47 protein-coding genes and 2 pseudogenes (1 of these 49 running past the window's edge) are annotated in these 57,671 nt (G+C 51.3%); 8 read left to right on the top strand and 41 right to left on the bottom strand.

What is annotated here, in order from left to right; all coding sequences use genetic code 11:
• The 5 genes from PKO01S_RS29350 to PKO01S_RS13815 all read right to left on the bottom strand — a co-directional run.
• The coding region (locus PKO01S_RS29350) for a N5-glutamine methyltransferase family protein (protein WP_246070573.1) at nt 1-663 on the bottom strand (663 nt) is incomplete at its 3' end.
• Between the two features lie 92 nt (nt 664-755).
• Nucleotides 756-1,829 (bottom strand): peptide chain release factor 1, encoded by a 1,074-nt coding sequence (gene prfA, locus PKO01S_RS13800; RefSeq protein ID WP_127531934.1) that lies wholly within the window; start codon nt 1,827-1,829, stop codon nt 756-758.
• A gap of 138 nt (nt 1,830-1,967) precedes the next feature.
• Nucleotides 1,968-3,716: a methyl-accepting chemotaxis protein gene (locus PKO01S_RS13805; protein WP_127531935.1), complete on the bottom strand. Its 1,749-nt coding sequence runs from the start codon at nt 3,714-3,716 to the stop codon at nt 1,968-1,970.
• 205 nt (nt 3,717-3,921) lie between these two features.
• Complete coding sequence (gene ychF / locus PKO01S_RS13810; RefSeq protein WP_127531936.1) at nt 3,922-5,022, bottom strand: redox-regulated ATPase YchF; 1,101 nt, start codon at nt 5,020-5,022, stop codon at nt 3,922-3,924.
• Nucleotides 5,023-5,093: 71 nt separating this feature from the next.
• Nucleotides 5,094-5,996 carry a DUF6612 family protein gene (locus PKO01S_RS13815; RefSeq protein ID WP_127531937.1) on the bottom strand — a complete coding sequence of 301 codons (903 nt, stop codon included), beginning with the start codon at nt 5,994-5,996 and terminating at the stop codon, nt 5,094-5,096.
• Nucleotides 5,997-6,112: 116 nt separating this feature from the next.
• Between PKO01S_RS13815 and PKO01S_RS28785 the strand changes: the two genes are divergently transcribed.
• A complete protein-coding gene (locus PKO01S_RS28785) occupies nt 6,113-6,256 on the top strand; it encodes a hypothetical protein (protein ID WP_164779598.1) in 144 nt (47 codons plus the stop codon).
• An 89-nt stretch (nt 6,257-6,345) separates the two neighbouring features.
• Here the strand turns inward: PKO01S_RS28785 and PKO01S_RS13820 are convergent, their stop codons facing one another.
• The 5 genes from PKO01S_RS13820 to PKO01S_RS13840 form a co-directional block, all read right to left on the bottom strand.
• Nucleotides 6,346-8,742: an S-layer homology domain-containing protein gene (locus PKO01S_RS13820; protein ID WP_164779599.1), complete on the bottom strand. Its 2,397-nt coding sequence runs from the start codon at nt 8,740-8,742 to the stop codon at nt 6,346-6,348.
• 204 nt (nt 8,743-8,946) lie between these two features.
• Entirely contained in the window at nt 8,947-9,258 is a 312-nt protein-coding gene (trxA, locus tag PKO01S_RS13825) for a thioredoxin (RefSeq protein WP_127531939.1), read from the bottom strand.
• Between the two features lie 74 nt (nt 9,259-9,332).
• Nucleotides 9,333-9,755, bottom strand: a complete 423-nt coding sequence (locus PKO01S_RS13830; RefSeq protein ID WP_127531940.1) for an RrF2 family transcriptional regulator — start codon at nt 9,753-9,755, stop codon at nt 9,333-9,335.
• A 217-nt stretch (nt 9,756-9,972) separates the two neighbouring features.
• Nucleotides 9,973-10,842: a DUF72 domain-containing protein gene (locus tag PKO01S_RS13835; protein ID WP_127531997.1), complete on the bottom strand. Its 870-nt coding sequence runs from the start codon at nt 10,840-10,842 to the stop codon at nt 9,973-9,975.
• 103 nt (nt 10,843-10,945) lie between these two features.
• Nucleotides 10,946-11,407: a hypothetical protein gene (locus PKO01S_RS13840; RefSeq protein WP_127531941.1), complete on the bottom strand. Its 462-nt coding sequence runs from the start codon at nt 11,405-11,407 to the stop codon at nt 10,946-10,948.
• 233 nt (nt 11,408-11,640) lie between these two features.
• On the opposite strand from PKO01S_RS13840, the gene PKO01S_RS13845 reads away from it, so the two are divergent.
• Nucleotides 11,641-11,904 carry a hypothetical protein gene (locus tag PKO01S_RS13845; RefSeq protein ID WP_127531942.1) on the top strand — a complete coding sequence of 88 codons (264 nt, stop codon included), beginning with the start codon at nt 11,641-11,643 and terminating at the stop codon, nt 11,902-11,904.
• Nucleotides 11,905-12,108: 204 nt separating this feature from the next.
• Nucleotides 12,109-12,759, top strand: coding sequence for a DsbA family oxidoreductase (locus PKO01S_RS13850; protein ID WP_127531943.1), 651 nt, complete (start codon nt 12,109-12,111; stop codon nt 12,757-12,759).
• Nucleotides 12,760-12,948: 189 nt separating this feature from the next.
• Here PKO01S_RS13850 and PKO01S_RS13855 read toward each other — a convergent pair whose 3' ends face one another.
• Nucleotides 12,949-14,295 carry an APC family permease gene (locus PKO01S_RS13855; RefSeq protein ID WP_127531944.1) on the bottom strand — a complete coding sequence of 449 codons (1,347 nt, stop codon included), beginning with the start codon at nt 14,293-14,295 and terminating at the stop codon, nt 12,949-12,951.
• 168 nt (nt 14,296-14,463) lie between these two features.
• On the opposite strand from PKO01S_RS13855, the gene PKO01S_RS13860 reads away from it, so the two are divergent.
• Nucleotides 14,464-15,309: a MerR family transcriptional regulator gene (locus tag PKO01S_RS13860; RefSeq protein ID WP_164779600.1), complete on the top strand. Its 846-nt coding sequence runs from the start codon at nt 14,464-14,466 to the stop codon at nt 15,307-15,309.
• On the opposite strand, the gene PKO01S_RS13865 is transcribed toward PKO01S_RS13860, so the two are convergent.
• From PKO01S_RS13865 to nirB, 6 genes and pseudogenes are all read right to left on the bottom strand, one after another.
• Nucleotides 15,306-15,632: a DMT family transporter gene (locus PKO01S_RS13865; protein ID WP_127531946.1), complete on the bottom strand. Its 327-nt coding sequence runs from the start codon at nt 15,630-15,632 to the stop codon at nt 15,306-15,308. The two genes, PKO01S_RS13860 and PKO01S_RS13865, sit on opposite strands and share 4 nt — an antisense overlap.
• A gap of 131 nt (nt 15,633-15,763) precedes the next feature.
• Nucleotides 15,764-16,072, bottom strand: a pseudogene (locus PKO01S_RS13870) (DMT family transporter); the annotation flags it as partial.
• 2 nt (nt 16,073-16,074) lie between these two features.
• Nucleotides 16,075-16,674, bottom strand: a complete 600-nt coding sequence (locus PKO01S_RS13875; RefSeq protein WP_127531948.1) for a TetR/AcrR family transcriptional regulator — start codon at nt 16,672-16,674, stop codon at nt 16,075-16,077.
• 210 nt (nt 16,675-16,884) lie between these two features.
• Nucleotides 16,885-17,799, bottom strand: coding sequence for a uroporphyrinogen-III synthase (locus PKO01S_RS13880; RefSeq protein ID WP_127531949.1), 915 nt, complete (start codon nt 17,797-17,799; stop codon nt 16,885-16,887).
• 156 nt (nt 17,800-17,955) lie between these two features.
• Nucleotides 17,956-18,288, bottom strand: a complete 333-nt coding sequence (gene nirD / locus PKO01S_RS13885; protein ID WP_127531950.1) for a nitrite reductase small subunit NirD — start codon at nt 18,286-18,288, stop codon at nt 17,956-17,958.
• Between the two features lie 103 nt (nt 18,289-18,391).
• Nucleotides 18,392-20,851 carry a nitrite reductase large subunit NirB gene (nirB, locus tag PKO01S_RS13890; protein ID WP_127531951.1) on the bottom strand — a complete coding sequence of 820 codons (2,460 nt, stop codon included), beginning with the start codon at nt 20,849-20,851 and terminating at the stop codon, nt 18,392-18,394.
• Nucleotides 20,852-21,212: 361 nt separating this feature from the next.
• On the opposite strand from nirB, the gene PKO01S_RS13895 reads away from it, so the two are divergent.
• Together PKO01S_RS13895 and PKO01S_RS13900 are read left to right on the top strand one after the other, a co-directional pair.
• Nucleotides 21,213-21,767, top strand: a complete 555-nt coding sequence (locus PKO01S_RS13895; protein ID WP_127531952.1) for an ANTAR domain-containing response regulator — start codon at nt 21,213-21,215, stop codon at nt 21,765-21,767.
• Between the two features lie 292 nt (nt 21,768-22,059).
• Complete coding sequence (locus tag PKO01S_RS13900; protein ID WP_127531953.1) at nt 22,060-23,292, top strand: nitrate/nitrite transporter; 1,233 nt, start codon at nt 22,060-22,062, stop codon at nt 23,290-23,292.
• Nucleotides 23,293-23,686: 394 nt separating this feature from the next.
• On the opposite strand, the gene PKO01S_RS13905 is transcribed toward PKO01S_RS13900, so the two are convergent.
• Nucleotides 23,687-24,763, bottom strand: coding sequence for an acyltransferase (locus PKO01S_RS13905; protein ID WP_164779601.1), 1,077 nt, complete (start codon nt 24,761-24,763; stop codon nt 23,687-23,689).
• Between the two features lie 210 nt (nt 24,764-24,973).
• Here PKO01S_RS13905 and PKO01S_RS13910 point away from each other — a divergent pair, with 210 nt between their 5' ends.
• Nucleotides 24,974-25,294 carry a hypothetical protein gene (locus PKO01S_RS13910; RefSeq protein ID WP_127531955.1) on the top strand — a complete coding sequence of 107 codons (321 nt, stop codon included), beginning with the start codon at nt 24,974-24,976 and terminating at the stop codon, nt 25,292-25,294.
• A 10-nt stretch (nt 25,295-25,304) separates the two neighbouring features.
• On the opposite strand, the gene PKO01S_RS13915 is transcribed toward PKO01S_RS13910, so the two are convergent.
• The 9 genes from PKO01S_RS13915 to mobA all read right to left on the bottom strand — a co-directional run bounded on the left by PKO01S_RS13915 (nt 25,305) and on the right by mobA (nt 35,784).
• Nucleotides 25,305-26,639, bottom strand: coding sequence for a UDP-glucose dehydrogenase family protein (locus PKO01S_RS13915; protein WP_127531956.1), 1,335 nt, complete (start codon nt 26,637-26,639; stop codon nt 25,305-25,307).
• Nucleotides 26,640-26,643: 4 nt separating this feature from the next.
• The gene (locus PKO01S_RS13920; protein WP_127531998.1) at nt 26,644-28,038 is read right to left on the bottom strand and encodes a sugar phosphate nucleotidyltransferase; all 1,395 of its coding nucleotides are present in this window, start codon (nt 28,036-28,038) and stop codon (nt 26,644-26,646) included.
• Between the two features lie 12 nt (nt 28,039-28,050).
• Nucleotides 28,051-29,490: a lipopolysaccharide biosynthesis protein gene (locus PKO01S_RS13925; protein ID WP_127531957.1), complete on the bottom strand. Its 1,440-nt coding sequence runs from the start codon at nt 29,488-29,490 to the stop codon at nt 28,051-28,053.
• Complete coding sequence (locus PKO01S_RS13930; RefSeq protein ID WP_127531958.1) at nt 29,487-30,626, bottom strand: glycosyltransferase family 4 protein; 1,140 nt, start codon at nt 30,624-30,626, stop codon at nt 29,487-29,489. Before PKO01S_RS13930 ends, PKO01S_RS13925 begins: the two co-directional genes overlap by 4 nt.
• Nucleotides 30,623-31,729 carry a glycosyltransferase family 4 protein gene (locus tag PKO01S_RS13935; RefSeq protein ID WP_164779602.1) on the bottom strand — a complete coding sequence of 369 codons (1,107 nt, stop codon included), beginning with the start codon at nt 31,727-31,729 and terminating at the stop codon, nt 30,623-30,625. Before PKO01S_RS13935 ends, PKO01S_RS13930 begins: the two co-directional genes overlap by 4 nt.
• A 52-nt stretch (nt 31,730-31,781) precedes the next feature.
• A complete protein-coding gene (locus tag PKO01S_RS13940; protein WP_127531960.1) occupies nt 31,782-33,188 on the bottom strand; it encodes a hypothetical protein in 1,407 nt (468 codons plus the stop codon).
• Entirely contained in the window at nt 33,176-34,285 is a 1,110-nt protein-coding gene (locus PKO01S_RS13945) for a glycosyltransferase (protein ID WP_127531961.1), read from the bottom strand. Before PKO01S_RS13945 ends, PKO01S_RS13940 begins: the two co-directional genes overlap by 13 nt.
• A 59-nt stretch (nt 34,286-34,344) precedes the next feature.
• Entirely contained in the window at nt 34,345-35,004 is a 660-nt protein-coding gene (locus PKO01S_RS13950) for a sugar transferase (protein ID WP_127531999.1), read from the bottom strand.
• 174 nt (nt 35,005-35,178) lie between these two features.
• Complete coding sequence (mobA, locus tag PKO01S_RS13955) at nt 35,179-35,784, bottom strand: molybdenum cofactor guanylyltransferase (RefSeq protein ID WP_164779603.1); 606 nt, start codon at nt 35,782-35,784, stop codon at nt 35,179-35,181.
• 108 nt (nt 35,785-35,892) lie between these two features.
• On the opposite strand from mobA, the gene rocD reads away from it, so the two are divergent.
• A complete protein-coding gene (gene rocD, locus PKO01S_RS13960; RefSeq protein WP_127531963.1) occupies nt 35,893-37,098 on the top strand; it encodes an ornithine--oxo-acid transaminase in 1,206 nt (401 codons plus the stop codon).
• On the opposite strand, the gene PKO01S_RS13965 is transcribed toward rocD, so the two are convergent.
• The 14 genes and pseudogenes from PKO01S_RS13965 to PKO01S_RS14030 all read right to left on the bottom strand — a co-directional run.
• The gene (locus PKO01S_RS13965) at nt 37,095-37,754 is read right to left on the bottom strand and encodes a CpsD/CapB family tyrosine-protein kinase (RefSeq protein ID WP_164779604.1); all 660 of its coding nucleotides are present in this window, start codon (nt 37,752-37,754) and stop codon (nt 37,095-37,097) included. The genes rocD and PKO01S_RS13965 overlap by 4 nt on opposite strands.
• Nucleotides 37,744-38,508, bottom strand: coding sequence for a YveK family protein (locus PKO01S_RS13970; RefSeq protein ID WP_164779605.1), 765 nt, complete (start codon nt 38,506-38,508; stop codon nt 37,744-37,746). The genes PKO01S_RS13965 and PKO01S_RS13970 overlap by 11 nt, the downstream gene beginning before the upstream one ends.
• Nucleotides 38,509-38,820: 312 nt before the next feature.
• A complete protein-coding gene (locus tag PKO01S_RS13975; RefSeq protein WP_127531966.1) occupies nt 38,821-39,819 on the bottom strand; it encodes a copper amine oxidase N-terminal domain-containing protein in 999 nt (332 codons plus the stop codon).
• A 43-nt stretch (nt 39,820-39,862) separates the two neighbouring features.
• A pseudogene (tagH, locus tag PKO01S_RS13980) lies at nt 39,863-40,621 on the bottom strand (teichoic acids export ABC transporter ATP-binding subunit TagH); the annotation flags it as partial.
• Nucleotides 40,622-40,947: 326 nt separating this feature from the next.
• Nucleotides 40,948-45,096 (bottom strand): CDP-glycerol glycerophosphotransferase family protein, encoded by a 4,149-nt coding sequence (locus tag PKO01S_RS13985; RefSeq protein WP_127531968.1) that lies wholly within the window; start codon nt 45,094-45,096, stop codon nt 40,948-40,950.
• Nucleotides 45,097-45,128: 32 nt separating this feature from the next.
• Nucleotides 45,129-47,579, bottom strand: coding sequence for a CDP-glycerol glycerophosphotransferase family protein (locus tag PKO01S_RS13990; RefSeq protein WP_127531969.1), 2,451 nt, complete (start codon nt 47,577-47,579; stop codon nt 45,129-45,131).
• Between the two features lie 85 nt (nt 47,580-47,664).
• Nucleotides 47,665-48,471, bottom strand: a complete 807-nt coding sequence (locus PKO01S_RS13995) for an ABC transporter permease (RefSeq protein ID WP_174818574.1) — start codon at nt 48,469-48,471, stop codon at nt 47,665-47,667.
• Entirely contained in the window at nt 48,468-49,766 is a 1,299-nt protein-coding gene (locus PKO01S_RS14000) for a nucleotide sugar dehydrogenase (protein ID WP_127531970.1), read from the bottom strand. Before PKO01S_RS14000 ends, PKO01S_RS13995 begins: the two co-directional genes overlap by 4 nt.
• A gap of 47 nt (nt 49,767-49,813) precedes the next feature.
• On the bottom strand, nt 49,814-52,546 hold the full coding sequence (locus tag PKO01S_RS14005) for a bifunctional glycosyltransferase/CDP-glycerol:glycerophosphate glycerophosphotransferase (RefSeq protein WP_127531971.1): 2,733 nt from the start codon (nt 52,544-52,546) through the stop codon (nt 49,814-49,816).
• A 46-nt stretch (nt 52,547-52,592) separates the two neighbouring features.
• Nucleotides 52,593-53,879, bottom strand: a complete 1,287-nt coding sequence (locus tag PKO01S_RS14010) for a glycosyltransferase (RefSeq protein ID WP_246070574.1) — start codon at nt 53,877-53,879, stop codon at nt 52,593-52,595.
• Nucleotides 53,833-55,080, bottom strand: a complete 1,248-nt coding sequence (locus PKO01S_RS14015) for a glycosyltransferase family 4 protein (protein ID WP_127531972.1) — start codon at nt 55,078-55,080, stop codon at nt 53,833-53,835. Before PKO01S_RS14015 ends, PKO01S_RS14010 begins: the two co-directional genes overlap by 47 nt.
• A gap of 53 nt (nt 55,081-55,133) precedes the next feature.
• The gene (gene galU, locus PKO01S_RS14020) at nt 55,134-56,027 is read right to left on the bottom strand and encodes a UTP--glucose-1-phosphate uridylyltransferase GalU (protein WP_127531973.1); all 894 of its coding nucleotides are present in this window, start codon (nt 56,025-56,027) and stop codon (nt 55,134-55,136) included.
• A 285-nt stretch (nt 56,028-56,312) separates the two neighbouring features.
• Entirely contained in the window at nt 56,313-57,011 is a 699-nt protein-coding gene (locus tag PKO01S_RS14025; protein WP_127531974.1) for a hypothetical protein, read from the bottom strand.
• A 235-nt stretch (nt 57,012-57,246) separates the two neighbouring features.
• Nucleotides 57,247-57,671: the 3' portion of an S-layer homology domain-containing protein gene (locus tag PKO01S_RS14030; RefSeq protein ID WP_127531975.1), read on the bottom strand. Its footprint extends 1,696 nt past the window's final position; the window shows 425 of its 2,121 coding nt (coding positions 1,697-2,121); the start codon falls outside the window, past its right edge; its stop codon occupies nt 57,247-57,249.

The following is a 57,671-nucleotide window of genomic DNA, read 5'->3' on the forward strand; positions in this document are numbered from 1 at the left end:
GGCGTTCGTGCGGGCGACAGCCAGCGCGTCCGGCGACAGGTCGGACGCGTACAGGCGCCAGCCCGGACGCTGCGTCGCAAGCGTCACGGCGATAGCGCCGCTGCCGGTGCCGACGTCGAGCACCGTCGGCAGACGGCCCGCTCCGGTCTGCTTCGCATCACCCTGCGCAGCTCCATCTCCTGCAGTACCATCACCGGCCTTAGTCTCTTCCTCCTCTGCATCCGTCCCAGCCACTGCAGCGCCTTCGGGAGCCTCACCCGCCGCCTGCGGCCACAGCCGGTCCACTGCCTCTATCACCGCTTCTACGAGCAGCTCCGTCTCCGGGCGCGGAATAAGAACGGCCGGCTCCACCTGGAATGCCAAGCCGTAAAACCACTGCTCGCCGATAATGTACTGCACCGGCTCGCCAGCCGCTTTGCGCTCGATCGCTTGTCCGAACGTTTCAAGCTGCGCCTGCGGCATCGGCTCATACCAATCGCGCAGCAGCGCCACGCGTTCGATGCCGAGCACATGCAGCAGCAGCCGCTCTGCATTCGGCCTCGGCTCACCAACGCCAAGCCCCGCCAAAAACGAAGAAGCCTGCAAGCAGGCTTCTCCGATTGTCCAAGACGGACTTATGCTGGCGCCAGGCTCGCCGGGAAGTTGCAGAAATCGATTGTTCATCTCTTCTCGTCCCTTCGGGCTTGCGCTTGTTTCTTTTGCAAAGCTTGCACGAGATTCCCGCTATCGCTATAGCGTTCCGCCTAGGCAATACTTTATGCGTTGTTCTCTTGCTCCAGCAATTCCGCTTGTTCTGTCAGCGTCAGCGTCTGTACGATTTCCTCGATATCGCCGTTCATAATGGAATCGAGGCGGTGAAGCGTCAAGCCGATCCGGTGGTCCGTTACCCGGCTTTGCGGATAGTTGTACGTCCGGATCCGCTCGCTGCGGTCGCCCGTGCCGACTTTGCTCTTGCGCTCGCCGGCAATCTTCGCTTCCTCTTCCTGGCGATGGATCTCATAAATACGCGAACGGAGTACCTGCAGCGCCTTCGCTTTGTTCTCGTTCTGCGATTTGCCGTCTTGGCAAGTCGCGACGATACCGGTCGGCACGTGCGTCACGCGAACGGCCGATTTCGTCGTATTGACGGACTGGCCGCCCGCTCCGCTGGAGCAGAACGTATCGACGCGGATGTCTCTGTCGAAAATCTCGATTTCGACTTCCTCGACTTCCGGCATAACCGCAACCGTCGAGGTCGACGTATGAATGCGTCCGCCGGATTCCGTTGCCGGAATACGCTGCACGCGATGCGCGCCGCTCTCATACTTCAGCTTGCTGTACGCGCCTTTGCCGATGATCATGAACACGACCTCTTTGAAGCCGCCAAGATCGCTCTCATTCAAGTCCATCAGTTCGGTCTTCCAGCCCTGCGAATCCGCGTAGCGCGTATACATCCGGTATAGGTCGGAAGCGAACAGCGCCGCTTCGTCGCCGCCTGCCGCACCGCGAATCTCGACGATAACGTTCTTCTCGTCGTTCGGATCCTTCGGCAGCAGTACGATGCGAATGCGTTCATCCAGCTCTGCCTTGCGCTCCGACAGCTCATCGATTTCGAGCTTCACCATTTCTTTCATTTCGTCGTCGAGCTTCTCGCCAAGCATCAGCTTCGCTTCGTCAAGCTGCTCGCTGACGCTCTTGTATTCGGTAAACGCTTCGTACGCCTCCTGCAGGCCCGACTGCTCCTTGGAGTACTCGCGCAAACGTTTCGGATCTCCTGCCACGTCTGGATCGCACAGCAGTTCACTCAGCTTCTCATAACGGTCAGCTAATACGGATAACCGGTCTAACACCGTTTATTCACCCCTATAAGGTTCGGTCATCAGACCGCAACCTTGTATTCATCCGATAATTATAGCACAAGGATGCTCCGGCATAAACTGTTAGATCGATGGAAAGCGATCATGACGCGCCCAAATCCGGATATGCCGCTATACTTTGAACGCGCGGAACGCAGACGACAGTTCCTCTGCGCTGCCTTTGACCGATTCCGATACCGTGGTGACTTCGTTCATAAGCGTCAGTTGGCGGTCAGCCGCTTCGGCAGCCGAACTTGCATGGCCTGCCGCCTGCTCGGCGATCCGTTCCAACTCGTCAAGCGATGCGGCGATTTGCTCGCTGCCCGCCGACATTTGTTCTGCGGAAGCCGACACCTCTTGAATTTGACCGACGAGCGTACGGATGCCCTCCGTGATCGAACGGAACGCTTCTCCGGCTTGAATCGCTACCTGCGACCCCGTTATCGTCTCCTGCAGCGAACGCTCCACCGACGCTGCCGTCTCGTTCGTCCGGTCGACGATGCCGCCGAGCATCTCGCTCACTTGCTGCGACGATTCCGAGGAACGCTCGGCAAGCTTGCGGATTTCGGTCGCGACGACCGCGAAGCCCCTGCCGTGCTCGCCCGCTCTTGCCGCCTCGATGGACGCATTGAGCGCAAGAAGATGCGTCTGCGACGCAACGTCACTGATTAGAATCATCGCTTCCTGGATACGGCCGCTCTCCTGCTGCAGTTCGCGCATCGATTCGGTCGTACGGTTCATATCCTCTTCGATCGTCTTCATCTGCTGAACCGTCTCTTTGATGAGCTCGCCGCCAGCGCCGGCATGCTCCGACGTATCGACCGCTACTTCAGACACATAAGAGGACGACTCGGCGATACGCTGAATGCCGATTGCCATCTCCGTCATTGCCCGTTGGCTCTCCTGCGAGCTTTGCAGCTGCTGCGCCGATCCGGCAGCAACCTCGCGGACGGCTGCTGCGACCGCTTGCGTCTGCGTCAACGATTCTTCTGCATTAAGATGAACATGCTCCGCGTGCTCGTTCACATTGACCGACAGCGACTGCGCATGCTTCGTCAAGCCGTTCAAGCTGACGATCATGCCGTTGAACGATTCCGCCAACTGGCCGACCTCGCCGCCGCCCTTGACATCCATCGCCACCGTCAAATCGCCTTCCGCCGCCTTCTGCGCCAGCTTCGTCAACCGCTTAAGCGGCGAGAGCATACGCAGCAGAACCAAGACGACAAGCGCGATGCTGGCAAGCTCTGTCGCAATGGCAATTAGAAGCTCATGCTGCGTCGACTTGTTCAAATCCTTCTTCAACACGCTGTTGCGCACGTCAATGCCTAGCAATGCGATTTTACGCCCGTCTTGATCGATAATCGGGGATAAATACGTTACCCAATCGCCCAGATCGTCGTTATACGAATCGGTCAAGGCTGCCCCGTTGCTCATCGCAGCATCCAGACCGCTCTTGAACGCCTCCGACATTGTATAGAAAGCGCCCGGCTTCATGCTTTCGCTTCCCGTATTGCTGGACGTCAGAATCATCATGGACGTCAATCCGTCAGCTTCCGCGCGCGTCGACTCAGGCAATAGCAAGTACGCGTTGCCATAGGCCGGATTGTTCGTCATCGACGTCAGCCGTTTGCCCAGCGTGACGAACGCCGGATTCTCCGCCCAGGCCTCTTCTCTTTTCATGACGTCCGTCGCCAGCATAATTTCTGCTTGATCGGCCGATACTTGCATCGCCAGCATGTTGCCGGTCATCTTTAAATTGTCATAATAAGCACTCCGCTGCCGTGACATCGAATCTGTAACAAGGACTGTCACAATCGCGATAATGATCACAGACACCAATAATGCGAATTTCCATACGAGACTTAACTTGCGCCACTTCATCTTGTTGTCCCCTCTCCCTCGGCGTCAGATCTGATTAACCCACCCTTTGACTGTTTCCGCCGTTATAATTGTTAACGGTCCTGTAAGCGCTGTCCTTTAGCCGCTTTTGCATTTTTCCGAGAAAAATACAAAATAAAAAACACCCTTAGCAGCGACCGCTGCCAAGAGTGTTCCTTTTCGTTAATTATTTAAACCTTGTACTTAATTACACATTGAAACGGAAGTGCATGACGTCACCGTCTTGCACGACATATTCTTTGCCCTCTAGACGAAGCTGGCCTTTCTCCTTAGCCGCGTTCATCGAGCCTGCCGCAACAAGATCGTTGTACGAAACAACCTCTGCACGGATGAAGCCGCGCTCGAAGTCGGTATGGATGACGCCAGCCGCTTGCGGCGCTTTCATCCCTTTGCGAATCGTCCATGCACGAACTTCTTGCACCCCTGCCGTGAAGTACGTGTACAAGCCGAGCAGCTTGTACGCCGCGTTGATCAGACGGTTCAAGCCGGATTCCTTCATCCCGAGTTCCTCCAGGAACATCTCCTTGTCTTCGCCTTCGAGCTCTGCGATTTCGGATTCGACCTTCGCGCTGATCGGCACGACCGCCGCACCTTCTGCCGCTGCGAATTCACGGACGATCTTCACATACGGGTTATCGTCGGCATTGGCAACTTCCGTCTCATTGACGTTCGCTGCATACAATACCGGTTTCGTCGTGAGCAGGTGAAGATCACGAATGAGCTGCCGCTCTTCGTCCGTCAGCTCTACACTGCGTGCAGGCTGGTCGTTATACAGTGCTTCCTTGATCTTCTCGAGCACTTCGACTTCCTGCGCATACTGCTTGTTGCCGCCCTTCATGTTCTTGCGGGAACGCTCGATACGGCGGTCAACGGAGTCGATATCCGCCAGAATCAGCTCCAGATTAATCGTCTGGATGTCGCCAAGCGGGTCTACCTTGCCGGATACATGCGTAATATTCTCATCGACAAAGCAGCGGACGACGTGTACGATCGCATCGACTTCACGGATGTTCGCAAGGAATTTATTGCCCAAGCCTTCGCCTTTGCTCGCTCCGGCTACGAGGCCGGCAATATCAACGAATTCGAATGCCGTCGGCACCGTCCGGTTCGGCACGACAAGTTCCGTCAGCTTTATCAGACGCTCGTCCGGCACCTCGACTACACCGACGTTCGGGTCGATCGTACAGAACGGATAGTTGGCCGATTCCGCTCCGGCTTGCGTAATTGCGTTAAACAGCGTCGACTTGCCGACGTTCGGCAATCCGACTATTCCACATGAAAGCGCCATGACGCATAACAACTCCTAATCTCTATTCAATAAAGGACATTATACCCGATGCGGACGTACATGGAAAGCGTTCATCCAGCCGGAGGCGCAACCAGCTCCGCTTTCTTTGCCGCTTCCGGCACCTCGATTGTGGGAGTCTCGTTCCACCCGCTGTACTTTATATCGAGCGTCTCGTTCAGAGTAGAACGTACGTTAGGCGTAAATGCTATCGATATCGCCATCGTCATATGAACCTCTGACGGCAGCTGAGTAGCGGAATCGACCGCCAGTTGGTATTCGAACTTTTCAACCTGAATACTGGCCGCCACATCCTTCGTCATGGCGCCTCCCCCGAACGTGCCGCGCAGCACATCATCGATGATCGCTCTTGCGCCTTCGTCCTTGCCGTCTCCGGAATAGATGTATTCCGTATGCCCGTCCTGCTTCTGCTCCGCTTGCACCTTGTCCGAAGCCTTAGCGAGCCGGCTGACCGGTTCGGATGGGCGAATTTGATAGTCCGACAGCGTCTCCTTCACCTGCGGCAAAACGTCCTCCGCCATCTTCATCCAATCGTCAGTCGTCAAATCATGCATATAATACCCGTCCGGCGTCAAATAGGTTTCCAGCTTGGAGTTCTCCGTCTCGAACGCCGTCTGAATCGTCTGCTTCATGCGAAGCGGCTCCCGTTCTATCGGACCGGTTGTGGTCATGTCCAGCTTCGTCAGCTTCCCGCCTTCCTCGAGCTGCTGGGCAAGCTTCATCTCAATCGTCCAAGCTGCGGGCTTTGAAGCCGCTTCCGCGGACTGCTCCAACTGCTGCTGGAGCGTACTTCCTTTCGGCTCGCCTGACGAACACCCTGCAAGAAGCACGACGGCTGCACCAATACTAGCCATCCATACCCGTCCAGCGCTCAGAAAGCGCAGGAACGAACTTATCCGGTGACGCCCTCTGATGTCCGCCCTAGAAGCAATTCGTCTCTTCTCCGCCGCTGTCATGTTATGGCCACCTCCGCCCCTTCATCTTGTTGTCACTGGCGGCACCTGCCGCATGTCATCTATAGAATGTCCAGCGGGACGCAGGGGATACTACGGCTTAAGGAGGTGCTAATCTCATGGAAAACCAATCTCATAAAGGCAACTACAAAGGAACAACGAACATGAAAGCCAAAAATCAGGACATGGCGTTCGTCAACGATACGGTCGAGGACGCGAAGTCAGTCACCAATTTCTCCGGTAAAAAGAAAAAGTCGGACTAACCGGCGGTGCCTGAGTCCACTCCGCCGCTTGCAGAAAAGCCCCGCCAGACAGCCGAAGCGGCTGCTTTGCGGGGCTTTCAATTCAATGCCTATTCATCGCGCAATGGCGCTTCCCTCAGATCCGCTTTCGCTTGCAGGAAGCGGAAGAATGCGACCGACGCTTCCGCGCGCGTAACCTGCTTCTCCGGCAAAAACTTGCCGTTCTGCAGTGACATAATGCCAAGGCCGACCGCAATAGCCGCCTGCCCTTTCTGCTTCGTCTTCGCTGCATCCGAGAACTGGACGTTGAACAGATTGTCATGCTCCGCCAACGCGTTGAAGCCCAGCGCGCGAACGATAAGCTCTGCCATTTCCTCGCGGTCGACTTTGCCTTCCGGATTGAACGTACCATCGCCGATATCGATAAGCTGCTGCTGCAGAGCCAGCTCGACATACGGGAAGTAGTTCGAGGTACTGCCTACGTCCGAGAAGGAGGCAGCAGCAGCTTCATCCTTGGCCATAGCACCAGCGCTGTACATCGGATAGTTGCCTTGGTTCATCGCCAGCACGAGCATCTTGATCATCTCGCCGCGCGTAATGACCGCACTCGGATTGACTTTGCCGTCCTTCAGATCAAGCGCTTTGTAGGCCACCATCAGCTCCAGCTCGCGCTGTGCCCAATGTCCTTCGACGTCCGACGCGCGCGGAGTGTCCAGCGATGCCGGCTGGCCGTCGCTTAAGCTGATCCAATTCCCGGTCTCCGCATCCAGCGCAACGGACTGATCCATCACATAACGCGGGACGAGACGATAGACGAGTTGAGCCTCCCCTTTGGTGGACAGTTCTGAAGGCTTCGCCTCACCTGCTGCTAGAAGCACCTTATATTTCTCCACTGGAATCGGTTGGCCGTTCCAATAGTACGTATAGTCCGTCACATACGTCAGCTCGACGCGGTAGAAATCCATCCAAGCGTCTGCTGCTTTCACATCGCCGATGACGCTCGGCGATTCCGCCGGGAATTCAAAGCCAGACACGTTGTTCCAGTAATTCTCCACTTGGCCGGTGAACGCATTGATCGATATCTGCGCCGATTCGCCGTCTACCGAAGCGCCGTGCACTTTGCGCGAAGCCGAGAAATAGAAGCTGCCGATCTCCTCCGGCTTCTTGTCTTTATAGTTGTCCTCGTTCTCTTCCAAATAGTACTCATCCGCCGCCCACGCCAGTTGGCTGCGCAGCGCTTCAACCGCCTTCGCACGAGCATCGGCATACGACACGCCCGCTCCCGTACGATCGGAATTGCCGTAATTGGAATAACTCATGATCTGCCCGGTCTCGCCGTCCACTTGCGCCCACAGCGTCGCTTCGCGTTCTTTATCGCCGTTAACGGAATACGTATAGCCGAGCTGCCAAGAGGAGCGCGTCTTGCCGGTCAAATCGTCCGCATATTCGCTGAATTCAGAACTCGTTAGCTTCGCGCCTTCCGGAAGCTTGAACGCCGCGTCGACCTTCGCCGAAGCCTGCTCCTTCGTCAACTGCTTCGTACCGGACGGCTTCTCGCCGAGCGGCTTGTCGCTAAGCTGCGTCTGTTTCAATTCCTTCGACGAAGCGCTGATTACATCGCCAGTCACAGCCGAAATCACCGGCACGTTGATGTTGTATACGAGAATCGGCTTGCGCGGCTTCATATCGTAAGGAATCGTATAATTCAGCGAAGGCTTGGCCGCTGCCTGCAGCTTCGTGGCCGCTTCCTCTTGCGTGAACGCAGCGGTTGCTTTCTCGAACTTAATCCCGCTGTTCCAATTGCGCTCGTAGCTGAGCACATGGCCCTCTCCGTCAATCTGGAATTCGATGAAGTTCTCATTGAACGGCACACCGTTCACCATCCGGTCGAACCTAAGCCGATGAACAACCTCACCCGTAAGCGGCGGCTTCGTTCCGACGCCGACATATTCGTCTAACTGAAGCTGGTTCGCGTACGAAGCGGCCGCTTTCTTGATAAACGACTGCGCGACTGTCACCGCTTGCTCGCGGTTCACTTTCGGCGGATATACCGGCTTGGCGTTCGGATTGTCGGTATAAGAATTGTAGCCGGTCAGTTCGCCCGAATTCGCATCGAGCGAAGCGCTGATGGATCCTTTGCTCTTGCCGTCTACTTTATAGACGAAGCTCAGGTTCCACACGCTGTATACAGTTGCATCCGTACTTATATTGGTCGATAAACTGGCGGACTGAAGCGTGTACGTATCCGGAATCGCAAGCAAACCGCGGGCAATCGATACCGCCTTGTCCTTCGCGATGGACGCTTCGACCTGCGAAGTATTGACAGCTGTCGTCGTTACGGCTCCATCCGATGCCGGAGCCGCCGCGCCCGCTGTCGGGACGGCAACCGCTTTGTCAGCGAATACCGCTGCCGGAATCGACAATGTAAGCGCTGCCGCTGTTGCGAATGCAATGACTTTCTTCGACGCGCTGGAGACGCGCGGTTTGGAACGTTTCAATTTGGTCATTAATGCTCCCTCCTGAAATATGAAGAATGTGTATTCTCTTGCTGAACCATGGAGTAACATCATCGCTCTGTTTATTCAAACGTTCCTGCTCAGTAAAATGTTTCTATGTAAGCAACCTATTTTTTCCGAAGCCGCTCATGGCCCGTCCGCCGAACAATACAAAAAACCCGGTCGATAAACGACCGGGCCATTCTCAATCCAACCTTACAGGTTGTTTTGGATTTTCGTTTTCAGCGAGTCTTTGCTTTGCAGGCCGACAAGTTTGTCGACTGGTTGGCCGTCCTTGAACAGGATCAGCGTAGGGATGCTCATGACGCCGAACTGCGAAGCAAGCTCCGGTTGTTCGTCGACATTGATTTTGCCGATCGTCGCTTGGCCTTCAAGCTCCGTAGCGAGCTCCTCTACGATTGGAAGCTGCATTTTGCAAGGTCCGCACCAAGGTGCCCAGAAATCAACGAGCGATACGCCGCTCTCAATGCTTTGCGAGAAGTTGTCTTTCGTCAGTGTAACTGCCATCTTGTATCATTCCTCTCCTGTTTATATTTATTGAACTTGTATGGAATGGGAATAACCCTTCATACCAAATCGTCTCAGCAGCCGCATTCGCGAATCTGCCCGAGCACGTCACGAATCGTAATCGCGTTGAAATGCGACTCCAACTGCTTCTCCGCCGTGCAAAAAATGTTGAACATCACTTCGTTCATGTTCGACCCGACAACACAATCGCTGTCCGGATCGCCCGAACACCAGCTCGGCATTAGAGATCCTTGCGCCATAACGCGATAAATATCGCCCAGCGTGACCGCATTCGGCTCCGCCGTCAACCGGTATCCGCCGCCTGCGCCTTCCCGCGTCGCGACATAGCCTGACTTGCGCAGAACGCTCATCACCTTGCGCACTCTTGCTGCATGCGTTCCGACGTTGTCGGCAATCGCCTCGCTCGAAGCCATGCCGTCCGGCAGATAGGCCAGATAGACCAAGCTGTGTACGGCGATCGTAAATTCGCTGTTCATTGCCGGTTGCCACCCCGCTTTGTACTGTAATAATATCAGTTACAGTTATGGCTGTCAAGCAGGCGGCAACCTATATGTTGCTGCATTTGAGGCACGATTATTCGGGTCGCTCGGCCTATTCCGCCTGTTTCTGGCTAGTAATTACTTCGTGCCCTGCTCCTGTTTCACTAGAAGGAAGAAGGAGTCCCGTCCCGCCCATCTCTGCAATGACAGCGCGTCAATCCTCGAATAAACGAAGCTGTTCTACAGCCGGCGCCTCCGGTTCTGGAATCGGCGGCACCAACTGGCCGAGAAGCTCCATGAGCTGCCGGGCGTTATCAGGCGCATCTCCTCCAGAGTTATTGTTGAAAATAACGATAACCTGCTCCGACACTCGCTCAAGCCGCAGAAGCCTTTGTGCCCATTCCGCAAGCTCAACCTCACTGTAACGGTACAAATAGCGGACTTCCCGCCAATCCTGCCGCCCGCCTGACTGCCAACCTTCCGCATTGCGCCCGTGGAACCGGACCAGCGTCAACTTCTCATCCGTCGCCTCCTCCACGATCGGGATGCTTCCGGCGCCGACCTGCGGCTCATCGCACACGCTGTGAATCCAGCCCTCGCTTCGCATGAAAGCAAGCGACCGCTCCCGCATCTCCGGCTCGAACCAGCTTCTGTGGCGAAATTCGAGCATGCACGGGAAGCCGGCCATGCGGGCTTTCGCCTCTCGCAGCACCCGAACATTCTCGCGGGTGCAATCGAACCACGGCGGATATTGGAACAAGGCAGCCGCCAGCTTGCCCGCTTCCGCGACTGGCTGCAGCGATTCGCGGAATGCTCGGAACATCGCCGCTTCGTCCGGATACGGAATGCGGCCGCGCGTATGGCCGGTCATTCCCTGGTAGGCTTTGACGACGAACGAGAATCCTTCCGGCGTATCCGCCGCCCATTTGGCCATATTGCGCACGGGCTGTACGGCATAGAACGAGCTGTCGACTTCCACCGTCTTGAACAGCTGGCTGTAAGCCGCCAGCTTGTTCCGGTTCGCCTCAGGCGTTCGATACAGCTTGTCTTGATCGCCCCAGCCGGCTAGTCCGATCGTAATCATGGCGTTCAACTCCATCGCGCTTGAATCCTGTTATTTTATTCCCATTATATAACAAAGCTAATGCCGTCCGAAAACCTGCCTCCGTGAATCCGTTCCGTATCCGCTAGTTGCCGCCGGCATTGATCCGATCGCAAATCGCGCCTATTTTAGCCGTCACATCGACATCCGACGGATTCGCAACCAGCTTCGCGAATAACTCGCGCAACTGCCCGTAGCTGTATTTCACCTGCTCGGTATGCTCATCATTGACAACTGCAGCTTGCAGACTCGCCAGCATCAGGTCCAGCCCGTCGTTCTCCCGCTCATAAGTAGCCAGATGGGACAGACCGGCCGCCGCGCCAACGGAAGCGATAAGCATGCGGTAGCTCGACGGATCTTCGGCATCCCTCTCGAGACTCTCATGGATTGTCGTTAAGTAATATACAAACGTTCGGTCGATCTCGTTCTTCTGCTCGCTGGCTTTCTCACCGCTAGCGCCGTTTGAAATCACAGTGAAGACCGAATAGCATGCCAGTATAACAAAAAGACCGATTAATATTCCGTAGCTTAACCTATTGGTACTCATCTTTAATTCTCCTCCACATATGCGCGCCTATCTTTCTTCTTTCGAAGACATCAATCTAACTGAACGATAACACTATACAGTTCCATAATAAGGGCCGATATTCCTTTTCCAATCGGGATAACCGGGAAGCATAAATTAATCGGTAATCGTTTTTTCATGTCATGCCCGTGCAGATGCAGGAATAGAATGTACCATTACGTCTCCTACTCCTGTCCGAAGGTGGTGCTTCCCGCATGGTTTGGCTGTGGAGCGCGGTAGCTGTCATTATCCTCGCAGCGATTGTCACGCTCATTACTTCTACGCGTCCGCAATGGACTCTCATTCAGACCGAAACCGGCATTCGCGTCGACCTTATTGACCGGCTTTATGCTTATTTGAAGGCAGAAGGAATACGAACGAAGGTAACGGGCGAAGGCACTCTCCGTCAGTTGCACGTGCACACAAAGGATGAAGCGCGCGCAAGGCAGCTGACTCAGACGTTCAACGCCAAATTGTAATGGTTGCACGCTAGATGAAGGACATGCTTGCTGACAACACGGCATCTGTTCCATAAGCTCCACCCGCCTACTTCGAGCGGTTGCCGCGTGCGGTGACCGCTCTTTTTCTTGGAGATTACCGCCCCTCTCCTGTATTTAATTTGTTGTCCTGCACCGCAATATGTCATACTAGTCCTAACAGATTCGACAAGGAGATTAACCAACATGCATATTGAAATATTCAGCGACTTCGTATGTCCTTGGTGCCGAATCGGGAAGCATAACCTGTTCGCCGCACTGGAGGACTGGTCGGCTGAGAACGGCGGAAGCAAGCCTTCCATTACATACCGCGCCTACATGCTGAACCAAGACACGCCGGTGGAAGGCATTTCGTTCGAGCAGTGGGCCGCCCGATTAATGGGCGGAGCCGAGCAGATGAAGCGCGTAACCGGCCAAGTGACAGAAGCGGCCGCCGCCGTCGGCTTGACGATGAGGTTCGACCGCATCCGTTCGTACCCGAACACCAAGCTCGCGCACCAACTGCTCGCTATTGCGCCGAATATGCAACGTGTTGCCCTTGCGGACGCCTTGTTCCAAGCTTACTTCGAAGACGGGCAAGACATCGGACAGCTCGACGTGCTTGAATCGATTGCCGCTTCTCTGCAGCTGGACGCTCAAGAACTAGCCAGCCGGCTCACCCGCGGCGAAGGTCAAGACGCTGTAGCAGCCGATCTGCTGAGAGCAAACCGTATCGGCGTTACAGGCGTTCCTTACTTCGTATTCGATAACAAATTCGCGCTTTCCGGAGCTTACCCCAAAGCCGAATTCGCTGCGTTATTGGACCGGCTGACGCCAGGACAGCCAGCAGACCGTTAGGTTGCCGCGAGGCGGCTTGCAAGCTCTGCGCAGCGTACAGCCAGTGCATTAGATACCAGCCCAATACTACCGCTCCATACAAAAAGCCGCATCCGTCCAGCCGTTCGATCGAACGGCCGCGCGGATGCGGCTCCTTTTCTACAACTCTTATTCACGCCCCTATGCCGCAGACCGCGCCACGCCGCAGCTCTATTGTTCCACCGCGCGAACGCCGTGGACCGGACGGCCGGCAGAGGCCGCGCTTTGCGCACGAACCGCACGGCTAAGCATCAGCAGGAGGCCAAGCGCCAGCCAGACGAGCCCGAACACAATCGCTCTCCCGCTTAAATTGCCGAACAACCAGACGATTGCGCCGAATCCGGCAAGCGGCAGCACACCGAAGAGACCGATGCTGCGCCATCTGCGGTTTTCGATTCCGCGGCTGCCGAACAAGTAATATTTGATCACGCATAAATTCACGCACCCGAATGCCGTCAACGCCCCGAAATTCACGAATTGCACCGCCGTATCAAGCGGAATGAACGCCGCGAGCAAGCAGACCGCCCCAACAATCAAGACATTATAGGTAGGCGTCCGCCGCTTCGGATGCATGTACCCGAATATGCGCCGCGGAAGAACGCCGTCTCTTCCCATGACGTACAGCAGCCGCGAAACGCTAGCAACGCTGGATACCGCTCCTGTGAACATGGCTCCGATCATTGAGCCGACAAGCAACCCCTTCATCAAAGCGCCGCCAACGAGAAAGGCCAGCTCCAAGGACGCCGTGTCCGCTTCTTTATAGCCGTAACCCGGAAAGACCGACTGCCCCAAATATGCCACCGTAATGTCGACGACTCCGCATATTAAGATAATAATCAGCATCGCCCTAGGGATGTTCCGCTTCGGCTGCTCCACGTCCTCCGACATAATGCTAACGGTATCGAAGCCGAGGAAGGAGAAGCAGAGCAGCGCAGCCCCCGACAGTACGGCTGATGCCATCATATCGCTGCCGAACAACGGCTCCGCCGTAAACCCGGATACTCCTCCTCCGCTTGAAGAATGTATGACCTGAGATACGCTAAGCACACAGAATAATACGATTACAGCAAGCTGGATAAGCACGGAGTATTGGCTAACGGCCGCTGACAGCCGGATACCGAAGTAATTGATGCAACTGACAAGCACGATGAACGCAGCCACCCATACGATGAACGGAACGCCGGGAAGGACCGACTGCAAATAAAGACTGAACAGCAGACAGCAGACGATCGGATTGATCAAATAATCGAGCAGCAGCGTCCAGCCGATGATAAATCCGGCGCGGGGATGGAAAGCTTGCGAAGCATAGCCGTACGCCGAGCCCGCTTCCGGCAGCGCTTTGGCCATCTGGCCATAGCTATAGGCGGTTAAGGACATCGCCAGCAGCGCAATCGCATAAGCTGCCGGCAAATACCCCCGCGCCGCCTCGCTCGCGATACCGTAATTGGCGAATACAACGAGCGGCATCGTCCATGCGAGCCCTAGGAAGATGAGTTGGAAGAGCGACAGCTTGTTCATACGGCTTCACCTCGTATATGTCATATTAAATTACATTAACTATTGAGATTGTGGCGTTTCATGCTCAATATAAACGTTTGTGCTACACAAAAGTCAATAGTTATGTTAGATTATATAACATATAAGTCGAAGCTAAGGGCGAGATGTCGTCGTTCGGAAGAGGAGAGTATGAAAGAAAAACTAACCATTAGCGAGATGGCAAGATTGCGCTCTCTGACGACAGAGACGCTTCGGCACTACGACCGAATTGACTTGTTTAAGCCCGCTCACGTCGACCCCGCGACCGGTTACCGGTACTATTCGATCTTTCAATTCGAAATACTCGGCACGATCAAAGAGCTGCGGCAGCTCGGGATGCATACGGACGACATTAAACATTTCTTTCAAGAACGGAGCATAGCAAGATCGCTGGATCTGTTGAAAAGCCAGCATGAGGAGCTGCAACGGAAGCTAAAGGAATGGATACTGCTGGAGGAAAGCATCCGGGAGAAAATCGGGTTTCTAGAGGAAGTAACGACGGAAGGCTTCGAGCTTCAGCGGGGACAGGTCGTTCTTCGGCACTTCGACGACCGGCCGCTGCTAACGCTGGACCGCACAGTAACGAACAACCTGGAGCTGTGCTACGGCATTCTGTCGCTGGAGAACGCTCTGGAGGAGAAAGCGCCGATCTTCGCCAGCAACCGGCTTGGCGTGCTTATTCGCAGCGAGCATTTGCGGAATCGGCAGTTCGATGAGCCTTCTACACTGTTCGTTTCTTACAAAGAAACGAACAAGCCGTCCGAAACGGCGGTGTACGTCGCTCCGGGCGGCTTGCATGCCTGTCTCCGCTGTACCGGCGAGTTCTGGGAACGAACCGAAGGATTGGAGACGCTATGTGATTATATCGACCGACGCGGCTGCCGGATTACCGGCGATGCGCTTCAGGTCGTACAGATAGACATTACGATTACCGACCGGCCGCATGAAGCGATGTTCGAAATTCAAATTCCGGTCGAGCTGCCGGCTGGCCGTTAGTGGCCCACGCCGCCTACGATGCGCAAGCCGGCTACACCGGCCACGATCATGCCGATGAACAGCAGCTTGCGCCAATCCCTCGACTCACCGAACAGCAGCATGCCAAGCACGACGCTGCCCGCCGATCCGATGCCGGTCCATATGCCATATGCCGTGCTGATCGGGATGTCCTGCAGCGCGCGGGATAGGAAGTAGAAGCTGACGATACCCGACGCGATCGCCCCAACGGTCCCTTTCCACTTCCGGAAGCCGTCGGACAGCTTCGTGAACGTGACACCGCTCACCTCGCCAAGACCGGACAAGAGCAGAAATAACCAAGCCATTACCGCACCTCCTCTTCTGTCGAATGAGATCCGGCCTGTTCTACGCCTTCTGTCGCCTTCGCCCCTGCACCCTGAGCAGACGCGCCTTCTGTGCTGCCGCCTGCCGTCTGCTCGGCTGGCTTATCCTTCGCAATCAGCTTCAGCCCCACAATACCGCACAGCAGCAGCATAACGAAGAACAGCTTGCCGAACTGTACAGGATCTCCGAGCCAGATCATCCCGACAAGCACGGTCCCCGCTGTCCCAAGTCCCGTAAAGACAGCATACGCGGTGCCGATCTCAATCGTCTTCATCGATTTAGCGAACAAGGAGAAGCTGGCAATGAGCGCGGCAACCGTGAGAACGCTCGGAACCAGCTTCGTAAAGCCATGCGACTCCTGCAGCCCGAATGCCCACGCCACCTCCAGAATACCTCCGAAAATCAAATACAACCAAGCCATGCTTATCCCCCTCTCGTGATGCCTTCCCACAGCCAATCCCAAACCGCCTCAATACGCTTTCGGTGCGTAGCGGCGTCATATAATTGAAATTCGACAAGCAGCCCGTCGATTAACGCATAGAACACAGCAATCTGCTGCTCTCCCCGATCTGCCGGTTTCTCAACCCCCGCTTCCGCCTCCGCCTCGCGCAGCAATCCGCGCAAGAAAGACGAGAGCGTCTCTTCATAAGCGATAATATCAGCACGAATTCGCTCCTCCAGCCCTCTCGGCGGTACCAGCATCGTGCGCTTCAGAAACGATTGACCTGCCGACATGCCCGTGAAATCGGTAAAAAAGTCAAACAGCATCCGCAGCCGTTCCTTCGCAGACCGGCCCCGCGCATCCTCTCCATCCATAATCTGCAGCCACTTGTCTCGTTCCTCCGTAATAACATCCTCGACCAAACGGATAAACAGCTGTTCTTTCGATTTATAATGGGCATAAATAGAAGGTGTCTTAATGCCGACCGATTGCGCAATGTCAGACAGCGAAGTACCTTCGAACCCGTATTCTGTGAACAGCCGCAGTGCGGTCTGCTTTATCCTCAGTGCTGTATCGTTCATCGCGTTTCCCTCGATTCATCTGCCTAACGAACGTTAGTTAGTTAATGTTCAACCCATTGTAGCCAGTTCGGCTGCAGAAGTCAATCTCCTTATCCAACCGTTCGCGGCAATAAAAAAGAAGACAGCTCATAGAGCTGTCTTCCGATACCATTGTATATTCGATTATCGTTCACTCGATCCGCCGTGCGATACCCATCGATCCGGCATGTCTCAGCCCTTCGAGCATTCGCCCGACGCGTTAGCCGCTTCGACGACCGCAAGCTCGGCAGGCACCAGTTCCTCCGCCAACTCCTTGGCATCCGCTCCAGCTTCCGTCTCGCCAGCCGCGCTATAATAGCGGGATAAAGCAACGACCATGCTCCCCATCCGCTCCTCTTCCGGATAAAGAACACGCTCGATTCCTTCCTCGTACAGCGCCTCGGCCGTCACTTTGCCCACCGCCGCCGCAAGGACAGGTCCGGTGAACGCGTCCAGCACTCGCTCCAGCATACCAGCTTCCGCCGCTTCGGCCATGACATAGCGCACCTGCACCGTACTTGTAAAAGCGACTGCATCAATATCACCGTCCGCAATTTCGCGAATGAGCTGCTGCACAACACCATCCTCAGGCGGAATATGGCGATAAGGCAATATTTCTTCGCATATGGCTCCCCAGGAATGAAGGACAGCATTCAGACGAGGGGCAGGATCCCCGTACAGCTGCAAACCGACGCGCTTGCCGGACAGATCGAATGGCTCCATCAGCCGAAGCAATCCCGCCGTCGTACCGTCGTCGTCTCGCACTTCCGGCGTCAATCCGAGCTTGCGCAGCACATTGACCGTCTTGTAGCCGCGCGCCGCGATTCGAACCGTACGCAGCGTCTCCATAAAGCGGTCCAACTGCCCTAGCTTCTCAGCCGTCGATAAGAGCGCTTCCGTACCGACGCCCGTCGTCAGCACAAGCCAATCGACCGGCTGCTCGATCAGTGACTGCAGCTGTTCTGCGAACTGCGAGTCATCCAGAAATACGGTGCCCTGCGCCGGCCTAATAACCGCGTTGCCTCCGAATTTACCGATCATCCGGCTCATTTCCTCCGCTTTGCGCGGCCCCGTTACTGCTATTGTTTTCCCATTCAGCCGTACCATTGTACGCCAGCCCCCTCCACACAAGCGCCATGCCGCCACCACCCGGCACAAACTCTCTCTCCCTTGAACTGCTGTCCATCATACTGTAATTGTGCTCTGGAATCAAAAGCGAGGAAGCACGCAGTATCCAACCTGCGCGCTTCACACTCTCTCCGATTAGGATACCCGCATCTGAGCTCCGTCGATTGACAGAGTGACGCCGCCGCTTCCGTCAACGGTTACGTTATACGTCTTCACGCAGCCCTCGTCCGGCGCCTGTACAATGCCATTCGTCAAGCTGATCTTCCAATCATGCAGCGGGCAGTACACATGACCATCGCACACAATGCCTTCCGACAGCTTTCCCTGTTTATGCGGGCAACTGTTCTCCACCGCTTTCACCGTGCCGTCACCCATGTTGAACATCGCCAGTTCCACATCGCCCAACTTTACGACTTTGCCGCGCCGCTCCGGAAATTCCGATATATGTCCGACTTTGAATTGCTGCATTGACAACCCTCTCCCTTTTTGAATCTGTACCGCTTATTCCGATTCGGTTCCTATCCCGGCGTCCTTCTTCTATATACACGCCCGCCTATCCAAATGAGCTTGCTTATGCCTTCGCCGCATCTCCTGCCGCAGCAGCCGCCTCCGAGACGATCGGCGCCGTGAGCGCATCGAATGCGCTGCGAAGCTCGTCATTCTCGATAATTTGCTGCCACGGATCTTGCATAAGATCCAGCGTCTTGTCGATGCGTGCATTCAGCGCATCGCGGTCTTCCTTCTTCTCCAGCATCTTCTTAACGGCATCCAGACCGATTCGCGACACCCATTCGCTCGTACGCTCCAGATACGTTGCGTTCTCGCGGTAATATTGCAAGTAAGCGCCCGTCCATTCCAGCACTTCCTCTTCCGTCTTCACCTTCACGAGCAGCTCTGCCGCACGCAGCTTCGTACCGCCATTGCCGCCGACATAAATTTCCCAACCGCCGTCGATTGCGACGACACCAAGGTCCTTGATCGTAGATTCCGCGCAGTTACGCGGGCATCCGGATACGGCAAGCTTCACCTTATGAGGTGTGTTAAGACGCTCGAACTTCTTCTCCATGTCGATGCCCATCTGGATCGAATCCTGCGTACCGAAGCGGCAGAACGTTTTGCCTACGCACGTCTTCACAGTCCGCAGCGACTTGCCGTATGCATAACCCGACGGCATGTCGAGATCCTTCCACATGCTCGGCAGATCCTCTTTCTTCACGCCAAGCAAGTCGATCCGCTGGCCGCCCGTAATCTTCACGAGAGGCACTTCGTATTTCTCTGCTACTTCCGCGATCCGCTTCAGGTCTTCCGGCGTCGTTACCCCGCCATAGATCCGCGGTACGACCGAGTACGTGCCGTCCTTCTGAATGTTCGCGTGGTTGCGCTCGTTGACGAAGCGCGATTCGAGCTCATCCTCATGCTCAGCCGGCCATACCATGCCGAGGTAGTAGTTGAGCGCCGGACGGCACTTGGAGCAGCCCTCTGGATTTTTCCATTCCAGCACCGCCATGACTTCACGCGACGTCGTTAGACGCATCTTCTGAATTGCCTCAACGACTTCATCGCGGGAATGCTCCGTGCAACCGCAAATGCCTTCCTTAACCGCCGCAACATTATCTGCGCCTACCGTTGCTGTCAGGATTGCTTCCACAAGCGGCTTACAACCTCCGCAAGATCCAGACGCCTTCGTGCAGGCTTTAATTTCGCCGACGCTGACGCAGCCTTTCTCCGTAATCGCCTCGACGATCGTATCTTTCGTAACGCCGTTGCATCCGCAGACGATTTCGTCGCCGCTCATCGCTTGGACCAGATCTTCAGGACCGGACGCTTTGCCGCCCCCGCCGCCTGCGCCGAACAGCACTTCCTTCTCACGGCCTGCGAAGCTCTCGCCCTTGCGCATCGCCGCGAACAGCTTCGAGCCTTCGCTCGTATCGCCGAACAATACCGCGCCGACGATTTTGCCGTCTTGGAACACAACCTTCTTATATATACCGTCGAGATCGTCCTGTACGCGAAGCGCCCTTGTGTTCGGACCGTCGGAGAAATCGCCCGCCGAGAATACGTTCACGCCGGAAATTTTCAATTTCGTCGACAACACTGAACCTTGGTAACCAGCCGATTCTACACCTGCCAGCTTCTTCGCCAGAATCGCGCCTTGCTCGTACAGCGGAGCTACGAGACCGTATACGATGCCTCTGTGCTCAGCGCATTCGCCGACCGCATATACATTCGGTACATTCGTCTCCATATAATCATTAACGACAATACCGCGGTTCACTTCAACGCCCGCTTCTTTCGCCAGCACCGAATTCGCTTTGATGCCGACGGCCATAACGATCAGATCCGCTTCGACCGAAGTACCGTCCTTGAATGTCAACCCTTCGACCCGGTCATCGCCGATGATGGTATCGGAATTTTTCTGCAAAAGAAACTTCATGCCTTGGCGCTCCAGCTCCGCCTGCAGCAGCTTCGCTGCTGTCTCGTCAAGCTGGCGTTCCATTAAGTAGTGGTGAATGTGGACAACATGAACGTCCATGTTCAGGTTGACCAAGCCTCGCGCTGCTTCGAGTCCGAGCAGACCGCCGCCGATAACAACGGCTTTCTTATATTGTTGCGATGCCGCAAGCATCGTCTCGCAATCTTTAATATCGCGGAACGCGATGACGCCTTCCTTGTCCGCACCTGGCAGCGGCAGCATGAATGGCAAGGAACCTGTCGCGAATACGAGTTCGTCATATTCGACTGTCAGCCCCAGATCCGTTGTCACCGTACGGTTTGCCGTATCGACTCCCGTCACCTGTTGGCCCGCGTGCAATTGAATATGATTTTCCCGGTACCATTCCCAACTGTTCAGCACGATCTCTTCCATCGTCGCTTCGCCGGCCAATACCGAGGACAGCATAATCCGGTTATAGTTCGGGTGCGGCTCCGCACCGATAATCGTAATGTCGTACCGATTCGGATTCAGCTTCAGCAGCTGCTCCACGAATGATACGCCCGCCATGCCGTTGCCGATCATTACTAACTTCTTCATCGTATCTCCTCCTACGTCTTCCCCGCCCTTGGCTCCCTCGCCACCCGCGGATGCTGAGAAAAACATAAAGGCCTACCCCATACGCATAGAATTACATCTAATGCGTAAGAGATAGGCCCCATTGCCATCGTGTGCAGCACGCCATTGTGCTGGCTTTTATTCAACTGAATTGGTATCAGTATAGTATACTTATACGTGATGTGTCAACTATTCTAACATTAAATTATCGCGACCCTCTTTTTCCTTCAATTAGACTTTTTCCCGTCGACAGCCTCCTATGGCTATGTTATATTTTATAACAAATCATACGAAGTCAGGAACTCATGCGCACAACGTTTCATATATCGGGGTGAGGGAAATAATGAAAACCATTTTGCTGATCGATGCGGATGGGAACAGCGGGCTCGCCGCTTTATTGAAGGAAAGCGGCAGAACAGTCCATTCCGTCCGCACGGAGAAAGAAGCAAGCAGCCTGATCTCGGTTGCCGACGCCGTCGTCATGGCGGTGCCTTACCAGGGAATGCTCAACTGGCAGACAGAGCTGACCGCCATGCGCAAAACGCCTCTATTCTGGTATTGCACGGAGCAGCAGCTGCCCCAACAGCTGGATTGGGGATTCTCGCTTGACGGTGTACTGTTTCCTTCCATGACAGCTGCCGAGCTCAAGCATGCGTTCCAATGGGGCCAGCGCGTCCATCAGCAGCGCAAAAGATGGTCCGACGAGCGCGACCAATTGCTGCACCGAATCGAGGAGCGGAAGTGGATCGATCAAGCCAAAGCAGTTCTATGTGAGATTCGTGGCATAAATGAAGCCGAAGCTTACGATTTTCTGCGTAAACAGGCAATGAACGAGCGCAAAAGAATCGGTGATGTGGCTGCCTCGATCGTCAAAGTGTACCAACTCATTCACGGTTAATCGCTTCACCCAACGTAATTTGCTATCATCTCGAAAATTTATGTTAGGTATATTGACATTGACTTTACGCGTCGCATATAATCCAATTACATTCACAATGTCGTGGATCCATATCGGACGGTACAATGTCGTATCTCCGTTGGCAAAGGGGCCAAATTGCAATCCAATCCTGGATTGCAGTTTGGCCCCTTTTATTAATGAACAACAGGCAAGGCAAGTGGAGCACAAACCGCAAGCGGCAGTACTAGAGAGACAGAAAGCAGAACCGTAAATTGGAGAGGAGCTTGGTACTATGGCACAAAAAGGATTTTTGAAAAGCGGTCACACCCCGTCGTTGTTCGGCGCTTTCGCCTACTTCGACGTCAGCTTCATGATCTGGAGCATGCTCGGCCCGCTGTCCGTCATCATCATGAACGATTATCCGATGGATGCGGCGCAAAAGGCGAACCTCGTCGCGCTGCCCGTGCTCGGCGGTTCGATTCTCCGGCTCGTATTCGGCTTCTTGACCGACTACATCGGTCCGAAGCGCACCGGACAGCTCGGCATGCTCGTGACGATGGCGACGCTCGTATTCGGTTGGAAATTCATAGACTCGCTCGACAACTTGTATATCGTCGCACTGTTGCTCGGCTTCGCCGGCGCATCGTTCGCTGCAGCCCTGCCGCTCGCAAGCCGCTGGTATCCGCCGCAGTATCAAGGTCTTGCCATGGGGATCGCAGGAGCCGGCAATAGCGGCACCGTATTCTCGACCCTGTTCGCGAACCGGATCGCCACGCATTATGATTCATGGCAAGTCGTCTTCGGCTTCGCCCTTATCCCCATCGTTATCGTGTTCGTCATCTTCACCCTGCTCGCGAAGGACAGCCCGAACCAACCCGCTCCGAAGAAACTGGCTGACTATGCGAATGTATTAAAGCTTCGCGATACGTGGTTGTTCTGTCTGCTATACGGCGTGACATTCGGCGGCTTCGTCGGCATGGCGAACTATTTAACCATTTTCTTCAATACTCAATATGAGCTTAGCGCTGTTCGTGCAGCCGACTTCGCTACTCTGTGCGTCATCGCCGGCAGCTTCTTCCGTCCTGTTGGCGGCTGGCTCTCGGACAAGATCGGCGGTATTAATATGCTGCTCGTCCTGTATGGAGTCGCAGCCATCATGCTTGCCTCTATCTCGACGCTTCCGCCGCTCGGTGTGATCATTGTGCTGTTGTTCATCATGATGATGGCGCTCGGCATGGGCAACGGCGCAGTATTCCAACTGGTCCCTCAGCGGTTCAAGAACGAGATCGGACTCATTACAGGCATCGTCGGCGCTGCAGGCGGTCTGGGCGGTTACTTCCTTCCGAAAATTCTCGGCAACATCAAGCAGGCAACCGGCTCTTACTCGACGGGCTTCCTGATCATTTGCGGCATCGCTCTCCTCTGTGTCGTCACGATTCTAATCGTTCAAGGCAGCTGGAAGCGCACTTGGATCGGCACCGGCGGCAAAGCGCGCGTGGAGCACGGAGCGGTTACAACTTCGTAATCGTTAAGCTATAACTGGAAGAGCCGAAGACTCAAAGAACAATCATAACGAAAGTTCAAACAGGAGCGGCCGCCGGCTAACACCATAACCATCACTAGCCGGCGGGTCAATTATAAGAGAGGGATGATCCTATGAGCGAAATGGAAGCAGTAATGGCGGCGGAGGCAGCAGGAAACGATTCAGCGTGGGAATTGACCGATCTCGGGGATTGGATGGACGTTACGGATTTGTTCGAGATTATGGAATAACATCGCATGCGGGCGCGGTGCGCGCGGCGAAACGGAGCGGCCCACACCCACTCCCTCCGCTCCCCGGTAGCGCCGCCCGCGCCCGCATCACTTTATAAACAATCAACCGCGTTATCCTCCTCGGAACGCGGTTGATTTGTTTTTATTTAATAAAGCACACCCGCATAACGGTTGGCCTTCTCGCTCCTCTTAAGGCTCATGATCAGAGCGGACAACGCAAGCGATGTGAAGAACACAAGAGCGAACCAAGTGAAGCTGTGTTCCCTTCCATTACCGAGCCAATTCGAATATAGGCCCAGAAACATTCCGTGCGAGCAATAGATTAACACGCTGCTGTCTCGAAGCAGCTTAAAGTCGATCGGCCAATTCGGCGATTGCTTATGCAGCAGCATTTGGAACAAGAAGTATGTCGCCGGAAGGAGCATGAGAAGCATATTACAGTCTCTAATAACGGTGAATTGATTCAACAGTACAACCTCGAGTATGAGCCCCGCGGCGGAGAGGACGAATAACGTTCCCGGTCTCGTGTGCCGTATCGTTAATCTTCTGTCATACATGTACGCCCCTAATACCACATACACCATTCCGAAAAACAATCCGTTCCTCGTCGTTCCGAACCCATCCAAATAGGATTGAGCGAATCGGGAGAGCACCGTATCGTCGCCCAATACGCCGAAATAGGCATCCCCGAACAACCCGATCACGTAAAGTCCCATCGACAACAGCAGCAATTTAGGCAGTGACATCCATCGAATGCCGAAATAGAGTGCCGTTACTGCAAATAATAACGCAGGAAAATACCATAAGTGAAAGTGCCCGCCTAACAAAACAAAATCTCTTAAATAGAACAGAATAGCGCGCAGCAGATCATGATCCTGCTCCTGATAGGATCGATAAATATCATAACCGCCATAAACAAGACTCCATACCAGGTAAATACAAGCGATACGTTTCGTATACTTCATCCAATAACGGCCTGCCTGATTCCTTTGATCGTTGTTCGATATTTTCCCGAAGAATAGATACCCTGACGCGGCGAAAAAGAACGGGACCGCAATGCGGGCAATCGTATTCTCGAACGCCAAGCTGAGCGTGGAGTTAAGCGACTCCAACGGTGTTGTATGAATGCTGACAACTAGTATTGCAGCTATAAATCTCATGATGTCGAGGTTATTCAAGTTGTTCGAGCTGCTGCTCTGGACGATACGACCTATGACCTTCACGACCCCTTCGTGGTAATAAAGGTCTATTTTATCATATATTCGCAAATTGGGGATTGTTGTCACAGAGAAAAACTTACATTCAGCGAGAGCGGGAGAGGGATGTAACCGTACTGGAACAAGGGGCTTCTTCCAAATTGGGGTTGCATCTACCATTAGTTGTGATACAATATGTATCATTCAGGTGTACAAAATAAGATGGAGGCTCTACCGATGGCTGTTCCTATTCAGGATACAATCGCGCTGCTGGCTCATCTGTTGTCCGCATCCGCATTGCTGCCTATGATAATGTTTCTGATCAGCATCCCCGTCATATTGACAGGTTCGATCTCAGCGCTGTCTGTAACAGGTATTGCGGTATACGCATCGCTGTTTATTCTTTCGTATGCGATTGGCATGCGGACCATGACTCGCGAGTCCCGTACAATCGCCATGGTCATACCGACCGTTCTCGTTGCGGATGGTGCGGCTATGCTGGCCGGCATGAACTGGTATGGACACGGCGCGGTTATCCTTCACTTTCTGACGAATTAACCGGCTGCAGCTATTGCACTTGCAGAGGCCCCTTCTCGTTCCGAACAGGCCGCCCCACTGAATAATATTGCAGCTGCGTCCGCTCGACATCCTCTAACCGATATGCGTTGCGTCCGTCTACGAGGACAGAGCCTCTCATTAAACGTTCGACCTGCCCCAAATCGGCTTCCGTGAATTCCTCCCACTCCGTCAGCAGACAAAGCGCATCGCATCCTTCTACAGTACTCCAGCGATCGGAACACCAGGTAATCCCCGTATCATCCCCGCCTCGGAAAGAACGTTGGAAATTGCTCTGGGCAACCGGATCGTAAGCTTTCAGCAATGCCCCATCCTCCAGCAACTGCTGCATAATCTCATGGGCCGGCGCTTCACGAACATCGTCGGTGCCAGGCTTGAACGCCAATCCCCATATTCCGATTGTTCGGCCGCGCAAGCTTCCGAGCGAGTCCCGCAGTTTATAACGAACACCATTGCGCTGGAGCTTGTTCACTTCAATAACCGACTTCAGCAGCTTAAAATCATATTCGGCATGGCCCGCAATCTGGACGAGCGCATCCGTATCTTTCGGAAAGCATGACCCTCCGTAACCGATCCCCGCCTTCAAGAAGGCCGGTCCGATCCGGTTATCCATTCCCATGCCGGCTGCTACAGCCTCTACGTTAGCGCCTACCTTTTCACACAAGTTCGCAATTTCATTAATAAAGGAAATTTTGGTCGCCAGGAATGCATTGGACGCGTATTTGATCATCTCTGCGCTGTACAGATCGGTATGCACGATCTGCTCCGTCAACGGCCGGTGCAGCTGCTCCAGCACAGCCGCAGCATGTCGGCTCTTCGTGCCGATGACGATGCGATCCGGATTCATCGTATCTCGAATCGCAGAGCCTTCCCGCAGAAACTCCGGTACCGACGCGACATCGAACGGTACGGCCGTCCTCTCCCGGATCCATCGTTCGACACGCTCGTTCGTACCGACAGGAACCGTGCTCTTGGTCACGATGACCGTGTAGCCGCTCAAGCAACCGCCTATCTCTGCTGCCGCCTCTTGAATAAAACCCAAGTTCGCCTCTCCGCTCGGCAATGGTGGCGTACCGACGGCAATAATAACAATATCAGTGTCCCGAACCGCTTCATCGAGACGGGTGGTGAACCGCAGCCGGCCGGCTTCCCGGTTACGCGCAATCATTTCTTGCAGACCAGGTTCATAGATCGGAACTTCACCATTGTTCAACTGATCGATCTTATTCGCAAGTTTATCCACACACGCTACTTCATGTCCAAGCTCAGCAAAGCAAGCGCCAGACACGAGTCCAACATAACCAGTACCCACTATTGTTAACTTCATTACATTAAGCCTCCCTTCGTCTACTAGCCGAGACTACATATTTCGTTATAATGTTGTGCCAATCCAGCTCCAATCGGACGATATCCTCTTCCACGAGCTCCTCGCCCGTCTGTACTTCGATCATCTCCAGATCCGTAATCGCGCGCACGCTATGCAGAATGTTCGGCTGAACGACGATGACGTCTCCCCGTTCGATGGTGCGCAGCTCTCCTGCGAGCACGATCTCTCCTCGTCCTGCCACTACGGTCCAGACCTCTTGCCGCTTGCGGTGATATTGATAGCTTAAGTTACAATCCGGAGAAATAAGAATGCGCTTCGTCAGCACTTGCCCGCCATCCGGATATTGAATATAGTCCAGCACCCGATACCTGCCCCAGCGTCGCTCCTCATACATCGGACGCTGCTCCTGATGACGCATCACTTCTTTGATCCGGGGACTCGCCGCCTTGTCCGCCACTAGAATCCCGTCGGGGCTCGCCGCTACAATAACGTTCGACAACCCCAGTACCGCTACCGGAATCTCCAGCTCATTAATCACATGCGCCGCCTGACAATCGTCTGACAGAACCGCTTTGCCGACCCTGCTGCTTCCCATCTCTTCCGTTAGCGTGTTCCATGTCCCAAGGTCCTTCCAGCTGCCGTCGTACGGCAAAACCGAAACCCGCTCCGCCCTCTCTACGATTTCGTAGTCGAAGCTGATCGCGGTCAGGCTCGCATACCGTTCATTCAACTGTTCATAGACAACCGGAAGTCCCCGGCTTCTGAGCTCCTGCATCATATAATCGAGCCGAAAAGCGAACACGCCGCAATTCCATAGCGCTCCCCGGCTAATCAGCTCGGCAGCCCGCTGCTCGGACGGCTTCTCTTCGAAATGCTCCGCTTCACAGTATTCCATGCCGCCATCCGGCGAGTTACGCGGAACAATGTAGCCGTATTTGGCAGAGGGATACGTCGGACGCACTCCCAACAACCCAATATCCGCTCCCGTTATTTCAAGCATATGCTCCAGTTTCGAAATTTGGACAAAAAAACGGTCTTCGACAAACGGGTCAACCGGCAGGACAACAACCGTTTCATCCGGAGCTGCTTCGCATACCGAGTGAAGGTATGCAGCCGCAAGCGCAATGGCCGGAAAAGTATCCCGGCGTTCCGGCTCGACAATAATCGGCTGCCGCGTTCCTAACTGAGCCTTGATCACCTCAATCTGTGACTGGCTCGTTGCTACGTAAGCGCACTCGCTCAATCCCGCGCGGGTTAATTGCCCCCAGACACGCTGGACCATCGATTCATATTGCCCGGACTCCGTCTGAAGCAGCTTGAGAAACTGCTTCGACCGGGTATCGTTCGACAACGGCCAGAGCCGCTTGCCCGATCCGCCGGATAAGAGGACGATCTTCATCATCGGATTCTCCTATTCGCTCAATCTAGTCTCCAACCGCTTGCGTGCTCTTGCCATGAGCTTCGTCCTGATTTGAAACTCGTTCAATACGACTAATGCGACCGCGTATACGGCCGCTCCCGTTGCAGCCTGTACAGCGAGTCCGAACGGCCCCCGCATGCCCGCAACCGGCAGCAATGCCAGCCCCATCATGAGCGCCGCCAGCAGAATCCGGGATAACGCTTGAAGCGAATAAGGAAGCCTGAACAATCGCTGCGTAATATAAATATTAGCGGCCAACATCAGCGCCGAGGCGATCAACGAACTGACAGCCGCGCCTTTCAATCCGTATATCGGAATAAGCGTATAATGGAGCCCGATATTCAATAGGATTCCAAGCGCTACCGGTACGACTTGCCAATAGGTCGTCCGGCCAAGCTGGTACGATACATCCGTATAATAGAGCTTGATTCCTTGCACCAGCATCATGAAAGAGATGATAGGAAGAATTGCAGCCAGTGAGCCGGCATAATGTTCCCCGAAAATAACTGCGGTCAGATTAGAAGACAGAAGCGTTATGCCCGTGACAGACGGAACGGCGATGAGCAGCAGCAGTTGATAATTATTGCTCATCTGTTCGCGCGCAGCATGCTCTCCTTGCTGTTCCAGCTTGCGGATAGCGAGCGGCAGCGCACTCAAGTTTACGACCATCATCAGCATCCCAACCGTCTGGAACGAAAAGTCGTAACCGGCCGCATACACCCCTGCATCCGCGTCGCTCATCAGCCAGCCGATCATCAGCCTGTCGATGGACTGCATGACGTAAGCCATGCTTCCGCTTATCATCAAAGGCAATCCATATAGAAGGATTTGCGCCGCAAGCCGTTTATCGTATGGCGCGCCCTTGATCCCCTTCCATTCCGAGCTGAATAGAAGATTGGCGGCCGCCGTTCCCGCTGCAATACCGTATAGAAGGCCGGTTTCACCGTATCCTGCCTCAATAAACAGAACACTCAGCGCGACAATCAACACCGATTTGACCGTTGCCATGATCCCGAATCGAACGGGCTGCAAATTCGAGCGCTGGAGCGCTTGCGACAGCTCGAACCAGGCGCTCGTCCAGAGCAGGAGAAGCGCACAAGCCAGTTCCGTCAGCCGGATACCGGTCACAAGGAGCAGTACCGCCCCCACTCCCGCGGACAATAGACACATGCCAACATAACCGGCGGCAACGGTACGCAGCAGCCTGCGGTATTGGGATTCATCACCCGCATATTTAGGCACGAAGCGAATCAAACCCAACCGGAACCATTGATACAGCAAGGCACTTGCCACACTTACATAAATAAGAACCGTCGCGTACCTTCCATACTCATCCGGATACAGCAGATGAGTGTAGAGGAACAGCGAGACAAAGCCGATCGATCCCGTAACCAGCTTGGCTAACAAATAAAGAAGCCCATGTTTAATCATGCTTGATCCCTTGCTTCGTGCACCAATTGCTTCTGCGCGCCAACTCCAAGCAATTGCTCATAGATGTCTTCGACCTGCCTTGCCACCCCGCGCATGTCGCAATGCTCCAGCACGTTGCGGTGCCCTTGTTCCGCCAGCTCGCGGTGAGGGACCTGGCCATTGATCCAGCGCTCGATGCATGCGGCCAATTGCTCCGCGTTCCCGTCCTCTACAACGAGACCGCCTCCGGTCAGCTCTACAATCTCCGGCGCGCCGCCGGAATCCGATACGATGACCGGCGTCTGTGCCAGCATCGATTCGATAATGACCCGGCCGAACGGTTCATTCCGCGAGAAATTGATCGTAATATCGCACTTGCTCATCAATTCAACCGGCCGGTCCGTATAACCATAAAATACGACTTGCTCTGCCAACCCGTACGCTTCCACCTTCCTCCTCAGTTCCTCGTAATAGGAAGCGGAGCCGTCAACCGCCGTGTCCCCGACGATGAGCAGCCGGCAATTTCGAATGCCGCGTGCACCCAAGTGATGCAGAGCCTCGATCGCGTAGTCGTACCTTTTCCACTCCACGATTCGTCCGAACATGCCGAGCAGCAGTACGCCATCCTCCATGAACGTTCTCGTCTTCGTCACTTCGGTCAGCCGGTCGACGCCATTATAGACGACGCTCGTCCTTCCGCTGTGCAAAGACCGTTGAACGAAACGGGATATGCAGATGACCCGGTCGAATAACACCGGCAGCACCTTCGTATACATCCCGGATTCATGATGATCGCGATTGTGCCAAATGAGCTTAGCCGAGGTCAGCAGGCGGAGCGGCCCTGCGAACCATGGCGCTCTCCAGCCATTCGCGTGAACGATATCGATACCCCGGCTCCGGACGAACACCCCGATCTTCCAGACGTTCGCAAGATAGCGCCAGCCCAACTTTGTCTTCACGCTATCCAGCTTGATCGGAACATGCTCGAACGGCACCCGGATTTCGTTCAGAAATGAGGTGTCCGCCGGACAAAGCAGGAACACCTTATGTCTTGCCGGATCCAGATAGTTGATCAGATGAATCAGACTTTGCTCCGCTCCGCCCTTCTTATCGGAATGGGTGGCGAATAAGACGCGTACAATATCTGGCCTAGTCATTCCTGTCTCCCTTCACCATCTGCAAGCGGGTGCAGCGAACGGATAAATTCATCGATTCTCTGCCTCTGATTGTATTGCGACTTGATGTACTGCTGCGACGCAGCCAACAGTTCCGCTCGCCTGTCTTCCCTTGCGTGAAGCTCATCGAGCTTCTCGACGAACTGTTCCGGGTCGTCAGCTACCGCAATATGCTCCCCGTCGACAAGCCCGGTGCCTTCGCAGCCGATGGTGGTCGATACAACCGGCAATCCGTGCTGGATCGCTTCGATTGTTTTTAATTTGACGCCTGCTCCGTTACGCATCGGATTGACGAATAAGCATCCCATCTCGTAGATGCTCTCCAAGCTTTCCGGCGTATCGAACACTTCCACCCGCTCCAAATCGAACTTGTGTAGCCAATCCAATGACTGCTTCCTGCTGTTCCCTGCGATAACGAAACGGTATTCCGGCCGGTGCAGCATGCGCGGATGCACGTGCTGCAAGTACCATTCAATGGCCTCCCGGTTGTTCGGCATAAATAACGATCCGACGAAGACAACAGCCCGCGCATGAGGACGAAAGGCTGCGAACCGGTCCAACTCGACAGGCGGAGGCAAGAACATGCTCCGTTTGCCGGGATGGGCATGATGAAATTTCTCGTACTCTTTGCTCGATATAAACATGTAATGATCGATATTGCGTAATACATGACGGCGAAGCCAACTGAACTTGATGCTTTCGGAATAGTAATACAGCTTGTGGAGCCAATTGCCCGTACTTCTAGCCAGCGCCTGGAAATAAACGACTTCATCGTTATGCACCCGAAGCAGCAGCTTCGTCCCGCTCTGCCTCACGGCGGAGTTACTGGCGATCGGATACGTCGCTTCACCTTCCAGAATGACGTAATCGTACGGACCGCCCGTTATTTCGGCGAACCGCAAAGGGTCGCGCTTGGCAACCTGATAAGGGGTCGGCGCAAGTAATTTCACCAGCTTCGATGACGCTGGGACAATCGTCACTTCCGCTGCGTAACGCTTCACGACAGCCAGTTCATCCGCAGTCGGCTGCTGCTGATTGCCGCATACGAGCACATGAATGCGCATGCCAAGAGCGTGTAAGGCCATAATCCTTCCCCATGTATCGACCCTCCCGCCATGATTGGCCGGGTAGGGGAAGTCACTGCAGACGATTAGAACGTTCAAACCGATCCCTCTTTTGCCTAGCAGCATCCTCTCGAATTGAAGATACGCCAATGAATGTAAAGAAAAGCCACACCTCGTATTTGATATCTAGCGAGATGAATAATAGAGACAGCAGTATAAATATGAACGCGGCCATCAACACGACGCTCGGACCAATATGCGCACGCGTCCAGCGGAACAAATGCGTGAAGAACAGCAGCGCTCCCGCTCCGCCGTACATGATCCACTGGAAGAATCCGGATTTGACGCCTAGATTTTTGTCGGAATCCGCATAGGTGGCAAGCTCTGTCGTATTGATGCTTGTGTAGCCCATCAAAGTGTTGAACATGCTGCCCATCCAATCAATGGCCGTGTCCAAGTAGGTATTAAAATAAATCACGAATGCCCCTGTTCCAACGCCGAACGGGTGATGGAGCACCGTAATGACCGCGATTAGAACCGTTCCAAGCCTTGTGTAGAGAGAAGTATAATTCTGCATATCGTTCTGCAGCGAGCTGATGACGCCTCCCGACAAATACTTAAAGGCGAAATAGGCGCCGCTTCCGATAACAACAAGCATAACGATGTTGCGGGCACGCCGAATATCCAGCATCCGGAGCATCATAATGATGACCGTAAGGAACAGTACGATCAGAAACCCTTTCGAAGACGTCACCGCTGCATACAGTCCAACTCCCGCCACGACCCCTATATTCGCTAATTGACGGCCTAGCCTGTGAAGCTTCCGCGACAGCTCGAGCAGCACCGCTCCGAACACGACCATGATCGTTCCGGTCGTACTGCTCTCGGAGGTTAACAGCCGCACCCGCCAATAGGGATTCGGACTGGAGTGAAGGAACGTAAGCGCACGAGGAATCGTCGCCAGCTCCACGAGCATAACCGCCATCAGAAACAGAAACACCATCCAGAACGCCCGGTGCAGGACGCCCAGCATCGATGCGCGGTGAAGCACTCTGTGCATATGCCTGACATACAGAAGGATAAGCAGGAAGTAGATGAGCACCTTGATCGCTTTCACTAGCAGCTTCTCACTGCCCAGCGCGAAGTTGGCCTGCATATATTGGACCATTACGTACGTTAAGCTAACGAAAGCAAGATAGAGCACGAACAGGAGCATATTTTTCTGCATGCCGGTTTCGAGTCTTAGCTTCTTGCTGCGAAGCAAGAGATGAACCTCACTCGCCGCAAATACGGGCATCATCATAATGATAGGCGTACGCCCGATTTCGCCGATCATATTTTTCAGCGGGAAGTCCTGATAGATGGTTAGCAGCAGCAGAAAGCACAAATACGCCCAGCACAGAAAAGCTTCTTGTCTCGAGCTGCCTCGACCGTCCCTTGGAGCAAAGCCGGTTCCCGGGTGTGCGGCTACGTTTCCCATACCATATCGCTCGTTCTTTCGAGATTGTCGTCCAGCAGCCGCTCATAGGCAGCCTCGATCTCGCGGTTCATGCGTGCCGCCGTAAATTTCTCAAGGTAAATCTGCCTTCCCCGCGCGCCCATTCGCTCCAATTCATGCTTGTTAAGCGATTCTATGATCGCTTTCAGTTCGTCGGGACGGTCCGGATCGAAGACGTACCCGTTCACTCCGTGTCGGATCAGCTCGGGCAGCGCAGCCCGGTTGCTGCAAATAACCGGCTTGCTGTTGCGCATCGCCTCGACAGCTACAAGTCCGAACCCTTCCCAGCGCGAAGGAACGATGACCGCATCGCACATCGAATAGTAACGGTCGATCTCGCTGTGCTTAATCCAGCCTAAGTCGACGACGAACTCCGGAATATCGATGCTCTGATCGCCCAGAATGCTACCGCCGGCTGTATGCAAGGTAACGTGGGGGAACTTGTGCGTGCGGAACTGGTCCGTTAGGATATCCAGTCCTTTGGCTTTATCGTAACGGCCGATATACAGCAGATTGATCGTTCCGGTATCGAATTGTTCGGCCGGCCATACGCCCCCGCTTCCGTCAGGGACGCCGCTATAAATTAATACCGAGCGTTCGGCCGGTATCCCGTGCTTCATCGATGTCTGGAGCTCATGTCCGGAAATATTAATAATAAGATCGGTACGCGCAGCCAATACCCGCTCGATCAACCCGTACAATCGCTTCTTATAGCCGGAAACGTCCATAATAAACGGCCATCCATGCGCACAATAGATGACCTTGAACTCGTATTCCCTGCGGACAAACAATAAAGCGCGTGTTAACAGGCCTGCGAACGTGCTGTGGAGATGTACGATATCGGGCTTAATTCGCTCGATCTCGCGATTGATCTGTTTCATGGCGCGGATAAAATATTTCGGATGCCGGCGGTAATCGTAATACCGTACCCGGTCCTCTTCAATCTGCCAATCACAGTGGCTGTTGTACCGACTCAGCAGTACATGCACGTCGTGCCGACTGGATTGATACTGCACGATCTCATTCAGGTACGTGGCGATTCCGCCATTCACGTATTCTCCAATATGCAGAATCCTCATCGATTCATGCTCCTGTCCTGCCGGATTCGATTGCTGGATCGAACATTCATTCGATTCGATTAATAGGCGCTGTTCGGCAAGATAAACACTTTTACCGTCTTCAGTAATATTTTGAAATCAAACCATATGCTGCGCTTACGAATGTAAACCAAATCAAGCTCTACCATTTGCTCAAAGCTCAGATCGTTGCGTCCGCTGACCTGCCATAGTCCCGTACAGCCCGGAATAACGTCGAGCCGCCTCTTGTGGTGATTGCTGTATTGTTCAACTTCTCTCGGCAGAGGAGGCCTTGGACCGACCAGGCTCATCTCGCCCCTAAGGACGTTGACCAGCTGCGGCAATTCGTCAATGCTTGTCTTGCGAATGAAACGGCCGATGCCCGTAATGCGCGGATCGCTTTTCATTTTGAACATGGACCCTTGAATCTCGTTGTGCTTCAGCAGCTCTTCCAGCCGATTCTCTGCATCGGGCACCATAGAACGGAACTTGAACATTCGAAATTCCTTCCCATTCTTGCCGACACGCGTCTGGCAGAAGATGACTTGCCCTCTCGGACTCTCCAGCTTGATTAATAGAACGGCAACGGTCAAGATTGGCAGAAGAAGCAAAAGTCCGATTATAGCGCCTCCGACATCCATCACTCTCTTCATCGTCTCATAGACTGCCTTCCGTTCGCACCGATCCTGCTGCCCGGCCTCTAATTCATAGTCGAGCGGCATGCCCTGTTCCCTATCTGTATTCACAAACTGCACTTCGTCACGGCCGACCGGCAACATCCGTATACCCTCCTGATTTAGCTAAGCCTCAAACTCTATAGGATAAAATCTTGTACGAGAATGTGCCTTATGTGTCCTAATTAAGCGCAGCTCGTAATGGTTTATCGCGTCCCAGCGTCACTGCTGGTCTTGCTCAAGAAAAGCAATATATGCTTCCGGTGTGTTCAGATTCGTAAACGCGGAGTTCGTGTCATCATCGTCGGCTTCTATAACAACCGCTTTCGCTTCGCGGAGCACTTCCATCATTCTGAGTTGCCCGGATTCTAATCTACCCGCTAGCAGCGGAACGATGTTCGTATGATAAAGGGCATGGAACGGTTGGCCTTGAACAGCAACAACCATTGCATCCGGCGCCCGATGACTTTCAAGCTGCCCGATCAAGGAAGACGATACATGCGGCATGTCGCAAGCCAGTACAAACGCATAGTCCGGCTGCTGAAGTGAAGATAATGCGGCATGCAGACCTGCAAGAGGACCCTCTCCCGGAAACAAGTCTTCTACGATTCCAGTGCCAGAGGTGGGCAAATGTTCCGTAATAAGCCCGCGATACATACTTGCCTGCTCCGGCGTTCCAGCGGATACCGTCACCCGCATTCCCATCCCGTTAAGCTTCGCGATGAGATAAATAAGCAGCGGCTGCCCTTTCACGGGCAGAAGCGCTTTATCCCGCCCCATTCTTGAACTGCGTCCTCCTGCGAGCACAATCGCTTCGGTCACTTTCATCTTCGCCCTCCTGTCGTTCATAAGCGTCGCATCGCTGCGCATACAATCTATTACCGCCGAATATCAGAATCAGGCCAGGCTATTCGCCTATGAAGGAGATGCTCGAACGTGAATCAACGTCCAAGCAACAACGAGAAGCTGCTTGCAGGAGTCCACCCGCTCGAAGCCAATAACTATCTTCCGCTTCCTCTCGTGATTACCGCTGCGGAGGGAGCTTGGGTGACGGATGCGGATGGAGTCAAGTATCTCGACATGCTGAGCGCCTACTCGGCATTGAACGCAGGACACCGGCATCCCCGGCTGGTCCGCGCGATGCTGGACCAGTCCATGCGCGTAACGCTTACTTCCCGCGCTTTCTATAATGAGCCGTACATTCGCTTCTGCACCGAATTGACACGATATACAGATAAGGAAGCGGTATTGCCAATGAATACAGGGGCCGAGGCGGTCGAGACCGCCATCAAAGCGGCGCGGCGCTGGGGCTATAAACATCGAAACATTCCAGAAGGACAAGCGGAAATCATCGTCTGTACGGACAATTTCCACGGGAGAACCATTACTGCCGTCTCCTGCTCTTCCAACATTGAGTATCGAAGCGGCTTCGGTCCGTTCACTCCAGGCTTCCGGATCATTCCATACGGGGATATCGAGGCGCTTGAACAGGCTGTCACACCTCATACAGCCGCTCTGCTCATCGAACCGATTCAAGGCGAGGCCGGCATTGTACTGCCGCCTGAAGGCTATTTATCCGCATGCGCGAATCTGTGCAGGTCCAGCGGCATTCTGTTGATTGCCGATGAGATTCAAACCGGCTTTGGCCGTACAGGCCGCAGGTTCGCCTGTGACCATGAGAGCGTCGCGCCCGATATCTACGTGCTCGGCAAGGCTCTTGGAGGCGGACTGCTTCCGGTCTCCGCAATCGCCGCGAACCGTGACATTCTGGACGTGTTCGATCCGGGCTCTCACGGCTCTACATTCGGCGGCAACCCGCTCGCCTGTGCCGTAGCCGTAGAGGCGATAGCCGTCACCGTAGAGGAACAGCTCGCCGAACGCTCTCACGAGCTTGGCAACCGGCTGCTGGAGGCAATGCGGGAGCTTCAGCACCCGGATATTCGCGAAGTTCGCGGCCGCGGCTTGTTCATTGGCATTGAGTTGCATGTACCGGCAAGACCTTACTGCGAGCGGTTAATGAAACTAGGGTTATTGTGTAAGGAAACGCACAACCACACCATCCGGCTTGCGCCGCCATTAACGATAACGCCCGCAGAGCTGGAATGGGCAATAGGCCGTCTAACGAATGTGTTCCAGCCTTAAAACTTAAACGGAAGCCATCTTCTGCGCGGCTGATGATGGGTAAGAACAGCGCCGATTACCGATACGCCGGCTGCCTCCAGCAATCGGCGCGTTCGAACGGCTTCGTCTTCCTTAACCGCGCCGCTTCTGAGCACGAACAGCGCACGGTCGCATGCGCCCGCAAGCTGAATCGCGTCCGCCGAATCCAGTACCGGCGGCGTATTCACCCATACCATGTCGTATTCGAACTGCTGCTGCCACTGTTCCAACCGCTCACGTAAAGGAAAAGCCCCGACAATGTCACCGTAATGATCGGAACGGTGTCCAGCCGTCAGCACGCTTAAATGATGAAGCACGTCATCTTGAATGGCATCGCCAATGCTGCAGCGGCCCTCCAGCACCTGGCTGAATCCCGCCGCATTCGGCAGGCCGAACAGCTTATGAAGAACAGGGTTGCCTAAATCGCCGTCTATGATCAACGTTCTTCTTCCCGCTTGGGCATAGGTAACCGCCAAGTTGGCGATCATCTCGACAGAACCATTATTAGCCGCCGGTGTCACAACCGCCAGCAATCGGGCGCCGGCTTTCTCCACTTGTTCCAGCTGCGCACGCAGCGACCGGTAACGCTCCGATAAGGCCGCGTTACCCCCGCTTAGTGTCACAAGCTTACTTCTCAATCGGGACATCCCGGCTCTCCCCCGTCATTCGCAGCTTTCGGCTTCTAGCGCCGGGTGTTTCATTCACTCGAAGCAGCGCCAGCTCGACTAATGTGGGCAGACCGAGAACACGGGCAATGTCACGCTCGCTTTTGACCGTCCGATCCAAAAATTCAAGCAGAACCGCAAGTCCTACGCCCGCAATCGCAGAAAGCACAACCGCAAATACAAGCAGCTTCTTCATCCCCATGTTTAACGGCGCCGGCGCAGCAGCAGGACTATCCTCCGCTGTATACAACTGCTCGATATTGCGGGTCTTATAGATCCGCTCCGCCTCGGCAAGAAATACGGAAGACACGGCATTCACCAGCTTAGCAGCGCGGCTGTACGACCCGTCTCTTGCTTGAATCGTCAGCACCTGCGATGTGGAGCTTGAACTGACCCGAATCTTACCTGCAATTTCCCCGGAAGACATGCCAAGCTCCGGATGCTCCGAGGCCACTCTCTTCAGCACGACTGGGGTTCGGATAATTTCCTTATACGTCTCGATCAACATTAGATTGGCTTCAATGACTTTGGAGTCCGGCGCATCTGTTCCGCCACCGGCAGCCGTACGTGTCATAATCAGCTTGGCAGACGCCTCAAAAACCGGTTCCTGCTTATACTGGCCGTAGCCGTACGCAGCGCCGGAGCCGATAATGACGAGAAGAACAATGAGCCACAATCTGCGCCGAACAATCGTTATATAATCCAGCAGATCAATCTCATCCGGCACTGATATCCCTCTCTTATCTTCAGAGTTGATCGGCAAAATTGAACCAAAAAATATGGAATAAAATATCGAATTAATATCAAAAATACGTCGAAGTGTAGGATATAAACATATTTTAACACGAATCATGAAGCCGTCAATCATATCCTTTTATGCCATCCGTTCAATTATTATTAAGCAAGAAAATGTAAGAGCAGCGAGAAATGCGCTTGGCAGAGGGGATGCCGGAGTGTAAGGGGAGGGATAGCGCTAACGCAAAAAAAACGGGGCAGAGGGAAATTCCCCTGCCCCGTTCTTTCTATTGAGAGTGAACGTCTAGTTCAACGACTTCAGCAATGCCATGCCAGCTGCTTTCTCTTCGTTAAACTTTGCTTGATACTCGCTAATAATAGCTGTGCTGTAGTTGTTAGCCACCAGCTTCGACTTCAGATCAGCCAGAATCGCATTAAACTGGCTCGTGATTTCCGTCATGTAGCTGTCACCTTCCGCGTACAACTTCTGCATCTCAGCCTTGTCATTAGCCTTCTGTGCTGCAATGTAACTAAGTCCAAGGCTCATCAGATTGGACTTCGCACTGTTATACAACGATTGAATCTTCGCGTCCGCATCGGCTACAAGCGCTTCATACGAGACAACACCACCACTGCCGCCAACTGCACCGCCAGGCGTGCCGGTTGTCGGTCCGTTGCCGCCGCCGTTATTCGTCGAGCCTGTCGTCTCGCCATCGCCGTTATTGCCCGTATTGGCAGTATTGCGGAACGATTCCGATTCGCCGCTAATCCGGTGATTCGCCGAATCCCACTTCATGACAGAGCCCGTGCTCTCGCTCATGAAACGAACCGGAACATACAGGCTGCCGCCCAGCAAGTAAGCCGTTTGATTAGCTGGAAGCTTCTTCACGACGCCATCAAATACGAACGAAGCACTCGAAGCCTGCAATTTCAATGCTACGTTGCCTTTCGCAGCCGGAGTCCCTGCCGGAGCAATCGCATTCGTCAAATACTCCTTCAGCGCGGTCAATTGAATCGCGCTTGGTTTCGCAACCGTAACTTTCGCATTCTTCGAATCCCACGTCACCGATTGCTGAAGCGCGTAAGAGATAAAGCGGACCGGCACGTAGGAAACGCCGTCCTTAATAAACAGGTATTGTCCTTCCGGCAGCTTCAGCGTCTTCCCGTCGAAGCTCAGTTCGTAAGCAACCGACTTCACGCCGCCAGCCGCGCTTGGCGCAGCGGCCGTTGCAGCCGTTGCCGGAACAACGAATAACAAGAGTACAAGCGTCATCAGTAACCATTTCAAATTGCGTTTGTTCATTGTTTATCTCATCCTTAATTATAAATTAGCCCCAGTGGGCCGCACGCATCTGTTTCTTTTCCTCGTCGGACAAGGCATTATAAACGCGAAGGAACTCTTTATAACTCGAAATAACCTCGTCGATTTCACCATATTGCCGAACGCTTCCTTCATGGATCCACAGTGCCTTGTTGCAAAATTTACTGACCTGCGACAACGAGTGACTGATGAAAAAGATCGTCTTGCCCCGATCCTTGAATTCATTCACTTTGGCCATACATTTATCCGTAAACGTCTGATCGCCTACGGACAACGCCTCGTCGATAACAAGAATATCGGGGTCGATATGTACCGATATCGCAAATCCGAGCCTTGCTTTCATCCCGCTAGAGTACACCTTGATCGGCTGGTGAATGAACTTGCCCAATTCCGCAAACTCGATAATACCGGGTGTAATCTCCTTGATCCGCTGCTTCGACAAGCCCATCATCAAGCCTTTCAGCTCAATGTTCTCTAAGCCGGTAAGCTGGTTGTTCAAGCCGGAGGAGATCGCGATCAGCGCTGCTGAGCCTACAATCTCGACCTGACCTTCCGTTGGCATCGTTACACCGGCAATCAGGTTGGACAATGTGCTTTTGCCCGACCCGTTCAGTCCGACTATGCCCACGACAGCCCCTTCTTCCACCTCAAAGGAAACATCTCGCAACGCGTTATGTGCTGTCCCTTGACGCCGAAGAGAGAACAGGTCGAGCAGCTTGTCCGAGGTTTTGCTGTAGAGCTTGTACCGTTTAGAGACACTTTGAAATTTGACTCTATAACTCATAATTGAAAATCACCTTTAATCATGCTAATGAATTATCTATCACTTTATTAAACACACTCGACAAATTATTAAGCCGGAGAGTAAAAACATGCGGAAGATCCGAATTAAACACTATTATATCATTTTTTTATAAGTAGTTTAACTCGCTCTACTACACTCGCACCTTCTACTTTCTCCCGTATCTCGCAAATAGACGTCCTCTTTGAAATATAGCCGATGTAAGAACCCCTAATTTCTTCCGAAGTTAGAGGTCCAAAAAGATAGTTAGCATCAGTTAACTTCGATGTTGTCATAACATAATCGGCTCCTTTATGTTATTTCAACATCTAGCGGCGGACCAGGTCCCTAATACGGACTAACAATGATTTGACTAGCTTGTTTTTTGTTCCCTTGCGCCAAACCGCTCTTGCCATATTACTTTCACGAAGTTTATTGTATAGCGATCGTTGACGGGCAGCATTACTTCCATACTCTTCGTACAGCTTCCCAACATTCCGGTTTATAGCTGCTAAAGTACGCTCTGAGTTTCTTTTATCGATATATTTGAAGTAATAATTTCGCATATCGGTATACTTATCTTGTTCCTTGAAATCGCGCTCAATGTATAGCTCGATGTGAGGAATTAGCTCCTCTACCGTAAAGGCACGCTCACCGAACAATTCGGTATCCATATCCATGTAGCTGCCTTGCAGCTTATTGTATTTACTAGCATCGAACTGGAAAAATAGAGTCGATTTATGCTGATAGTACATTTCCCAAGCTACACTGGAATAATCTGTTATCAGCATAGAAGATCTCATTAACAGTTCATTAACCTTGACTTCACCAAATTGCACAATTTGGATCGCGCTATTTTCTTCTCTAAACTTATCGACATGCTCAATAAATTTAGGATGCAGCAGAAAATGAGCCTTTATATTGTTTTTCTCTAACAGGTCTTTCAATGTTCTGGATTGCAGCAAACTGACATAGTTGTGATAATAACTGGACTGTACAAACTCTTCCTCCATAATGCCATCCATCCATGAACGCCAAGTTGGCATGATGAGAATTTCTCTGTTTTCTTTACTAGACTTATCCTGCAACGCGTCCCATCTGCATAGTCCTGTAACAATTATTTCATTCTGATCGTATCCGAAGTGATTCTTAATAATATCCCGCTCATAATCAGATGAAACAGCAAACAGATCGACTCCGCTATGCTTCGTCTTCTTGAAGACACCTTTATCAATTTTCTTGAGTGCAATTACTCCGTGCTGCAAGAACACAAACTTTTTCTCATCCAGCGCTTTCTTGAGACGCCCTTTTTTGATACGGATATCATAGCTATGTCCCTTGGATTCCGAGGACACCAGCAGTTTCGCCGCATACATGTATACCATATACTTAAAGCTCATAAACTTGATGATGCGGTTCTTCTTATCTCGCAGATCCTTATAATCAGCGGCATCCTTTTTGATAATAAAATAATAGTGGTCGTGTTTCTTATTCTCATAACAATATTCGAAGAAATAGTACCCGTTATCTTGCGCTGTGCTTGCATTCTTCTCATAACCTAACCAAATATTCCGTTTATCGAAGTACTTCCGGAATAGACGGTATACCCAATAAGCCGTATTCTCCTTTATTTTATATACACGGCTTTCATAAGCAGCACGCTCGCGATAACAGAAGGAAACTGACTTATCTAACGTAATATAAGGGTACATCATGTATTTTTCATCAACCCGATATTCATGGTCGATAATCCTGCTTGATACCCTGTTATTGATTTCCGGAGTCGGGTTTTTTAGTTTGACAAGAATCTCTTCGCCTTCAATATTCACGACCACAAATAAATCCCAATACAGCGGAATAAAATTGTATTGTGCTAGATTAATCGAGCACGACACAATTGCTTCTTCTTTTCTGCCTCTCTTTTCTACTGCGGGAATATCATATTCCATTACTACAGCCTTATTCCGTAATTTTAGCCTCATACGATCAATGCTGTATTCCTTGCATTCTGGTAATACTACTTTGGCTTCCAAAGTTACCGTTCCATTTTTCATTTGAAAACGTTCTACGGAAACGGATGATTTTAGTTTCTCATTATACAAATTAATGATTGGACGAATGACAACCGCCAATTCATTCTTCAGTGTTAAATAAGGCGCCACTACATTAATGGCAACATCATCATCACTCTGATCATTGTCACTCTGATCATTTTGTTCATCCGATTTAGCGATTGATTTGCTTAAAGCCGGATAATACCGTTTCAAAGCAGGTTCGATAGGTTTGCCCTCCAAGCCTACTTTGCCCTCAGTGATAATACCCGCATATTCGATCTGTAGATAAGCGTCCCACCTGGATTCCACATCCGCATGTTCTTCAACAAAATCCGTAATGTCTGCCTCAACCAACTGCCCATTTATTTGAGCAGGTATAATCCACTCTTCTTGGGTAACACGATTACGGAAGATGAACCGTGTGTCTTTTGTAACCAAGTCGCTTTCCTTGACATCAAACCGGATTATAGATTCATTCACTTCCAAATTCTTGATTCTAACCTGCTTAGGAACAATCTTATACACTTCGTTGAACAACTGTTCTGCCGGGCTAATAACAATGGAAAGTCCGTTATTAGCATCCAAATATATAGCGCCCGCATTGCTGTCCTCGCTGCCGCTTATATTCACAAATGCAGGATAATAGCGCTTCTCATTCGTTGCTATCGGCGTACTAAATAATCCTAGTTTACCTTCTTCAATGATATCAGCGTACTCGGTTTGAATATAAGCATCCCATCTGGAATCTTGATCTAGATGCTGTTCGATGAACTTGGACACGTCAATCATAATGATCGCAGATTCTACAACCGTATGCGGAACACGCCATTCTTCCTTTGACTCTCTGCTGCGAAGCAAAAAACGCGTCGTTTCATTTATTAGTACACTATCCTCGACTCTAAATGTAATACTAGTACCGTTCACTTCCAACCCTGCTATATCCGTTAGGCTGGAGACATTCGTATAAACATCTTTGCGATATACTGCGTCATCTCCGATTAAAAATACAAGTTCATTCTCTTCCGATTCATATCGAATAACATGGACCCCTGGTGTTGTACGGACAGGACATTTATATCGCTCTGATGCCTCTTGTCTCCAATTGCCAAGTTTTTTAACGAATTTATAAAGCAGCAATTGCTCTTGCTCGGATGGCCTGAACCCATAGCTTGCTTCATCAACGCCTACCTCTACATCCGTACTTGCCTGTGCGAACGCTTCGGCTTCCTCTATTGTTCTGGGCTCGACATCAACTGTCTCTTCGCTATAAAATTCGTAGGAGTTTGCCACTACTCGAATGCTTAGAGCCAACATCCATCTTTGCTCATCAACATAATGTCCTTGAGCAAATATAGCATCCAAACTTAACGACAACATCCCTTGTTCATCCAATGCTACACATGAGTCGTCAAGCTCACGGTATCGCTCTTCACCTTCTAGTCTGAGCATGAAAGATAGAGCAGCATCCTCTTCAAGCGCAATTTGAGGCAAATCCTGCAGTTGCAACTTCAGAGTCCCTTGTTCCCCATCCATTACTTGATCGTAGTAGATAACCTGAATTGGATGTACCGCAATCCCTCTGGCTCTATCCGCAGCGACGACGTCGCCTGCAAACAATGCCAAGGAGCCTTCTCCCGTTACATAGGGAATAAGGGTTAAGCTATGATCGATTCGAATCGGCTCGAAATATTTATTCCGGTCCTTCCCGACCTCCAAATCGACAATCCCCATACAATGCCTACGAATCTTTTTGCCCATGAATTCTTGAATAAATAAGTCATAGCGAGGACTATGAGACCAGTCCCTATTTAGATCAATGTGGAGCTTAATCTGTTGCTGAGTAGCATGTACGATCGTATGAGGTACAATAATCGGATTCTGCTCCGCAGGATCCGCCAACGTGACATAGATTTGCGTCTGGTCAAGAATGTTTCTGGTAGGAATCGTGAAGAACATATCGGTCCCTGCCAATGTAATCTCCTGCACAGTTACCTTCATGTCTACGGTTTGTGAATAAACTTCCCTAGCAGCTACAGCGTTGCCGCAAAGCAGCCCAAGAGCACCCATAATCGATGTATATGGGGTTATACTGCTTCTGTAATCGGCCCGGTAACTAGTTGTGCAATAAATCTCCTTGTGGGGCAGCGAAGTTACAATCGGTTCATACTTGCTGCCGTCGCCATCTACTATAAGTAACTCCAATCGCTGCTGCCCTTCCCTCGCGAAGTTTACTTCTGACAATGGCAGCGATAATACCATCCGCCCCCGATTGTTTACATATTGGATAGGCAGCGTTTGCTCAATACCGTCCAGTTGATTTTTCAGTACGACCTGTAGCTCACGGTCTGACAACAGCTCCAAATCTATATCCATTAACAGTTGATCTTGCTCAATACTGTATTGAAACAACCGCAATTCTGTCATTTTATATGTACGTCCCTTTCGTGCGTTTAAAATTATAAGTTACATATCTGCTTATATATACGATTGCTGTTCTGATCGTCGATTTGATCAAATACTCGACTTCGACGTCGCTCCAGACGCTCTATGTCGATACTGCCCTCCAACACTTGCTCTATTCCCGATATTAAAGCTTGATCATCCTGTACGACCTCACCGATATCCCTATACTTAATCTCCTCTACTTCAGAATGATGATTATGATAGGGATCAAATTGATAGAATAGAACTGGCTTCTTCATATAGAGAAAGTCGGTAGCTACGGAAGAATAGTCGGTTACGAGCAATCTGCTTGAGCGAAGCAATTCGGCAACTCGTGCATCATGCGGACCCATCACTTTAATCAAATTAGACCGGCTGTGGAACAAGCCGCTGAAAGACTGTAAATTATGATGCATATAGAATATCAACTCGTAATTATAACGCTTAAGCAGGGCGATTAACCTTGTATTGTTCAGCAGTCGATCATACATACGATAAAAATCGCTTTGTACGAAAAACTGTTCATCCTGCTTCGATAAATACCTTCTCCACGTCGGCATGACAAGAATTTGCTGTTTCTCAACTGTAGAACGCCGCAGTTGATCGAACCGGGACAGTCCAGTAACGAATATCTCCTCGTCACGGTAGCCTAATGTGTTCTTTATGATCTCTTTTTCTTTATTCGAACTGCAGAATATATAATTTAACCCGTACAACTCCTTATGCAAATAAGGCGATATGTTATGAATAATCATCCCGTGTTGAAGACATATATTCATCTTGCTGGCTACTTGCTCTCCGAACAACTGATTAAAAAATGCGCGTGAAGGGATCAAGCTCTCTCTTGTCGTCCATGCACTTATATATTTACTTGCTGCGAGCATATAGATAATATGCTTCCAAGACGAATGATAGATGACATTGCCATACTGGCTCACTCGATCGACATGCGGCGAGTTCCGATCAATAACATAAAAAGCATTCCGGTTAGGGTATGTCTCCCTGCAATACTTAAAAAACTCATATCCGTTATCTTCAGCTTGAGACGGTCGTTCGGCAATCAACCATATTTCCTTCCCCTTCGTCAGTCGGACAAATTCCGCAGAACTTTGCACAGCAAACTTGATGCTTTGTTCTCGTACATAGTGCCATCCTTTCTGAAACGAACGGTATACGTTTAGAAGTCGGCGGTAGTTTTGGCGCTCTAATAGTGACTCGTATTTACGGATATAGGTATCGTACCTCTTGATTCGCAAACTGTAATCAGAGGTCTGCTCATATATCTTCCTTAGTGGTTCACTAACCGGACGATTCACGTCCGCAGCCGGACTCGATTCAGATGGCGGCTGTATGTTTAACGAAGAAGAGAACTTCTTTCCTCTTAAAATCTGCTTCACTCCGTGCGCCATTTGATAAATTCGAAGAGCTGCTAGACGAACATTTCTTTTGATATGCTTATAATTACGGCTATACAACCTCGCCTTTGCTTGCGATTGCTTCAATTGGCAGGATAGTTCCAAATGTTGAATAATCCCATCGTAATTGTTTCCCTGCAGCATCTTGCTTATTACGCTGTAGCCTGGAAGCATGGATCGTATAAATTCAAACTGAAAATCAGATGTCACTGCTTTCACTTCTTTAAGGATAGCCATTCTTTCCGGTCTCAGCATTTCGTTAAATTCAGGTGACTCCATCAAGCCGAACAGTTCTTGCATCGCCGCCACCTCGTAATGACATCTCGCCCATTCATTAGAAAGCCGGCTGTGGACCACGTTCATCTGATTCAGCTGATTTTGAAACCAAGTTGTGTCCCACTCGTGAGACTTAACATTAACAATGCGTTTGGGCAAATAAGTGATTCGTTCCAATCCCATAAGAAGGCGACGATTAAACTCCCGCACTTGAACATCCCCATCAACTTCCGTCAATTCGATATGCTCTCTTAACAATGCATCCGTGCGAACAATTTTGTTGCCGCTTATCCCTATCAACTGGGCCAACACCGGTTCACGCTCTAGATTCGTATTATAGAAATATTTCTTCAGTTTCTCGTAACGGAGAATCGTAAGCATTCGATGCTCCTGAGCATGTTCGTCCCACTCATATTGACCTCCCATGATAAGGTCTGAGCTGTGCATTTGGATACACTCCAGCAGTTCAGCATACGCATTCGGTTGAATGGTCTCCCCTTCATTTAGAAAGGCAATGTATGGACTGCGGCACTTTCGCAGTTCATCATTGAAACATTTAACATACAATTCCGCATTCATGCATGGCAACACTTCTGCACTAGTGAAGCCTAATAGAGAGGCTTTCAATTGAGCGTTTTTGATTGGATGCCCTACAATAAACGCCCGCAAATCCACCTCGCCTGTATTCCAACGCTGTTCCTGAAGCGACAGGAAGGTTTGTTCAAACTGATCACTTTGAAGCGTAACGAATACGGCCAGTTTTGGATTAGGCATTTCGGGCACCCCCTTCTCAGTAATTGAAAATATATAAAGACCATTCCCTTTAAGATAGCCCAGGAATGGTCTTTCTCTTCAATGGTTACATTTGATCCACAAAACTCGTTCTCGCTTTCATATGCATCCACGCTCCGACTACAAACAGGACAACTATACACGCACCAACGTATAAAGAAGATTTGGTTGCAATCTGACTCAAATCATCGGTCAGCAAGCTTTCGCGGTATCCTTCAATAAAATAACTGAGTGGATTAAGTTGCATAACATTCTTTAATGTATCCGGCGTGCGTTCATTCATCGTCCACATGATTGGCGTGAAGTAAAACGCCATCCGTGTGAAAGACTGTACAACTAACTGAACATCCCTCGCCAATGTCGCAAGAGTTGATGTAATCAGAGCAAGCGCTAGAAGGAATGCAGTCAGCAATATTGTATAAAATAGCATTCCTGTAAGCGCTAGAATTGTAACTCCTTGAGTGAATGCAAGTATAGTGACAAGTATAAGAAGGAGTGCAACATGTGTATATAATTGTGTTAACACTACAGTAGTAGGAATGACGCTTAATGGAAATTTCATCTTCGATACCATCGGCAACTTTACATACACCGAACGAGTACCCTGGATAATACCACCGGAAATATAGAACCAGGGAATGAGGCCACACAGAAGCCAAATAATAAACGGCGTACCCTCTACAGGAGCCCCTCCGCGAATCCCCAGCCCGAATACAGCCCAATAGATGCCAATTTGCATAGCCGGTGTTAATATAAACCATAACAGACCAAGTCGATTCGAAACATGCATCGTTTTTAAGTCGTAGAGAGAAAGTCTCAACATCAGATAAGCATTCGTCCAATGCTCTTTAATTAGCCATCCAATCGTTTTCATGCAGAAGTTATGTTCTCTTTCTTATGTAGTGGAATGTATTGATGCAAGTTTCCGAAGTTGACGACTTGGAGCTTTCCATCTGCAGCCGTCTTGATACAATTCCGGGTATCGAACAGCATTGGGAGCTCCATCGAAGCTGCAACCTGTTCATACTGGAAGGACTTAATTTCCTGATGATCGGTCAGCACCAGAAGCATATGGGCCCCTCTAGCTGCCTCTTCAATGGACATCATCCGGTATATCGGTGTTTTGACGTTAGAGTCATGGATACGCACCTCATAGCCGGCCTTAACCAAGAGCGTAACGACATCAAGTGCCGGGCTCTCCCGGATATCATCCACATCCGCTTTGTAGGTAATGCCTAATACCGCTACCACTGGTTTCTCCACGCCAGTCAACAGCTCAGCGACTCGATCTGCTACAAACTCGGGCATCGATTCATTCGTCTTACGGGCTAGTCGTATCATGCGAGATAATTCCGGTGCCTTGGATACGATGAAGTAGGGGTCGACCGCAAGGCAGTGCCCGCCAACGCCAGGTCCAGGCTGATGCAAATTCACCCTAGGGTGATTGTTTGCTAATTTAATTACGTCCAATGCATCTATACTAAGGCTATGGCATATTTGAACAAGCTCATTAGAAAGCGCAATATTAACATCCCGATAAGTATTTTCCATTAACTTCGACATTTCTGCCGTTTTGGCATCCGTTCGAATGATTTCTCCTTGCACAAACAACGAGTAGAGTCGTTCGCCTGCTTCTGCACATGCCGGTGTAATCCCACCGACAATACGATTATTATACACGAGCTCATGCAAGATCTTTCCTGGAAGTACACGTTCCGGACAGTGAACCAAATAGATGTCCTTACCAACCAGAAATCCCGCCTTCTCTACCATCGGGCGAATATAATCGTCCATCGTACGGGGGGCAATCGTCGACTCGATAATCAATACGTTCCCTTTTTGAAGATGCGGAATCACTTGTGCTGTAGCCTTCAACACATGGCTAAGATCACAGGAGTTGTTATCATCATTCAAGTTTGGGGTAGGCACTGCGATAATGAAGGCATCGGCCGACTCCGGCACCAAGGATGCCCGGAACATTCCGGATGCAACGACTTCCCTTACAATCTCGTCAAGGCCCGGTTCCTTGATATGAAGTTTGCCTGCATTGATTTGCTCTACAATATCTCTAGAGATGTCTACACCGACTACTTCAGAGCCGTATTGAGCAAATATCGCCGACGTCGGCAAGCCGATATAGCCCAATCCAATCGTACATATTTTACTCATGACGCTCCCCTCTCCCTTCTCTCCTCAATAGCGCTTAAGGCGTTTGTTCACCGCGATAAGCGGAGCAACTCCTCGACGATCGTGGCAGTATGCTTCTTTCCCCGGTTCATATAACGATTAGACTGTGCCATCTTCACGGGATCTGCTTGCAATCCGGAAGCCGCTAATTCGTCTAACAGTTGTTCTTCAGTTCCAAGCACTTTGCCGAACAGGTCATTCTTATGATCAATCGGTCCCTCATTATAGTGACTCGAATAAAATTCGTCATAATCAAATTGATAGAACATGACTGGCTTATCCATATAAGCAAAGTCAAATGAGACAGTCGAATAATCCGTTATTAGCAAACGATGACGCTTGAGCAGTCGTTGCACCGTTTCTTCTCCTTGCCGCACCACCTGAATTCGCTCATGATAGGCCGGAAGACTGCCAAACAGTTGTTGGGTTTTATAATGCGGATAGAATGTTAGCTTCCAATCACGTTGCTCCAGCAAGGCATGAAGCCGTGGACTGGACAGCAGAGAGTGATAGGTCCGCCAGTAGTTCGACTTCTCAAGTTGATCTTCTGACTTTATCCATTTACGCCATGTCGGCATTAGCAGAATTTCGTTGCCACCGCTTGAGTCTTCGAGGTGGTCCCACCTAGCGAGCCCCGTAACAATGACCTCCTGGTTGGTGTAGCCGAATTCTTCTACGATATGCTGCTTCTCGAATGGAGACGAAACAACAAATAACGAATAGCCTGTCCGATTGCGATGTAGTGAATGATTTACTCGACTTACACCGATAACGCCGTGTTGAAGAAACACTTTATGCTTCGCCTTCCAGTTCGGGTACTGCTTCTTTATGTTCTTGTAGGCACCTGTATACATGTTTGCAGACTCGATATAGCTATTAATCGTCATATAGCTCGTTAGTAAATACATAGTATGACGAATGGATCCGAACAAAACAATGTTCCCATAGGGCTTAACTCTATCGTAATCACGAGAGTTCCGGTCAATAACATAATAGACTGGTAAACTTGGATTATTCTTACGCAAATACCGGAACAGATGATATGAATTGTCCTGCGCTGTATCTCGGCGCTCTCCAATTAACACTCTGTTCTTCTTTCTTAAGAACGTGCCGAACAGTACATAGAGCAGCATACAGAATAGTGCTTGGAAGTCCATCGATTTCAACAAGTACAGAATAAATCGCACATACCCCGCAAGTTGCCTGACTGATTCAACAGCTCTCGCCGGAATAGAAGCAGGCTTGATGACTACGGATAAATAACGACGCCTCTTGTAACGGGTAGCATACAGAAGCTTATTGCTTATGGTCGGCATCAGCCGATTGCGCAGCGATACAGCTCGAATTTCTAACGGCTGCTCCACCACTGTTCCCTTACCCACTGCTAGTTGTATGAACACCTGCCATTCGCCAACATTCGGCAACCGATCTAAATCAATCGTTGTATTGACGAAGCCTGCCTGGTCGTAATTTACGCCATGTCCAGCGAACTGGTGAGTTACATCTGTACGCAGTGACGTTGCCAAGTCATATTCTATAACCGTATTTCCATTCCGACATACAAGCTTCTTCCGGCAGCCCTCAGTAGAAATATTCGGAATGAACGCATAACCGCCAATTATAAAGTGCTGTTCTGATTTCTCGAGTACTTCGAGCCGATAGGTAATCTTGCTCACATCTGCCTTCAGACAATCCGCATAGGGCTCAAATGATTGCATCCAACCATGATAATACTCTCCATTTCGTTCCATCCACGATCCTTCAGGCACTGCATGTACAATCCTACTTATAAATTGTTCTAAATGCAGTTCATCATTCTGCCTTGCCACCTCTAACAGAAGTTTTTGCTTGAATGACAACTCTGCAAAGTCGATAGGGAGAACAAGTATGCTGACAAATTGCTGGACTAGCCGCATGAGCCGTGTCCGATCCTGCTCATATAAGGAACGCCCCGTATTCGCCAGCGTATCGATCAGGAAACGAAGCTGCCTAGCCTCAATATAATGAATACTATCCGCACGGTGAAGCTCGCCGTACATTGCACTAATTTTATTTTGAAGCTCAAGCAGTTGTTCCAAATAAAGAAAAGTCCCTTGTCGGGACAAGCTGCCCCCCTCTGTCTGCGTACGGTAATACAACAGTGGCAAAGGCTGGACAATCGTTCTATTCGAGGCAATCAGGCACCGTTCGGTAAACAGTAAATCTTCCCCAACTTGTATGCTCTCATCAAACTGAACACCTAGTCTTGCAATAAACGCACGCCGAAACAACTTATTGCACACAGAAGGCGTCAAATGAAGCTCAGGGTTATTAAGAATATGCCTAACGGTTCTAGCAGAGCTTGCTGAAAACATACGGTCCATATAGGATAAAGACCATCGACGCTCTTCATCGAAGCAGGAGATTTGTCCAATAGCCGTATCTGCATCCTTATTGCGAGCCAGTCTGTACAACTTAACCAAAACGTTAGCATCCATATAATCGTCAGCATCAAGAAAAGTAATATACTCTCCTGCCGCTAGTTCTAATCCACGATTACGAGCATGACTGACGCCATGATTGTCCTGCTCAATAATCAACAGTTGTGGAAAGCGCTTAGCATAATCTCGTATGATGTCACGACTTTGATCGGTCGAACCATCATCGACTATAATAAGTTGCAGTCCTTTCACTTGCGAAGCTAGCAAAGAGTCCAGGCATTGAGCCAGATAGTTACCTTTATTGAAGCTTGTAATGATGACGCTAATATTTATGCTCTTCATTGTCTATCACTCCAGCGTGCGTCTTCCTTCCCCGTATATCGGGCTTCTAACTACTGACTCGATGATATAGTTTCAATAAACTATGTTTCTCGTTATCCCAATTGTAGCGGTCTCTTGCAACCAAACAGTTCGCCTTCATCCGTGCATAATGATCCGGATTGTTCAATAAATAATTAACACCTTCTGCGATTGATCGCGGATCATGAGAATCGACACAAACACCGATATCCTCATTCTCTACAACCCTCTGAATCTCTGGGAAGCTGCAAGCAACTACCGGAACTGAACTCATCATATATTCGAACAGCTTGTTGGAGGAGGCCGAGTAATGATTGAAGCACACGTTGTTCAAAATCTGAAATCCTAGGTAAGCGTTCTTCGTATAGTGAAGCAGTTGCTCCATCGGCACCTTTGGCATGAACTTAACGCGATGCTCAAGTCCAAGCTCCTGCACTCTCTGCTGCAGTTCAGGCTTGATTCGACCATCCCCGATAAATACAACGATTCCTCGTTCAAACATCGGCACCGCTTCAACCAACTTATCTAGACCTCGGCCCATCTGAACTCCGCCTTGATAGAGAAGAATCGGCTCCTCACGCGGGATATCCAGCATCGCGTACAGATCAATCGCATCGCTTTCCTCCGGCTTCATAGGCACGGGGTAGTTGTGTACGACCTCTGGATAAAACCCGTACCGCTCTTCGCTGTACGCTGCCCGGGTATGGTTCTCCATAATCATGACATCAACCCGTTTGACGAAGAACCGCTCCATTATGCCGTAGATCGGATTGTTATAACCTGTACGGCTCGTCTGAACCTCGTGAGAGTCGTATACAAGCTTGCGACGACGAAAGATTCTGGCGCAGAGATAGCCTTGCGGCAGCGTATTTAAATCATTGGAATGGTAGATGTCATATGTCGATGCCATTCCCGCCCTTACCATCCGCAGAATGATACAAGCACGCAAGTATATCGTTTGTATTTGCCTTAGGAATATAATAAATGTCGCGACGAGCAACGGAATCATCACCACCGGAACGAACCACAACCCGAGAAGTGTCATCACGATTGCAAGGGCCATTGCCCAACGATTATTAATCAGTGCATCCTTGAGCTTAACAACACTGCCGAGCAGACTTGATTCATTCGACACTCGAATAACCCGAAAGCCTTCAGGACGTTGTTCGAGACGCGGCATGGATGAATCTCTTCCATCATGAATACATATCAAATCTACTTCATAACCATCTTGTGCCAATGAACTGCACTCACGCAGCACCCGGGCATCATTTGTAAAGTGGTTCCAGACGAACATGCCGATTTTCTTTGCCATATTCCTTCTCCAATATTTCAGCCAATACGGCGATGTTTTCTTTCCACCGATAATTATTGCGGGCAAAATGGTATCCGTTATTCCCCATATCCGCTCTCAACCTACTATCCGACGCTAACTTCACAATGTACTCATATAACTCGTCTGTATCTCGGTTTATCGAGGCAAAACCGGACTCCGACCTCTCGAGCACCGTTGCAGCATATCCCGATACGGAACCGACGATCGGTTTACCCATGCACATGTAATCGATCATTTTGCCTGGCAAAACCGTATCGAACACCGGCTGTTTCACTAAGCTGACGAATGCTATATCTGCATCCCGGACGGCGTTTGTAGCCTCCATCCGGTTATCAGCTTTAAGGAGCGTTACATTGGTCAGACCAAGCTCTTGAATACGCTGCTTTAGTCCCTTTCTTCTGTAGCCGTATCCGATAATCTTAAAACGAATATCTTCCCGATCCTTCAATCGCTCTGCGATTCGAATTAACGGCTCCAGGTCCTGTGCCAGCCCAATATTGCCCGTATAAATAACAACGATAGGATCCCCCGGTTGCCGTTCAGCCTTAACGGGCGGCAGCAGTTCCTTCTCCGTTAAGGAGTTCGGCATAAATCGAATGCGGTCGCTCGGAATGCCCTTCGATTTAATATGCGGCATAAAGCCTTCGCTGTTGATGATAATATTCTCGGCTTCCACATAAAGCTTGTTTTCTAACATTCTTGCCATCGCAATAATCGGCTTGTACGTAAACACGCCAACACCAAGCAGAGATTCAGGCCACAGATCCCTTACATCCAGAATAAGCGGACAACCTAGTCTGCGCTTTGCAATTAGGCCCGTTAATCCGATAAAGATCGCAGGCGTCGTCGCAATAATGTAGTCATAGTGATCACTCATCCGATAGATCGTACGAAGGAATTTATAGGTCATTTCACCATATAGGAGCAACCGCTTCATAATGTTCGAGCTGTAACGGCGGGTCCGCGTCCGAATCCGAATGACGTCCTTCTCCAGTTGGCTGTCTTGCCAAAAGCGCTCGTCCTTGTACAAATTCCGGTTCGGATAGCTTGGCTCCGACGTGAGAACAGTTACTTGGTGACCGCGCGCCGTCAGCTCCACATACATATTTTTGATCCGGTTAGCAGCACTTCCGATCTCGGGGTAGTAGTTTTGGGATATGATTAGTACTTTTTTAGACATGAATTCCTCACTACTCCTTCCGTATCGTATTCGCCGTTCCGATTGGTATGGTCTTATTCCCCTTGGGCGGCTGCCGCTGATTCTCTCGCCAGAATCAATTCCAACTCTTTAAGCAGATCAGAGCGCAGCTCCGGATTGAACAAGCCGAACTCAAGGTTGGTCAAAATAAATCCTAGCTTCTCGCCGACATCATAACGTTCACCATCGAATTCGTAAGCTTGAACACCCTGTTTTTCATTCAGCTTCTGAATTGCATCCGTTAATTGAATCTCTCCGCCGGCACCCTCTTCCTGCATTTCCAAAAAGGCGAAGATTTCAGGCGTTAATACATAGCGGCCCATGATGGCCAGATTAGAAGGAGCCGTTCCAGCCGCAGGTTTTTCCACAAACCGTTTGACTTCCCGCAGCTTTCCGTCATTATTCACCGGATCGATAATGCCGTAACGGTTCGTCTCCGAATCCGCAACCGACTTGACTCCGATCACTGACTGACCCGTTTCCTCGTATTGCTCGATGAGTTGCTTGGTACACGGCGTCTCGGACACGACTACGTCGTCACCGAGCAGTACTGCAAAAGGCTCATTGCCAATAAAATTGCGGGCACACCATACGGCATGTCCCAGGCCCTTCGCTTCCTTCTGCCTTATATAATGGATATCGACGCGCGAAGACTTCTCTACTTCGTCAAGCAGGCCGAATTTCCCCTTCTCCTTAAGAATCGTTTCAAGTTCGAACGATTTGTCGAAATGATCTTCTATTGCACGTTTTCCTTTGCCCGTTACTATGATAATATCTTCGATACCAGAGGCAATAGCCTCCTCAACGATATATTGGATGGTTGGTTTATCGACAATCGGCAACATTTCTTTCGGCATTGCCTTCGTCGCAGGGAGAAATCTCGTTCCCAGCCCTGCAGCCGGAATAATAGCTTTTCTTACTTTATTCATCGCTGAATCGGTCCCTTCATCCTAGGTTAAAAACCGGGCTATGCGAATTAGTCTATTTAGATAACACGAATAGCACGAATTTCAACTTCTCGCGTTATTGCTAATGGGGCATTTAACCCAGCCTCACATCACACCAACGACGCTTAACGTCTAAGGTCATCCGACCCACAGCGTGACCGAGTGCCTCCAGTGATAGAGGTGCAGGAGGCATTACCTTAACTTCTAGAAAAACAATAGAAAAGATCGGCCAAGCATGCACCGATCATGGTTCACAATCGCATTGCGTTAGCTTTGCGCGCTTTCTTGTTCTTCCTTCTGACGCCGTTCTTCTTGTTTCACAATTTCATCATAAGACTTGCCTTCGCTCGCACCGTACTTTTTCGCGATTTGCGACAACTCGTTATAGTCTTCCGGTGCTACCTTCTCCATTAGGATCTTGCGTGCAGCACGTTTCTTCTCAACGGTCATTCCGCCGCTCGCCAGGCTCTGCAGTTCCTTTATATCAGACAAACTTAGCGAACCAAGTATAATCGTGGTCACTTTTGCCTTCTCACCGACTGTAACCTTATCTTTGATGTTCAGCATTTTATCTGCATTAACATTCGGGGTATAGCTATTATCCGATGCATCAGAACTGCCCGCTTGCTGCTGATCGGATTGACCGCCGCCGCCAGCTGCTGCCCCCTCTTTGGAGTCTCCTGCTGCTTGCTCATCTGCCGGCTGACCCTCGTTCGACTCAGCGCTTTGACCATTGCTGGACGAGCCCTCCGCCTGAGTCTGACCTGCTCCGTTATTAGCATCCGCCGTTCCGTTATCCGAGGTTTCCAAATCGGCAGCAACGGATTGTTCCAGATCCGCAACTAAGCTTTCCGACATGGAATTCAAAAACTTATTTATCATGTAATTCGCGGTGAGCGCTCCACTAATGCCAAGAATAACAACGATTGAAACGCACCAAATCACAATTTTTTTCCATCTTTTCATTCAGCATGCCTCGTTCCTATTGAATTGCAACCAGCCTATATAACAACTCGAACCTTGCCTAGCCTGTTAACTACAGAAGCGGCGACGAGTGCATTTTCCCATTTTAATAGAGCCAATACGACATTATTAGACGCAATTATATGCAAATAATTACAAATTTCTACATCATTTCTGAAAAAAGTCTTCCTCTCATTGCATATGAGAGGAAGACTAATCAAGTTACATTGCCTTGCTCTTACTTCTTGAAGTTGATTGCACGATACAGAATAACAGCTGCTTCAGCGCGGTTAGCTTTTGCGTTAGGCGCAAATTTGCCGTTGTTGCCGATGATCAGGCCGTTCTCAGCAGCGAATGCTACGCCTGCTTTGAGCGACGAGCTGATCGTGCTTGCATCGGAGAAGCCTTTCAGTGCAGCAGCCTCATCCTTAACAGCTGCAGCGCCTTGCGTCGTTTGCAGAGCACGCGAGATCATCGTAGCCATTTCAGCACGCGTAATCGTTGCATTTGGTGCGAACGTCGTTGCCGTACGGCCGTTAATAATGCCGAGCTTCACAGCAGCGCCTACATATGGAGCGTACCAAGAGTCGCTAGGAACGTCCGTAAAGCTTACTTTGTTGCCTGCGCTCTCAAGGTTGAGTGCGCTGATCAGGATCTTAGCGA

This window comes from Paenibacillus kobensis NBRC 15729 (genome assembly GCF_004000825.1).
Classification (GTDB): domain Bacteria; phylum Bacillota; class Bacilli; order Paenibacillales; family Paenibacillaceae; genus Paenibacillus_T; species Paenibacillus_T kobensis.

What these genes read in the sequence shown, in the direction of transcription:
- nirB (WP_127531951.1), bottom strand. Translation starts at nt 20,851, where the DNA reads ATGAAGAAGTTAGTAATGATCGGCAACGGCATGGCGGGCGTATCATTC.
- PKO01S_RS13820 (WP_164779599.1), bottom strand. Translation starts at nt 8,742, where the DNA reads ATGACCAAATTGAAACGTTCCAAACCGCGCGTCTCCAGCGCGTCGAAG.
- ychF (WP_127531936.1), bottom strand. Translation starts at nt 5,022, where the DNA reads ATGGCGCTTTCATGTGGAATAGTCGGATTGCCGAACGTCGGCAAGTCG.
- PKO01S_RS13840 (WP_127531941.1), bottom strand. Translation starts at nt 11,407, where the DNA reads ATGAGTACCAATAGGTTAAGCTACGGAATATTAATCGGTCTTTTTGTT.
- PKO01S_RS13930 (WP_127531958.1), bottom strand. Translation starts at nt 30,626, where the DNA reads ATGACTAGGCCAGATATTGTACGCGTCTTATTCGCCACCCATTCCGAT.
- PKO01S_RS13940 (WP_127531960.1), bottom strand. Translation starts at nt 33,188, where the DNA reads ATGGGAAACGTAGCCGCACACCCGGGAACCGGCTTTGCTCCAAGGGAC.
- PKO01S_RS13910 (WP_127531955.1), top strand. Translation starts at nt 24,974, where the DNA reads ATGGCTGTTCCTATTCAGGATACAATCGCGCTGCTGGCTCATCTGTTG.
- nirD (WP_127531950.1), bottom strand. Translation starts at nt 18,288, where the DNA reads ATGCAGCAATTCAAAGTCGGACATATATCGGAATTTCCGGAGCGGCGC.
- PKO01S_RS13915 (WP_127531956.1), bottom strand. Translation starts at nt 26,639, where the DNA reads ATGAAGTTAACAATAGTGGGTACTGGTTATGTTGGACTCGTGTCTGGC.
- PKO01S_RS13815 (WP_127531937.1), bottom strand. Translation starts at nt 5,996, where the DNA reads ATGACAGCGGCGGAGAAGAGACGAATTGCTTCTAGGGCGGACATCAGA.
- PKO01S_RS13985 (WP_127531968.1), bottom strand. Translation starts at nt 45,096, where the DNA reads ATGACAGAATTGCGGTTGTTTCAATACAGTATTGAGCAAGATCAACTG.
- PKO01S_RS14005 (WP_127531971.1), bottom strand. Translation starts at nt 52,546, where the DNA reads ATGAAGAGCATAAATATTAGCGTCATCATTACAAGCTTCAATAAAGGT.
- trxA (WP_127531939.1), bottom strand. Translation starts at nt 9,258, where the DNA reads ATGGCAGTTACACTGACGAAAGACAACTTCTCGCAAAGCATTGAGAGC.
- PKO01S_RS13900 (WP_127531953.1), top strand. Translation starts at nt 22,060, where the DNA reads ATGGCACAAAAAGGATTTTTGAAAAGCGGTCACACCCCGTCGTTGTTC.
- PKO01S_RS13975 (WP_127531966.1), bottom strand. Translation starts at nt 39,819, where the DNA reads ATGAACAAACGCAATTTGAAATGGTTACTGATGACGCTTGTACTCTTG.
- PKO01S_RS13895 (WP_127531952.1), top strand. Translation starts at nt 21,213, where the DNA reads ATGAAAACCATTTTGCTGATCGATGCGGATGGGAACAGCGGGCTCGCC.
- galU (WP_127531973.1), bottom strand. Translation starts at nt 56,027, where the DNA reads ATGAATAAAGTAAGAAAAGCTATTATTCCGGCTGCAGGGCTGGGAACG.
- PKO01S_RS13875 (WP_127531948.1), bottom strand. Translation starts at nt 16,674, where the DNA reads ATGAACGATACAGCACTGAGGATAAAGCAGACCGCACTGCGGCTGTTC.
- PKO01S_RS13990 (WP_127531969.1), bottom strand. Translation starts at nt 47,579, where the DNA reads ATGCCTAATCCAAAACTGGCCGTATTCGTTACGCTTCAAAGTGATCAG.
- PKO01S_RS13830 (WP_127531940.1), bottom strand. Translation starts at nt 9,755, where the DNA reads ATGAACAGCGAATTTACGATCGCCGTACACAGCTTGGTCTATCTGGCC.
- PKO01S_RS14025 (WP_127531974.1), bottom strand. Translation starts at nt 57,011, where the DNA reads ATGAAAAGATGGAAAAAAATTGTGATTTGGTGCGTTTCAATCGTTGTT.
- PKO01S_RS13935 (WP_164779602.1), bottom strand. Translation starts at nt 31,729, where the DNA reads ATGGCCTTACACGCTCTTGGCATGCGCATTCATGTGCTCGTATGCGGC.
- PKO01S_RS13835 (WP_127531997.1), bottom strand. Translation starts at nt 10,842, where the DNA reads ATGATTACGATCGGACTAGCCGGCTGGGGCGATCAAGACAAGCTGTAT.
- PKO01S_RS28785 (WP_164779598.1), top strand. Translation starts at nt 6,113, where the DNA reads ATGGAAAACCAATCTCATAAAGGCAACTACAAAGGAACAACGAACATG.
- PKO01S_RS13920 (WP_127531998.1), bottom strand. Translation starts at nt 28,038, where the DNA reads ATGAAGATCGTCCTCTTATCCGGCGGATCGGGCAAGCGGCTCTGGCCG.
- PKO01S_RS13845 (WP_127531942.1), top strand. Translation starts at nt 11,641, where the DNA reads ATGGTTTGGCTGTGGAGCGCGGTAGCTGTCATTATCCTCGCAGCGATT.
- PKO01S_RS13805 (WP_127531935.1), bottom strand. Translation starts at nt 3,716, where the DNA reads ATGAAGTGGCGCAAGTTAAGTCTCGTATGGAAATTCGCATTATTGGTG.
- PKO01S_RS13880 (WP_127531949.1), bottom strand. Translation starts at nt 17,799, where the DNA reads ATGGTACGGCTGAATGGGAAAACAATAGCAGTAACGGGGCCGCGCAAA.
- PKO01S_RS13855 (WP_127531944.1), bottom strand. Translation starts at nt 14,295, where the DNA reads ATGAACAAGCTGTCGCTCTTCCAACTCATCTTCCTAGGGCTCGCATGG.
- PKO01S_RS13925 (WP_127531957.1), bottom strand. Translation starts at nt 29,490, where the DNA reads ATGATTAAACATGGGCTTCTTTATTTGTTAGCCAAGCTGGTTACGGGA.
- PKO01S_RS14010 (WP_246070574.1), bottom strand. Translation starts at nt 53,879, where the DNA reads ATGGCAAAGAAAATCGGCATGTTCGTCTGGAACCACTTTACAAATGAT.
- PKO01S_RS13860 (WP_164779600.1), top strand. Translation starts at nt 14,464, where the DNA reads ATGAAAGAAAAACTAACCATTAGCGAGATGGCAAGATTGCGCTCTCTG.
- PKO01S_RS13850 (WP_127531943.1), top strand. Translation starts at nt 12,109, where the DNA reads ATGCATATTGAAATATTCAGCGACTTCGTATGTCCTTGGTGCCGAATC.
- mobA (WP_164779603.1), bottom strand. Translation starts at nt 35,784, where the DNA reads ATGAAAGTGACCGAAGCGATTGTGCTCGCAGGAGGACGCAGTTCAAGA.
- PKO01S_RS14000 (WP_127531970.1), bottom strand. Translation starts at nt 49,766, where the DNA reads ATGAGTAAAATATGTACGATTGGATTGGGCTATATCGGCTTGCCGACG.
- PKO01S_RS13945 (WP_127531961.1), bottom strand. Translation starts at nt 34,285, where the DNA reads ATGAGGATTCTGCATATTGGAGAATACGTGAATGGCGGAATCGCCACG.
- PKO01S_RS13865 (WP_127531946.1), bottom strand. Translation starts at nt 15,632, where the DNA reads ATGGCTTGGTTATTTCTGCTCTTGTCCGGTCTTGGCGAGGTGAGCGGT.
- PKO01S_RS13950 (WP_127531999.1), bottom strand. Translation starts at nt 35,004, where the DNA reads ATGCCGCTCGACTATGAATTAGAGGCCGGGCAGCAGGATCGGTGCGAA.
- PKO01S_RS13995 (WP_174818574.1), bottom strand. Translation starts at nt 48,471, where the DNA reads ATGAAAACGATTGGATGGCTAATTAAAGAGCATTGGACGAATGCTTAT.
- PKO01S_RS14015 (WP_127531972.1), bottom strand. Translation starts at nt 55,080, where the DNA reads ATGTCTAAAAAAGTACTAATCATATCCCAAAACTACTACCCCGAGATC.